This window comes from Spirosoma migulaei, from assembly GCF_054776855.1.
In genome coordinates this window covers 1-49974 of the sequence record NZ_BAAHBG010000046.1, presented here as the reverse complement: position 1 = coordinate 49974, position 49974 = coordinate 1, and the positions used below count along the sequence as shown (strand labels likewise).

The 49974-nt window shown below is 46.0% G+C and carries 48 protein-coding genes and 1 tRNA gene; 16 read left to right on the top strand and 33 right to left on the bottom strand.

Annotated features, from left to right (window positions below):
- The 11 genes from ACYVGO_RS37565 to ACYVGO_RS37515 all read right to left on the bottom strand — a co-directional run.
- Nucleotides 1-949, bottom strand: a 949-nt coding sequence (locus ACYVGO_RS37565; protein WP_460973934.1) for a hypothetical protein, incomplete at its 3' end; no start/stop codon positions are given.
- 2 nt (nucleotides 950-951) lie between these two features.
- Nucleotides 952-1380, bottom strand: coding sequence for a hypothetical protein (locus ACYVGO_RS37560; RefSeq protein WP_460973933.1), 429 nt, complete (start codon nucleotides 1378-1380; stop codon nucleotides 952-954).
- Between the two features lie 11 nt (nucleotides 1381-1391).
- Entirely contained in the window at nucleotides 1392-1967 is a 576-nt protein-coding gene (locus ACYVGO_RS37555) for a hypothetical protein (protein WP_460973931.1), read from the bottom strand.
- Between the two features lie 154 nt (nucleotides 1968-2121).
- A complete protein-coding gene (locus ACYVGO_RS37550; protein ID WP_460973930.1) occupies nucleotides 2122-2604 on the bottom strand; it encodes a hypothetical protein in 483 nt (160 codons plus the stop codon).
- A 64-nt stretch (nucleotides 2605-2668) separates the two neighbouring features.
- Entirely contained in the window at nucleotides 2669-2914 is a 246-nt protein-coding gene (locus ACYVGO_RS37545; RefSeq protein WP_460973929.1) for a hypothetical protein, read from the bottom strand.
- Between the two features lie 92 nt (nucleotides 2915-3006).
- On the bottom strand, nucleotides 3007-3999 hold the full coding sequence (locus tag ACYVGO_RS37540) for a hypothetical protein (protein ID WP_460973928.1): 993 nt from the start codon (nucleotides 3997-3999) through the stop codon (nucleotides 3007-3009).
- Between the two features lies 1 nt (nucleotide 4000).
- Nucleotides 4001-4306 (bottom strand): hypothetical protein, encoded by a 306-nt coding sequence (locus tag ACYVGO_RS37535; protein ID WP_460973927.1) that lies wholly within the window; start codon nucleotides 4304-4306, stop codon nucleotides 4001-4003.
- A 339-nt stretch (nucleotides 4307-4645) separates the two neighbouring features.
- Nucleotides 4646-4981: a hypothetical protein gene (locus ACYVGO_RS37530; protein ID WP_460973926.1), complete on the bottom strand. Its 336-nt coding sequence runs from the start codon at nucleotides 4979-4981 to the stop codon at nucleotides 4646-4648.
- A 7-nt stretch (nucleotides 4982-4988) separates the two neighbouring features.
- Complete coding sequence (locus ACYVGO_RS37525; RefSeq protein WP_460973925.1) at nucleotides 4989-5699, bottom strand: hypothetical protein; 711 nt, start codon at nucleotides 5697-5699, stop codon at nucleotides 4989-4991.
- A 50-nt stretch (nucleotides 5700-5749) separates the two neighbouring features.
- Nucleotides 5750-7039, bottom strand: coding sequence for a hypothetical protein (locus ACYVGO_RS37520; RefSeq protein ID WP_460973924.1), 1290 nt, complete (start codon nucleotides 7037-7039; stop codon nucleotides 5750-5752).
- Complete coding sequence (locus tag ACYVGO_RS37515; RefSeq protein ID WP_460973923.1) at nucleotides 7032-7508, bottom strand: terminase; 477 nt, start codon at nucleotides 7506-7508, stop codon at nucleotides 7032-7034. The genes ACYVGO_RS37520 and ACYVGO_RS37515 overlap by 8 nt, the downstream gene beginning before the upstream one ends.
- Before the next feature lie 137 nt (nucleotides 7509-7645).
- On the opposite strand from ACYVGO_RS37515, the gene ACYVGO_RS37510 reads away from it, so the two are divergent.
- Nucleotides 7646-8191: an SHOCT domain-containing protein gene (locus tag ACYVGO_RS37510; protein WP_460973922.1), complete on the top strand. Its 546-nt coding sequence runs from the start codon at nucleotides 7646-7648 to the stop codon at nucleotides 8189-8191.
- Nucleotides 8192-8287: 96 nt separating this feature from the next.
- On the opposite strand, the gene ACYVGO_RS37505 is transcribed toward ACYVGO_RS37510, so the two are convergent.
- The 13 genes from ACYVGO_RS37505 to ACYVGO_RS37445 all read right to left on the bottom strand — a co-directional run bounded on the left by ACYVGO_RS37505 (nucleotide 8288) and on the right by ACYVGO_RS37445 (nucleotide 18305).
- A complete protein-coding gene (locus ACYVGO_RS37505; RefSeq protein ID WP_460973921.1) occupies nucleotides 8288-8611 on the bottom strand; it encodes a DUF3850 domain-containing protein in 324 nt (107 codons plus the stop codon).
- A 179-nt stretch (nucleotides 8612-8790) separates the two neighbouring features.
- Entirely contained in the window at nucleotides 8791-9126 is a 336-nt protein-coding gene (locus tag ACYVGO_RS37500; RefSeq protein WP_460973920.1) for a hypothetical protein, read from the bottom strand.
- On the bottom strand, nucleotides 9123-10064 hold the full coding sequence (locus ACYVGO_RS37495) for a PD-(D/E)XK nuclease-like domain-containing protein (RefSeq protein WP_460973919.1): 942 nt from the start codon (nucleotides 10062-10064) through the stop codon (nucleotides 9123-9125). The genes ACYVGO_RS37500 and ACYVGO_RS37495 overlap by 4 nt, the downstream gene beginning before the upstream one ends.
- Nucleotides 10065-10235: 171 nt before the next feature.
- Nucleotides 10236-10691 carry a hypothetical protein gene (locus ACYVGO_RS37490; RefSeq protein ID WP_460973918.1) on the bottom strand — a complete coding sequence of 152 codons (456 nt, stop codon included), beginning with the start codon at nucleotides 10689-10691 and terminating at the stop codon, nucleotides 10236-10238.
- Nucleotide 10692: 1 nt separating this feature from the next.
- Entirely contained in the window at nucleotides 10693-12258 is a 1566-nt protein-coding gene (locus ACYVGO_RS37485) for a hypothetical protein (RefSeq protein ID WP_460973917.1), read from the bottom strand.
- A 195-nt stretch (nucleotides 12259-12453) separates the two neighbouring features.
- Nucleotides 12454-12798, bottom strand: coding sequence for a hypothetical protein (locus ACYVGO_RS37480; RefSeq protein WP_460973916.1), 345 nt, complete (start codon nucleotides 12796-12798; stop codon nucleotides 12454-12456).
- A 77-nt stretch (nucleotides 12799-12875) separates the two neighbouring features.
- A complete protein-coding gene (locus ACYVGO_RS37475) occupies nucleotides 12876-13514 on the bottom strand; it encodes a hypothetical protein (RefSeq protein ID WP_460973915.1) in 639 nt (212 codons plus the stop codon).
- Nucleotides 13515-13547: 33 nt separating this feature from the next.
- Nucleotides 13548-13796: a hypothetical protein gene (locus ACYVGO_RS37470; protein ID WP_460973914.1), complete on the bottom strand. Its 249-nt coding sequence runs from the start codon at nucleotides 13794-13796 to the stop codon at nucleotides 13548-13550.
- A gap of 459 nt (nucleotides 13797-14255) precedes the next feature.
- Nucleotides 14256-15470, bottom strand: coding sequence for a hypothetical protein (locus ACYVGO_RS37465; RefSeq protein ID WP_460973913.1), 1215 nt, complete (start codon nucleotides 15468-15470; stop codon nucleotides 14256-14258).
- 281 nt (nucleotides 15471-15751) lie between these two features.
- Nucleotides 15752-15825, bottom strand: a tRNA-Asn gene (locus ACYVGO_RS37460).
- 122 nt (nucleotides 15826-15947) lie between these two features.
- Nucleotides 15948-16253 (bottom strand): PH domain-containing protein, encoded by a 306-nt coding sequence (locus tag ACYVGO_RS37455; protein ID WP_142775608.1) that lies wholly within the window; start codon nucleotides 16251-16253, stop codon nucleotides 15948-15950.
- A 122-nt stretch (nucleotides 16254-16375) separates the two neighbouring features.
- On the bottom strand, nucleotides 16376-17005 hold the full coding sequence (gene rsmG, locus ACYVGO_RS37450; RefSeq protein WP_210422417.1) for a 16S rRNA (guanine(527)-N(7))-methyltransferase RsmG: 630 nt from the start codon (nucleotides 17003-17005) through the stop codon (nucleotides 16376-16378).
- A 106-nt stretch (nucleotides 17006-17111) separates the two neighbouring features.
- A complete protein-coding gene (locus ACYVGO_RS37445; RefSeq protein WP_460974028.1) occupies nucleotides 17112-18305 on the bottom strand; it encodes a glycosyltransferase in 1194 nt (397 codons plus the stop codon).
- A 192-nt stretch (nucleotides 18306-18497) separates the two neighbouring features.
- Between ACYVGO_RS37445 and tgt the strand changes: the two genes are divergently transcribed.
- From tgt to ACYVGO_RS37390, 11 genes are all read left to right on the top strand, one after another.
- The gene (gene tgt, locus ACYVGO_RS37440) at nucleotides 18498-19628 is read left to right on the top strand and encodes a tRNA guanosine(34) transglycosylase Tgt (protein WP_460973912.1); all 1131 of its coding nucleotides are present in this window, start codon (nucleotides 18498-18500) and stop codon (nucleotides 19626-19628) included.
- Between the two features lie 249 nt (nucleotides 19629-19877).
- Complete coding sequence (locus tag ACYVGO_RS37435) at nucleotides 19878-20975, top strand: GNVR domain-containing protein (protein WP_460973911.1); 1098 nt, start codon at nucleotides 19878-19880, stop codon at nucleotides 20973-20975.
- Nucleotides 20976-21116: 141 nt separating this feature from the next.
- On the top strand, nucleotides 21117-22409 hold the full coding sequence (locus ACYVGO_RS37430) for a nucleotide sugar dehydrogenase (protein ID WP_460973910.1): 1293 nt from the start codon (nucleotides 21117-21119) through the stop codon (nucleotides 22407-22409).
- A 20-nt stretch (nucleotides 22410-22429) separates the two neighbouring features.
- Nucleotides 22430-23476: a CgeB family protein gene (locus tag ACYVGO_RS37425; protein ID WP_460973909.1), complete on the top strand. Its 1047-nt coding sequence runs from the start codon at nucleotides 22430-22432 to the stop codon at nucleotides 23474-23476.
- Nucleotides 23464-24795, top strand: a complete 1332-nt coding sequence (locus tag ACYVGO_RS37420) for a hypothetical protein (RefSeq protein WP_460973907.1) — start codon at nucleotides 23464-23466, stop codon at nucleotides 24793-24795. The genes ACYVGO_RS37425 and ACYVGO_RS37420 overlap by 13 nt, the downstream gene beginning before the upstream one ends.
- A 3-nt stretch (nucleotides 24796-24798) precedes the next feature.
- A complete protein-coding gene (locus ACYVGO_RS37415) occupies nucleotides 24799-25821 on the top strand; it encodes a glycosyltransferase family 4 protein (RefSeq protein ID WP_460973906.1) in 1023 nt (340 codons plus the stop codon).
- Nucleotides 25818-27632, top strand: a complete 1815-nt coding sequence (locus tag ACYVGO_RS37410; RefSeq protein WP_460973905.1) for a glycosyltransferase — start codon at nucleotides 25818-25820, stop codon at nucleotides 27630-27632. Before ACYVGO_RS37415 ends, ACYVGO_RS37410 begins: the two co-directional genes overlap by 4 nt.
- 27 nt (nucleotides 27633-27659) lie before the next feature.
- On the top strand, nucleotides 27660-28754 hold the full coding sequence (gene wecB / locus ACYVGO_RS37405; protein WP_460973904.1) for a non-hydrolyzing UDP-N-acetylglucosamine 2-epimerase: 1095 nt from the start codon (nucleotides 27660-27662) through the stop codon (nucleotides 28752-28754).
- 95 nt (nucleotides 28755-28849) lie between these two features.
- Nucleotides 28850-31003: a bi-domain-containing oxidoreductase gene (locus tag ACYVGO_RS37400; RefSeq protein WP_460973903.1), complete on the top strand. Its 2154-nt coding sequence runs from the start codon at nucleotides 28850-28852 to the stop codon at nucleotides 31001-31003.
- Nucleotides 31000-32589, top strand: a complete 1590-nt coding sequence (locus ACYVGO_RS37395; RefSeq protein ID WP_460973902.1) for a heparinase II/III domain-containing protein — start codon at nucleotides 31000-31002, stop codon at nucleotides 32587-32589. Before ACYVGO_RS37400 ends, ACYVGO_RS37395 begins: the two co-directional genes overlap by 4 nt.
- Nucleotides 32586-33818, top strand: coding sequence for a glycosyltransferase family 4 protein (locus ACYVGO_RS37390; protein WP_460973901.1), 1233 nt, complete (start codon nucleotides 32586-32588; stop codon nucleotides 33816-33818). Before ACYVGO_RS37395 ends, ACYVGO_RS37390 begins: the two co-directional genes overlap by 4 nt.
- Nucleotides 33819-33968: 150 nt before the next feature.
- Here ACYVGO_RS37390 and ACYVGO_RS37385 read toward each other — a convergent pair whose 3' ends face one another.
- The gene (locus tag ACYVGO_RS37385) at nucleotides 33969-34454 is read right to left on the bottom strand and encodes a thioredoxin family protein (RefSeq protein ID WP_460973900.1); all 486 of its coding nucleotides are present in this window, start codon (nucleotides 34452-34454) and stop codon (nucleotides 33969-33971) included.
- Nucleotides 34455-34734: 280 nt separating this feature from the next.
- Between ACYVGO_RS37385 and yihA the strand changes: the two genes are divergently transcribed.
- Both yihA and ACYVGO_RS37375 read left to right on the top strand, forming a co-directional pair.
- Complete coding sequence (gene yihA, locus ACYVGO_RS37380; RefSeq protein ID WP_142775594.1) at nucleotides 34735-35379, top strand: ribosome biogenesis GTP-binding protein YihA/YsxC; 645 nt, start codon at nucleotides 34735-34737, stop codon at nucleotides 35377-35379.
- A 90-nt stretch (nucleotides 35380-35469) separates the two neighbouring features.
- A complete protein-coding gene (locus tag ACYVGO_RS37375) occupies nucleotides 35470-35991 on the top strand; it encodes a DUF5606 family protein (protein WP_460973899.1) in 522 nt (173 codons plus the stop codon).
- 115 nt (nucleotides 35992-36106) lie between these two features.
- Here ACYVGO_RS37375 and ACYVGO_RS37370 read toward each other — a convergent pair whose 3' ends face one another.
- The 3 genes from ACYVGO_RS37370 to ACYVGO_RS37360 all read right to left on the bottom strand — a co-directional run bounded on the left by ACYVGO_RS37370 (nucleotide 36107) and on the right by ACYVGO_RS37360 (nucleotide 39874).
- Complete coding sequence (locus ACYVGO_RS37370; protein ID WP_142775592.1) at nucleotides 36107-36970, bottom strand: transglutaminase family protein; 864 nt, start codon at nucleotides 36968-36970, stop codon at nucleotides 36107-36109.
- Nucleotides 36960-39518, bottom strand: a complete 2559-nt coding sequence (locus ACYVGO_RS37365) for a circularly permuted type 2 ATP-grasp protein (RefSeq protein WP_142775591.1) — start codon at nucleotides 39516-39518, stop codon at nucleotides 36960-36962. The genes ACYVGO_RS37370 and ACYVGO_RS37365 overlap by 11 nt, the downstream gene beginning before the upstream one ends.
- A 152-nt stretch (nucleotides 39519-39670) precedes the next feature.
- Entirely contained in the window at nucleotides 39671-39874 is a 204-nt protein-coding gene (locus ACYVGO_RS37360) for a transglutaminase family protein (protein WP_460974027.1), read from the bottom strand.
- A gap of 432 nt (nucleotides 39875-40306) precedes the next feature.
- Between ACYVGO_RS37360 and ACYVGO_RS37355 the strand changes: the two genes are divergently transcribed.
- Complete coding sequence (locus ACYVGO_RS37355; RefSeq protein ID WP_460973898.1) at nucleotides 40307-41407, top strand: zinc-binding metallopeptidase family protein; 1101 nt, start codon at nucleotides 40307-40309, stop codon at nucleotides 41405-41407.
- Nucleotides 41408-41496: 89 nt separating this feature from the next.
- On the opposite strand, the gene pyk is transcribed toward ACYVGO_RS37355, so the two are convergent.
- From pyk to priA, 4 genes are all read right to left on the bottom strand, one after another.
- Nucleotides 41497-42933 (bottom strand): pyruvate kinase, encoded by a 1437-nt coding sequence (pyk, locus tag ACYVGO_RS37350; protein WP_460973897.1) that lies wholly within the window; start codon nucleotides 42931-42933, stop codon nucleotides 41497-41499.
- Between the two features lie 286 nt (nucleotides 42934-43219).
- Nucleotides 43220-43441 carry a type II toxin-antitoxin system VapC family toxin gene (locus ACYVGO_RS37345; protein WP_460973896.1) on the bottom strand — a complete coding sequence of 74 codons (222 nt, stop codon included), beginning with the start codon at nucleotides 43439-43441 and terminating at the stop codon, nucleotides 43220-43222.
- Nucleotides 43441-43671 carry a DUF2281 domain-containing protein gene (locus ACYVGO_RS37340; protein ID WP_142775586.1) on the bottom strand — a complete coding sequence of 77 codons (231 nt, stop codon included), beginning with the start codon at nucleotides 43669-43671 and terminating at the stop codon, nucleotides 43441-43443. The genes ACYVGO_RS37345 and ACYVGO_RS37340 overlap by 1 nt, the downstream gene beginning before the upstream one ends.
- Nucleotides 43672-43706: 35 nt before the next feature.
- Nucleotides 43707-46232: a replication restart helicase PriA gene (gene priA / locus ACYVGO_RS37335; protein WP_460973895.1), complete on the bottom strand. Its 2526-nt coding sequence runs from the start codon at nucleotides 46230-46232 to the stop codon at nucleotides 43707-43709.
- A 288-nt stretch (nucleotides 46233-46520) separates the two neighbouring features.
- Here priA and ACYVGO_RS37330 point away from each other — a divergent pair, with 288 nt between their 5' ends.
- Nucleotides 46521-49721, top strand: coding sequence for an SdrD B-like domain-containing protein (locus tag ACYVGO_RS37330; protein WP_460973894.1), 3201 nt, complete (start codon nucleotides 46521-46523; stop codon nucleotides 49719-49721).
- Nucleotides 49722-49822: 101 nt separating this feature from the next.
- Here ACYVGO_RS37330 and ACYVGO_RS37325 read toward each other — a convergent pair.
- Nucleotides 49823-49974, bottom strand: a 152-nt coding sequence (locus ACYVGO_RS37325; RefSeq protein ID WP_460974026.1) for a M12 family metallopeptidase, incomplete at its 5' end; no start/stop codon positions are given.

The following is a 49974-nucleotide window of genomic DNA, read 5'->3' as shown; positions in this document are numbered from 1 at the left end:
CAATCGTAGCACTCATGTAGAGAGCTACCCCGGCAATCAGCGGGTCGGTGTTTACCCGAAGGGCAAAGCCCGTATCGAACACCGTCTTTTCATTCGTGAGTATATCGCGACTAGCCCAGGTACCATCAGCCTTGTAATAGCGACCCGAAAACGCGTTGCTTGATACTCCCTCAATGGTAATTACCTCACCCGGCGAAACTGCTATTTTATTGACTGCGTAATTGCCAACGCTGGTCGTCTGAACAATGCTGGTACTCCAGGTCTTGTCAACCCCAATAGGCAGAGCCAGATTAGGCATGACCTCCGCCTGAATATCCATCAGGGTTTTGTTCTTGACCTGGGGGAGTAAGGTGGCATCAATCTTGGGCTCGGTAACTGTATTGTCAGCGGTACCACCACCAAGTGCAAAAAGACCCCAATTGGTCCCAATGCCATCAAAGGAGATTCCTGAGTTGCCGACTGTTTTTCGGTAATAGGACGTACCGCCATTTTCAACAACATCATTAATAGCATAATCCGTGTTTGCTGCCCACGCTCCCCGTATATTCACCCCAGCGCCATTGGCTCCGGGAGCGCCCCGAAAGTTAGTGGCATTGGTAGTGTCGGCAACTAAGCCGCTACTACCCAGATATTGTCCGACATCGGGTTTTGTTCCTTCGCCCCCTGTCCAGTCGGCAACCTGAAAATAGCTATTAGTACTTGTGTTGACAATGGCATAGACGGGTGACCAACCTTTGTTTCCATTGGCACCAATGATTGATACCCCAGCAGGCCATACGCCCCCGACTTTTGGACCAAAAATACTTGTTCCTGATTTTATGTAGTAATCGCCATCTTTCCCGACTGAATCAACTGGGTTGATTGAGCCAGAGATAATAGTTTTGCTGGCAAACTCTAAATCGACAAGAATACCATCCAATGCAGCAATAGTGAGTGCTTCTGAGTACATGATTAAAAAGTTATACCAATGGCTGTATTAGGGCCATAGCGGGTGTCTACGATGGAGTAATTTGGATTGTTGGGGTTCCAGCTAATAATTAAGGTATTGCTGGCAGTAGCAAAAACGGTAACAATGGAATCAACAATATCTTGTACCGTTTCCATGTTTGCGGCAACCTGACTAGCCTTTTCTACAGCAATATCTTTAGCTGCTACAGCTTCATTTTTTGCTGTTTGGGCATCCTGATTTGATTGCTCAGTTGTACTGGCAAGGCTAGCTATCTCGTTCAAGATCTCAGTATTGCCAATCTTGTACAAAACCCCCTCTTTGCTCGACACATACCATTCTACATAGTCACCAGCAGGGACGAAGTAAACAGCATTTGCGTAGCCAATGTCTGGCAACTCATTTACCTTTAGAAAAATTAGCTTTTCGATCATCAGTTAGTTGTTTACCATTCTATTGTTGTCCATACATCAATCGGCTCAATCGGCGGTGGAACTTGATCCAGGTCATCTTCCGGCTTGAGCAGGTTAGCGACTATTACCTTAGCATCAGGTATCATGTAGCGAATAGCAACAGCTGACAAAGCAGGATTGTAGTTTTTATCCTGATCCATTGGCTGAATCCAGAGCCTACGGAGTACGTCGGATGTATCAGCTATTACCTCTTCGATTCGGATGTGAGTAACAAAGCCAAAGGCATCCGTTACAATATCTATCAGATTAGCAGCTGTGCCTGCCACGATGAACGTAACAGACAGATCGTACCTGTTTTCAGTCACTGTGCCGAACGTGTTAGACAGCCCCTTATTAAGCAGCAGCCGACCGATGACATGCACCGACTGAAATACAAATGAGTCATCCAGTGTCAGCCGCTTTTGCTCGGTGTCATCGACAAAGAGCCTCATGCCCTTTTCCTGTTGATCATACACAAGTTTGGCCGTATCCAGAATCTGACAGTTGCCAATGCCTGATATCCGTTCAGCAAGTGCTGTGTTAATGGCCGTAATACTGTCGTTAATCATTGTCTATTTGTGGATAGTACACCGTGATAATTAGCGCACAGATTAACATTATCAATACTGCTGCAAATGGATGATTCAGTATAACCATCCAGCAGAAACACAGAAGGCAAATGATAATGAGTATTGGTTTTATTAGGACTACCATAGCATTTGTTTAGCGTAGTTGTAAATCATCTTCAATTCGTGGTATCCAGCCTTCTAATACAAAGTCCTGCTCCGAGGTGGAAAGGACAAATACCTTTTCCCCTTGCTGCTCTTCCAGCCCTGTAGCTATATCAGCCTGTTTATTATTAATAAACCCTACGCTTGCCTCTGTTTTTGAGGTGCTGGTTACCTGCCAAGCCCTGAATAAATCGCCATTGTGACTAAAATCCATGTAGCCAATCTGTTCCCCTCGTTCAAGCCGTTTCTTTGCCCAGGCTTTGGAGTAAGCGCCATTGCGAACAATTGCTTTAGTGCGTAACCTGCTACCTTCGGCATTTTCCCCCTGTTGCTGGATACGATGGGCAATAATAGCCAGCGAGTCAACAGCAGCACGGCGTAAGTTTTCCTGTGCATTATCCTCAACCCGTTGCAGGGAGCGAATAATAGAATCAAATACAGATTCGGCGTTAGATTCGATCTTGAGAGAGAACATAGCTACTTGCTTAGAAGGCTGACAGTTAACACAAGTTGCTAACTGTCAGCAGGTTTTTGCTTCACTACTCAGCTACTACCTTCTTAGATGGAGTAATTACAATGTCGTACTCATCGCCAAGTACAAACATGTCAGCAACGGCCTGATTAACTGTACACAATGGCAGGTTAGTGCCGCCAGAAAGTTTGTGGAAGTCTGACTTTGGGTCATAAGGAACAACCAATTCAATTTCTGTTCTGATTGGATGCTCTTCAATGTAACTTTTGCTCTCTTTCTTCGAGTTGCAGGTAACTTTTACTAAGGTTTTCATGCTATAAAGTTGTTTAGTGAACAATGCTGTTCTTCACCCAAAAACCCGCTCCATTTACGGTAGCGGGGTCTTGTAATCGTGCTCAGTTACAGTTATACAAAGCCATCAACACGATAGCCAGGGTCAAACGGCCTGTCTGCTTTATCGGTTACTACATTCTTGACAGCCAGTTCTTTTAGCATATCCCGAGCAATAGGCTTTGCCAGTAGTATAGCCTCATCCATGAACTTAGCTTCAAGCTCCTCAACCGTATCGCGTAGGGTATTGGTAAACAGGTTGACGTTTGTTGAGCCCCGACGCTCACCCATGAGCAGCGAACCGCAAACGTTGGCATATGCCCACTGTAGACGAGACTCGTAACTAGCAATTACGTCGAGCAATGAGCGTCTAATTACAGCGTCGAGCATAAAGGCGGTACTGGTTTTGTGTGCCAAACCTACTACGGCATAAGGTCCAGCAACAGAAGCTGATGCACTAGCAAGGTCGAACGAAGAATCACAGCCTAACCACTCCTGACCCGTTCCCTGAACAGTTAATGGCAGGTTCGTTGTGTCAATTCCAACAAACACAGTAGCACTACGGCCAAACTGTGAGCGGACGCCATAGCCGATTGACAATTCATTGTAATCAGGCTTAACCGTTACCGTTTTGCTGAATAGCTCCTTACCTGATGCACTGAATACCTTTATTGTAGTTGTTACATCGGTCAGGCTGGCAGAATTGACAGCAAAGGAATTGAGCCACAATTCATCTGTAGCCTTGATTGGCGCTGTGACAATGTAGCCAGCATAAACAGCCGATGCAGCTATTACTGAGTCGGATGCTTCGCCTATCAAATCGCCCGTTCGAGTACGGATATATTGAAAATCGGCCGATTTTGTTAGCTCCCCTTCAATGATGTTGCGTAGCTTATCAAGTGCCTGACTCTTGATACTTGCCCAGATAGCAGCTGTGCTACTGTTATCAGGATTGATCAATGCCGCTACCATCTGGGTAGTTATGCCGGTCAGGTTGTTAACCAGTACAGCAGGCTCAGGACTGGTAACCCCTTTCAGGCCGACAGTAGAATCAAATGGGTTTTCCATATTATTTGCCAACGGCTGTTAAATTCCCGTAGATAATTGTTAGATCCTGAATGATAGCCAGGGTAGCCGCTGAGGAATTGAGTTGCAGGATAATAGGAGGTGAAGCCATACCCGTTTCACTCATCAGCCTGCCTACTAAATCGCCATCCTGTACGTCATTTACAGGCACGAAAAACCAGAGCTCGTTAGCTTCACAGTCATCAGACACCTTAACCCGACAACATTGCAGGTTCTCCGTTTCAGTAGCATTAACCTCTACTACCTGAGCTATAACCCCCTTTCGCAATTCAGCACTGTAAATCGGCATCGTCGTACACGTTATAGGTTTCACCAAATATTAAGTCACTACAGGCTGAGAATTGACCCCTACCCATTGCACGTAGCCAGAAATGAGGCTTTATGAATATTGTCCGCTCTTCATCCTTGACAATTGATGTAGTCCAGGCAATACCGTCAATCTCTATACGTGCTGGTTTGCCGCCGTGAAATACTAGAAAAGCGTTTAGCTCTTCGACGCTGGTATACTGAACTACAGGCCAGCCCTTTTTAGGGATACAATACAGCATAATTAAGGTGTTAAGGTTTGTACTATAAATTGTTAGGTTGATAAAAAGGGCAGGGTTATACTGAAGATCGTTGTATTATTCTACGACCGACGGTGTTTGCGTCGGGCATTACGCCCATGCTTGATTTTGTTGAACGAACGGCTAGTATTTGGGCTCCAATTTGCCGACTTACGAACTACAGCCCGTTTTCTGGCAGCATAGGCAAACCGCTCGTCAGGCCAAACCCAACGAGACACAACGGTAGCATCTGGCTTTACCGCTTCCTGCTGATCCTGCTGTTTAGGCGTTGATGACTGATTGCTCTGTGCTGAGACATTGCGGCTGGTATGAGTGTCAACCTCTTCAACGGCTGTAGCACTCAACATTGCGCCAGCCATTGCCAGCATACTAGCGCCTATCATTGCTGATTTTCTCATAATCGTATTAAACTAAAGATGTGTATTTGAACTGATGTATGCATTCGACGGTACAGAGTGAGCGAAGGATGACAACAGGTTTGCCCAACTCCTTAGCCCAATCCTCTGCAATGACTTTCGCTGTTTCAAAATCGACTTGCTTATGGTATTTGTCGGCTGATGGAGCATATACGAAACGGTCAGCAGTACGCTCCTTTGCGGAATCAATCATTCGAGGAGGCTCCGGAAAGGCTGTTGGCTTAATCGCTGGCTGTGCTGCTAACTTCTTATAGCATCCATCAGTAGCACAATCCTCAGCAAAACCATCACAGCCAATACAGCCCTGATTAGATGGTACAGGCTTTGCTACTGGCTGTTCCTCCTTTGGGCTGTGCCAGTTAATTGCTGGCTTCTTTGAACGGGCATTGCTACTGACAGCAGTAGATTCTGATTCAATAGCTGTCAGCTTGCCAATAGCTTCTTTTTGAGCAGCATCAGCCGACAATCCTATGTTATTACCAACCCACTTAATAGCCTGCTGAGGAGTTACCTGATGCAGTGACTTTGTGACACGATAACCGGTATACTTGCCTTTGTAGCTAGACTGAACAAAGCCCATTTCAAGCAGCACCGTGAACAGGCCTGTTGCTATACTGTGCTTGTTACAGAATTCGTCAACATTAAATGACTGAAAGTCAGTAACAGATAAGGTGCTGCATAGCTCATTGAGTGCCAGCATGTAGCTGTCATTAATCAGCTGGTCATCAGTCTTTAAGTGGTCTGTTCGCATTATTTTAGGTTTTTAAACGTGGTATACTCAAAGTTGCAGAAGTAGTAGCGTAGGCAGTCCCCCAGGTGACCGTAGTTGTATTTGTCACAATCCTTTTTGTCTAACCCGCCATCACTACTTGATTTCATTCGCACGACGTCACCAGCCAGCACAGGGCATTCTTTGCGGTTAATGCCGAAGCTGGGGCCGTAATGCTTGATAAGGGAATTGCAGATAGTACGACTGTTGACGAGGGGGGGGTTACTGGCAGGTACAGCCTCGTAGTTGCAGAACTTAGCGCCGTATTTGAACATAAAGCGCTTAATTTCCTGCCATGCTGACCGGTTGCCTTTGCTTGTAGCAGATCCTGAATTACCTGATGCATCCCCCGTAAAATGAAGGAAGTTCTTACCGTACTTCTGGGCAATCTCTTTACAGGTTGCCTCTAAATCCTCCTCTTCACTGCCGCCCTGGTGAATCTCTTCGAGTACTACAGGGCACAGTTTGCCGGTTTTGTCAGGCTGCTTCTGTACGACGATTACAGAATTGATTATGTTAAAGTCAAAAGCCAGATAAACCGGTAAGGCAGGATTGTAGCGCCTTGTAGTTTCCAGTTCGAAGAAATGAGCCGAATCTTTAAAGGCATAAAAGAACTTCTGACCGCCAACCTCAACGAAGTCAGCCATGTACTCTTGCAGGAATGTAAGCTCATCCAAATCAGCCCGAGCATCGTCTACCTCAGCAGGATCTATGTACGGGTTATCGGTTGTTTTGAAATGAAACTCTTTCCAGTTGGGTTTTTGCGCCCTGCAACGCTCTGACAGCTGAAAGAAGTAGTTGAGCCTGCCTTTTGGAGACGACATAAAGAAGGCATCCCCCCTGTAATCGGTCAGCGTTGGCCGTATGCACTGAGTCCAGGCAGTTTCTAAATCGTCAGCCATTGCTGCTTCATCGACAATAGCCCGTTTGTACTTACGGCCTCTACCTGCATTCTTATCCTGCATTGACCAAAAGTCAACGTGTCCACCTCCTACAAACCACAGTGTTTTTTGCTGCTCGTCCTTATCGATCGTAATAGGAGCAACCATGTCTTTAAACTCATCCCAGAACTGAGCCATGAGTTTGTAGGTAGCATTGAAGTAGGAGGCTGGCAAATGATAATCTAATGCTGTTTCTATCAGCAGATCTTTGGCTAAATCACTCTTACCAAACCGACGCCCACACCTGAGCACGTTGAAACGAGCCCGACTATCAACTATAGTCTGCTGTGCTGCATGCAGTTCAGGTAGTATGAGCTCTATTTCAGTCATTCTTTGGCTGCTCTTTCTTCTGACGTTTGACTGTTACCGTTACCTCTGTTGTCTGCTCTACATCAACCTTGTCTCTCCAGTGTTTACGCTGCCTGTTTTTAAGCCAGAATATGGCTGACGTTGGGTCAGGAGGATAATACTTGGTTGTTGGCGTCTGAATGACATTGCCCTCGAAGCTGGTAAAATGGGTGTCAGGGTGTGAGTAGCCAATTGCCCGATTGTACAGACTATCAGCTACTTCTGCATCAGCCAGAGTCTTACCCTTTTTTATGGACTCAAAAAACTCTTGGTGTGCATTCTTCCAATTGTTTATTGTCGTCTCGGTAACTTCGAAGAAATCAGCTAAGTCAGCGTCTGTTGCTCCAAGAAGGCAAAGCTTATAGGCTTGCTGTGCGTAGGTTTCGACGTAGTTAGACGGTCGACCACCTTCATTACCGGCTGCGTACGTATTCCCTTCTGGTGCTGGCATTGTTGATATAACAAATATTAATACAATTATAACAAAAGTTATTGTTACCTCAATGGGTAGGCTATCAGTAGGAGCGTACTGGCTTTTGGTTTGGGGCTTATTTATTGCTTATTGCTGGAAATAATAACTAAACCACCATGCTAAAACGATTTACAATTCTTGCCCTAGCCGTACTGCTTTGCCCTTTCCTGTGTTCTGCTCAGATAGGAGGCAAGAAAGTATTTGAGCCTATAACTGTGTCAGGCTACACAGTAGCAATAGGGGATACGCTATACTTTGGTCAGGGCACAATGCCTAGTGGCTCGTTTAAATACGTAGCCAGGGCAGCTAACTTTCTGCTAGGTACGCCTGAGTATCATTTAGATAGAAACTACAGCGGTCGATTTTTAACAGTGCTGGAGCTACGGGATTTAAAACGGCAAGGGGCAGGACAGAAGTATTTAGCTATTATTCTGCCAAGAGGTAGTTTAAACTTTGCGGTCGAATTAGAGGATGCTATAAAAACGGGTGAACTAACCGCTATTAATCAACAGAAGGTTTTTAACCCTTCGACAGCAGCTGTTACTACCAAGCCTGTAGCCTCAGTAGCCGATGAACTTATTAAGCTAAAGGGGCTATTAGATGCAGGGGCTCTTACACAGGCTGAATATGATGACCAAAAAAAGAAACTGCTCAATCAATAATGTAGCAGGGTAATTTATAATAATTGTTAAACACTAAAGCCCGAACATTTTCGAACGGGCTTTAGTGTGTTTAATTCGATGGTTATTGTTTTACTATCAATCAAGCCCCGCAAGTCCCATTACAACAAATCCTGATTCTATTCCGAACTCTCCACCATGAAGGACATAGGTAACCTCTCTGTACAGATACTGATTACCAAAAGTATCAGTTAAAGGGTCATATTCATGCAAAAATAGAATATCCCCTGCTTGAAAGCTCCTATCATTCTTGCGAACCTCAAAGGGCTTTGTACCATCGTCTAAAGCTTTGAAATATTTGGCCCAAACCTTCAGCTCATGTACTTTCTGGTCTGGCATCAACTCGTAACCATGATCTAAGGCAAGTTGATAATTATGATTAGGCTCTGTATTTTCCGGCATATACTAGGTATTTAAAATAAGTGCTTGATAAAACATAACATTGCCATTTATGCCATAGTCAGTACTGACTGAGCATAAGCCGCCTATTGGGAAATAGCCATCAGCTATTAGTGCATTAACTTGGTCTGACATTATTAAGAGGTCGCAAGTCTTTACTATAATGTATCTTGGTCTCATAATTAATTTTTCTGTGTTTTTTGGGCATTCACATAGTGCCACCCTTTCATTTTTAGACTTATTTTCAAAGGCGTTTTCCGAATTCTAATTGGCTTATTATACACTCGAACATCAGGCACTTGATAGGCGTCAGGAAATGTCTGATGAAAGTGTTTTTTGCAAAGTGGTACGTAATAGGTTCCAAGTGTTCGGGTAGTTTTCAGAATAGCATTTGCAATATTGCCACATCGATCACAGTCAACGCTATTCCCATTCTTATCGACCAACAACCAGCGGATAGCTCCACCATAGTAGAAATCCGCATTCAGGTATGATTTTAGCTTAGCAAATCGAGTCATATCTCAACCTCCTGCCTGCTCCAGCTGCTAGGTACAAAATTTAGCTCTTTGGCTTTGCTGAGCAGGTAATTTGCCTTTTTCATTCCGTATAAAATAAATTCATGGGACTTGTGAAACGATACACGGTATACGTTATACGGTGCTACCTTCTGAATGCCTATAAACTCAAAGAAGCTAGCCTTTGGGTCTGATGATAGATAGAATGCTGCCTGCCGATCATAGTCATAATCATAGCAGGATTGAACAAACGCACTATGAGACGTACAGGACGTTGTTTTTAGGTCTACATAATGGTTTGCCTTCGGCTGTATAATGGCATCAATCTTGGCTTTGCACAGTAAGCCGGTAGGCCCATCAACCCACTGTACAACCTGCTCTTTCTTGGCATCAGCCAGCATTGTATAAATGTCAGTGCAGTTTTTTAGCCGTTCTTCCATTACATACAGGCTGATCATTTGCTGTTGACCTATGCCAGCTGCCAGCAGAATAGACTGCCGTTTCTCAGGCTCCAGAATCAGCGTGTGAAAGGCAACACCAAAAGCCAGGGTTTCAGGCTTTGGCTTAAATCCTGATCGATTAAAAAGGGTATTGGCCAACTCTGACAAATCGCTGTTTGCATAGCGTTTGAGGCCTGTTCTATATTCGTGCTCGTTCATAATGTTTGCTGGGGGGTAAAGGTGTGTAAGTAGTGCTTTAATGATAATTTTCGGGCGCCATTCATTGGACCCAGGCTTATAATGATGATGGTACCACAAAAGGAGCCGCAAAATCCCTGTTCCCCCTTGCGCTAAGCAGGCCCAACCCATTCCACCTTTTGGCCAATGCTGCCGACTATCAAAGTATTGCTGATAATCGTATTTTGTTGGGGCTTCATGGAACAGAAAATGGTCAATTCGCTTAATCTGCCCAGGAGTTAGCTTTAATCGTGCTTTTTTCATGGTTTCAGGCATTTAGGCGTACCCCCTGCACATACATAGACCCCACAGATACGACATTGAACAGTAAAAGCGCTGCCGTTCCCTTTGATTTCCCAATTAGCGCTACAGGTTTGGGCAAATACTATTTTTGCTGGATCTGGCTTATTCATGCTTTCAATTCGTCTTTTTTTATTACTTCATTGCGGACTTACCTTGTGACTTCCAAAATTTATTTGGATCGGGCGTTTGACAATAGAAAAATTCGGCCAAGAAATTGCGAACTCGTTCCACATACTCACAGAATTCAGAGTGTGGCATATCGTGCGTATCGAGAGTAATCATAATCACTCTGCCCGATGTAGTTTCATGTTCTACCTGATTACAGTTCTCTTTCAGTATCTCATGAATCTTTGTTTTGCCATAGGTAGTACCCCATGCTTCATTAATAACCTTTCGAGCAACAGGGACAATGACACCAAAATAGTAGCGGTTTGCTGGATTGGACCTTATGGGCTCCAGTTCATATAGATCAATCCCTACCTTACACCCAGCCCATGTACTGTACGCCGATTGGAACTTATCTAGCTCATCGACGTACAGTACTCCATCCTGATTAATTGACCCGTAGGCCGTGAACTTTCGAGCCATTTTACAGAGCTTCTACTTTGGCCGAAAAGTCATTAATCAGAACTTTAAGCGATTTCTCAAATTCAATATACAGATCAAGAGTTTCTGCCTCAGTAAGAGCCAAGTTGGGAGTACTGCCAACAGTAGTAATGTAATCGAGGAGCTTTGACTTGTCGGATTTTAAACGAGCAGTACGGGCTTTGTCAGCCTTCATTTTATCATGTGCAGCCTGTGCCTGCGCTTGTTTGGCAATTTTAATAATGTGTGCAAACTCATTATCTGGTAGGCTGGAAATATCTTTTACTGTTAACGATTGCTCGCCATAGAAGTAGAAGCCATGACTATTTTTAGTAAAGCCAGCATCAGCCACAGTACCAATACGAAGCTCAAACGTAGCCGCTTCCTGTTCTCGCTGAATACGTAAATCAGCCATTTCCTTAGTTGTCTTAATGAATCTATCAAATTCATCATCATCAGGATCAAGAATGCTTTCATCAGTCAAAATATGGTCAGGATTTTCTAAGCCTCTATTGCCCTGCTCAAAACCGATTTCTAACAAACGAGCTTTGCGCGATTCCAGCAACTCAGCGATAATTTTCATATCAGCAACCCAGTTGCAGTGTGAGGCTACATATTCCTCAAATTCTGCTGCTGACATATTCCCCAAACCTTCAACCGAACTTACTACCCTGCCATCAAACAGCATTGCTGGTCCTGTCGTATGTACACCACGAACAAAGCCCAAACCTTCTAATCGGCTAACCCGAGCATCAAGAATCAGTTTATTTAATTCATCCTGTTGCTTCTGTGCTGCTTCAGCCTGTTGCTTTTCTTTAGCTGTACGCTGCTCCTCCTGTTCACGCTGCTGCTGTTCAAAAGCTGCCTGCTGCTGCTGTAGCAGTAATGCCTGAGCAGCCTGAGCAGTCGCTACTGCTGCCAAGCGCTGACGCTCGGTTTCCTGCTCAGCGGCAATACGCTGCTTTTCCTTTTCCTCAGCCTTTGCAACTTCAAGCAATCGATCCTGTTCATTTTGGAATGCAAATTCAGCAGATGCATACAAATCCTGCCATTCAGCATCTGGAAACTCCTTAATCTCAATCGCATCAATCATGACCCCAAACACATCGAAACTACTACCAACGGGTTTAGCGCCAATTGCATGCAGGCTATTAACCCGAGCCGTAAACTTTGCTGCTTCATCGGCCAACTTTTGAGCCTTGATAGCTTCACGCTCAGCCTCAACTGCTTTAATTTTGGCATCAAGAGGTTTTTCAATTTCCTCAATCAATACAGTCAACTCTTTAGCCAGGGCGTTATTTGTACGCTGAGTAAGCAGGGCATCAGCGTTTAATTCTTCACGCTTTTTGTCAATCGAGGTACGGGTAGTAACAAGCGTACGTCTGGCTTTTTTTGCCAGTTCTTCACCTTCTTTGTCATCAGGTCCAGCAATAACAAGGCTGTTATATTTGGCTGCCTTTTCCTCAATCATAGCCCTGGTAATACCCATAGACACAAGCTGAGTAGATAGGGAATTAGCGGCAATAATTTTAGGCGTAATCGCTTTTGGTTCAAGGGTATCAACGCTCATGATTTTATCAGTTTTACGTGTTCTGGTGAATAATTATTACGGGTAGTCTTTTGGTCCTCAGCAACTGTTATCAGGTCGTTTTTAGTGAAGCAGATAACAGTACCGTTGAAGTTGCGTAGGTGTCTGCCGTTTCGGTGTACGGATACTCGTACCCTACTTTTTGGCTGAATTTGGGGATTCATTTAGCTGATTAGCTTAGTTGATATTAACAGCCTTACTTATTAGCTCAATCCTTTTTACATTCCTGATATCATACGGCCTACCACTATCCAGCCTTGAAAGGCGATACATATACTTGTGTGGCGGGAATCCCCTATAAACATCCTCAATTAGACATTCGACATCTTCCGTTTTAACTTTAAATGCCTTGTGAACTCTCACAGAGTCTCCCTTTTGGAAGGGGCTTAGACGCAAGAATGCCTGATTAAGTATCTCTCTTTTCTGATTGACAATTAAGTAAGCTGCCTGCGCTGCCTCGTGAATCTTATGATCTTCGTCCTTTAGAAGTTGAAGCTGAAATTCAATTTCTTCTTCAGTCATTATGTTGTCATTATTCATTGCCAAATATTTAAGGTCACCTACCGGCATTGATGCCGGTAGGTGAAAAGGGTGAAGAATTAACCGGCAGACAGCAAATCAGGCTCATCAGCAGGCGCTGCAAACGGATTATAGAAATTCATAGCCGTTTTAATATTGGCAATGTCGGTCAATGTTTCCTGCCGAAAGATTTTATGATCCTGAGCAAACGCCTTTAACTCAGCCGTTTTCGCTGAATCGCCAATCTTATAGCTGAATGACGCAATGTAATAGACCCCTTTCGTAGCATCTTTTGTGTAATCTTTCTTTTCGAGTATAGCCGTAATGACAACATCAGCTAAGGTTAAGTCATCATAATACAGTGGCTCAATTAACCGAAACAGGTTATCAACCGAATAGCCGTGAAACAGCAGAGCCGAAACACAGTTTTTTTCATCAACGAAAAAGATTTCAGCCCAATTTTTTGTACCCATGTTCAAAATATTGTCTGTAAAAATCCTCCAGGCAATAGGCTGGAATGTGAAGGCTGGGCCAATCTTGTCAAGTCCATTAATATTAAACTGACCGGCTTTAGCATCACATCGGTACTGCTTCGGATGACCTTCGAGGTATTTGTACTTATCTACTACCTCACCTATTGAGTTCATTTTCTGATAAGGCTTAAGCATTGCCTGAGCATCAGCAGGTAATTCAGGCATTGTTTCAGTGTTGGTTTTCATGATTACTGTTAGTTATAAAAAATGAAACAAAAATTAATTAATGTTGAAGGGGTTTACTGCTGTTTGGCCCTGACGGTTAATCAAAGCCTCGGCAACAGTTATCATGTCAGGCACATTAGCCAGACTAACCTTTGCAAATGCAGTGATAATTTTCTTTCCATCGGGCTCAGTAGCTACAATGCTATACCGCTGCTGCTCAGTATGTATAATTGTAATCTTGGCATTTTTAACAGCAACTGACTGCCGTTTGCCTTCTTTGTGAGGGAGTAAATCAAAGTTCATGAGTGCTCAGGGGCTGGCTGTTGGTAGCAGATGACTAACTGAATTGTTAATCATGGATCAAATGTAATAAATATTAATGAAATATATAACAATCATTAAAATAAAAGTTAAAAAATAAATCACTCCCATTTTCGAGAGTGATTTACTGGATTTGGTAAACAGAAATATACTTATAGTAGCTCCTGCAAAAACTCCTTTCGAATCTGGTACAGCTTTTCCAGTTCATCAGGCGTAAACTCTCTGCCCTCTACACCATACAGTTTATTATGGAGCTTGGCCCTTGCTGTTGACTTATTGCCACCGTATAGCCTATGAGCTACATAAGATTGCCTTACGCCAGGGTGCATTAGGAATCGCCTTATTATTTGCTCTATCGTACTCATTAAGGGCTGCATTTGGCTTAATGTAAGCCAAACCATACCCTGAGCATCTTTTCGTAAACAACTGTTTACAGAGAGCTTACAACAAATCGGTTTCCTGTTCAACTAATTCGCTTGTCACTTTTACGTAATAACGCTCAGTAACTGCTATGCTGGAATGCCCCATAATACGACTAACAGCCCGTATTGTATAGCCTCGCAAAAGGAAGATATAGCCGCCTGTTCGCCTGCCAGTCTTGCAGGTAAGTCGATGCGGGTAGTTAATCATTACCTCAACCCCTTTCATATAATCGTTAATCTCATCAGCGCTAGGTGGGTCTCCTGCTGGTATATGTTCAAGTAGTGCCGTGAGCTCTGGCCAAACTGGAATTCTACAGAGTGCCTTAGGCGGCTTATCTCTATGAATAAGGATGCTTGGCCTTGTATTACCTTCTCGATCATATGCAGGCCTATCTTTTATATATCGTACAGCGTCGGGGTAGTCCATAGCAGTCAGGAATATTAACCCCATCCACCAAATACACTCACCACCCTTACCCCTGTTATCCAGCTGCCAGAATTTTGCCAGATGGGGTTTTTCAAGAAAATGCACCTCTTTACTTTTTCCTCTACCGAACTTCATGCCAGCAATGGGGTTAAAGGCTTTTTGTCGGTCCATTGGCGACAAACGATCATTATAGCCGTCTATAGATTCACTGATTCGCTTAAGGTAGCGCGTAGCACTATCAGCAGACATTGGGCCGGTTTTCATTAACCAAACATGATAATCGACAGACCAGCCAACCCCAACATAGTCCACTATCAAGCCCTCTTCACCCTGGGCTTTCAGGTATGTTTCCAGATAGGATAACCCATATTTCCATTTCTCAATTGTTGAACCCGACAATTCGTTATCTGTGCCTTTATAAGCTTTTAGCCTTACAATATGGGCGCGATAAGCTTCTATAAGTGTATTTTTTGGCGCGGCTGGTGGTTTAGCTGCCTGGGGCTTTTCTCCAGTTTGAAACTCGCGCTGTATCGTTTTAGGGGAAACAACAAAACCCAATTTTCGCTGCTCACTGTAAAGCGTTTCGAGCGTGGTTACCAATTCTCGAAGCTGCTTATTGAAGTCCGTAGCCTCATTGGTACGATCTGTACGCTTTTGTTGCTTTTGATTCCATAACCCTGAAAAGATGATTGGCAATTCTCCTTTTCGAGTAGGCGAGAATAATGAACCCTCAGCACCATCGACACTTAGGCGGCACAAAAGCGTATCATAATGCTTGCGAATGGTAAAACGTACACTAATAGGCATTCTTTTTTAGTGATCATTAATAAATAGTTTAGCATCGGCCATCGTTGACCGCCTACAAAAAGGTACATATTATGTCAATAAATTCATATTCCAATATTAGGAGAGGATAATTTTTTAACAATAAATTAATATTTTATTTCATGGGGGAGATTCCCGCTACAAATTGGGTTGTAGCAGGGAATTGTAGCGAGAAATAAAGCGCTGGACCTGAGAAGGAGAAGACTAAAAACAAAAACAGGCCGCTTTTCAAGGCGACCTGTGGTAAATAAAACCGTTTGTTGCTCCCGAAGCTGGGCTCGAACCAGCGACCCTCTGATTAACAGTCAGATGCTCTAACCGACTGAGCTATTCGGGAATCGTGGTGCAAAAGTAGTGCGTAACCCGATACTACGCAAGTAATAAGTCCTAAAAAATATCGCTGACCAGGACAAATTTTTGATAACCTGATGGCAATCAGCGGTAAGGCGTGTGTAAATTTTACCGAAATTGATCGGGGCGATGGCTGGGCACATTCTCCAGAATCAGTTCTTTGATCCGTCGGGCATCGCCTTTGGAGAAATTCGTGATCACGATCTCAGGCCGAGCGCGCGGAATGACCCGTACCGTTGCAAAGAATAAGCCATTGTCGATCTCAACACCCGATATGTCGGAGTAGAACACAAAGTTATCCGTACCGCCAATCAATTTGCGGGCACGAAACGTAACCCCCTTGTCGTTGAACACAACCTCGTCGGGAGTGAGGGGGTCTTTAAAGCTGCTGGATCGGAATTTTTCGTTTGGCATAGTATCTGAACCGGGATTTAGCCGATTTTAGGATTGAACAGATTTTGTTAGTCGCTTCAATAAGGCTTAAACCCCTGATAAGCAAAAAAAACCTGAAAATCCTCGAATCTGTTAAATCCCGGTCATTTTTTAGGTATATAAATTAGTTTCTTGGTTTCGAAAAAAGGCTCCTCAAAATAGTCCGACAGATCATAAACCCGGTAACGATCCGTTACTTCGGCCAATTCCTCGGTGAGATCTCCTCCCTTGAGGTACAAAACACCATTCGGTCGGTCGTTGTTGCCCGCTTTATGAATTTTATACCGTACCCAGCCTAAAAAAGGCTTCAGACGTGTAACGGCCCGGCTTATCACAAAATCATAGGTCGTATTCAGTTGCTCTACGCGAATCTGCTCCGCCTTTACGTTCTTGAGGCCCAGCGCATCCGCTACTTCCTGTACCACTTTTATCTTCTTACCGATGCTATCGACCAAATGAAAATCGACCATCGGAAACAGGATCGCTAACGGAATTCCTGGAAAGCCCCCGCCTGTGCCAACATCCAGAATTTCGGTGCCGGGTTTGAACTGCACAACTTTGGCGATACTCAGCGAGTGCAGAACGTGCTTTTCGTACAGGGCATCGATGTCCTGCCGCGAAATTACATTGATTTTCGCATTCCAGTCGCGATATAGCCCATCTAAAGCGGCAAAGCGTTCTTTCTGCTCGGCCGTTAACGTTGGGAAGTAGTTTAGAATCAGATCCATGTTCATTGAATGAAATGAGGAATAAATAATGGATAATGTACAATGCATATCGTATAATGTGGGCGCCTACATTATTCATTGTACATTATGAATTCTACATTCTACATTAAGTTTATCGCCAGTAAAGTCGTTTTTTACGGCGTGTGAAAAGGGTTTTTAGACCAGCCAGACCATAATAGACGGCAAGTACCAGATCCATAAACGGAATGAGCGCCCAATGGATCGTATGGGCAAGCCGGTAACTGATCCGCCCGACGATTCCCCAAAATGCGAATTCCCGAGCCAGAAAAAGGCTCGTTCCAATCAACAAAAGTAGCCATTCATTGGCGGTAAATGAATACTGGCGTAGCTCGTAGACGAGAACAAGCAAGCCAACCAGCAATGCCAGCAGCCAGGTTAACACGTGCGACCCCGTGAGCAGGCCGAGCCGAAACTTGTTTCCGGGCTTATAATATTTCCCTACGTTCAGGTGCCGTTTTTTTTGTTGTCGCCAGTCAGCCCAGGTTTCTTTGGGTTTCGACCACATAAATGTATCCGGGTCAAGACACACCGCTGTGTTCTGTTTTGTCGCGACCTCATTAATAAACAGATCGTCGTCGCCACCTGTCACGTTCATGTGGGTATAAAAGCCTTTGTTGGCAAAGAACAGGCTGGTTCGGTAAGCCAGATTCCTACCGACACCCATATACGGTCGGCCCGCTAAAGCCAGCGAAAAATAGTTTACAGCCGTAAACAACGTTTCGGAGCGAATGAGCAAGTTGAGAAAACCCGGCCGATGTTCGTAAGGTGAGAAACCGAGTGAAATCCCTTTCTGGCCGTTGACCAGCGGAGCTACCATGCCCCTCAGCCAGTTGTCGGAAGCTGGGCGGCAGTCGGCATCGGTGAGCAACACAATCGGATACACTGCCTTTTTCAGGGCAATAGTCAGGGCATATTTTTTAGGCGTAACGTGCTCATGCTCTTTATCAATGCGGATAAACCGGACGTTTGGCAGGTGTACAATGTCGTTTGCCAAAAATAGGCTGGTGCCATCGGTTGACCGATCGTCCATGACTAAAACCTCAAAAAGGGGATAATTCTGAGCGCTTAGTAAGGGCAATAGTTCCGTTAGATTGTCCAGTTCGTTGCGAGCGCAAACGACAATAGTGATCCCTGATTCGGAGGTGATACGAGATGTTGCCGGTACTTCTACACCGGTTTGCTCAGGTTGTCGGTAGAAAGCCGTTTGGGAATAAACAAAGAGGATGTAAATGAGCTGAATACTGACCACAAGTAGCCAGGTTATCAGTAATGCTATAATCACCAGGAGGAAAAGTTTACTCGCTACTGCGTTGGTTTTGAACGAAGTTGCAAAGATAGGGGAAAAAGGGGGAGGAAGGAGGAAAGGGAGGAAAGGAGGAGGAAAAACAAAGAAAGCTTTCACTACCTATTCTCCCTTTTTCCCTCTCCTCCTTCCTCCCTCTCCTCCCTTTTCCTCCTTCCTCCGTATCTTTGCCCCATGACATTTTCGATTACTGCCCATGATCCACAGTCGAAAGCCCGAACGGGAACGCTGACAACTGATCATGGACCCATTCAAACCCCCATTTTTATGCCAGTCGGTACGGCAGGAACGGTCAAAGCCGTTCATCAGCGCGAGCTCGAAGCCGATATTAATGCCGACATTATTTTAGGTAACACCTATCACCTGTATCTGCGGCCTGGCCTTGAGGTGCTGAGCCAGGCGGGAGGGCTTCATGGTTTCAATGGCTGGAAACGACCTATTCTGACGGATTCCGGCGGGTACCAGGTCTATTCGCTGTCGAACACACGCAAGATTAAAGAAGAAGGGGTAACCTTTAAATCGCACATCGACGGGTCGAAACACACCTTTACGCCCGAAGTGGTCATGGATATTCAGCGCGTCATTGGTGCCGATATTATGATGGCCTTCGATGAGTGTACGCCCTATCCCTGTGAGTACGGGTACGCCCGTCAGTCGATGGAAATGACGCACCGATGGCTTGATCGATGCATTGGCCGCTTCGATGCTACAGAAGGGCACTACGGTTATCGACAAACGTTGTTTCCTATTGTCCAGGGAAGCACCTATAAGGACCTTCGCCGTCAGTCGGCGGAGACAATTGCGAGTAAAGAGCGTGAAGGCAACGCCATTGGTGGGCTGGCGGTAGGCGAGCCTGCCGAGGAAATGTATACTACAATTGAACTGGTGAATAGTATTCTGCCTGCCGATAAGCCACGTTACTTAATGGGGGTTGGAACGCCCGCTAATATTCTGGAAGCCATTGCCCTGGGTGTGGATATGTTCGACTGTGTCATGCCAACACGCAATGCCCGACATGGGTTGTTGTTTACAACAGAAGGGATTATCAACATCAAAAACGAAAAATGGAGCCGGGACTTTAGCCCCATCGACGCGGGACTGGGCGGTTATGCCAGCACATTTTACTCAAAAGCCTATCTTCGTCACCTGGTCAAATCGGAAGAATTACTGGGTGGGCAGATTGCCAGCCTCCATAATCTGACGTTTTATCTGTGGCTTGTCAGGCAGGCGCGCGCGCATATTGAAACCGGGGATTTTGTTTCGTGGAAAAATGAAATGGTTGTTCGGCTTATGCAACGATTATAATGTGAACAGCTTGTTGAAAAAATTCAGATACTACTAGTCGTTAAATTACTGTTTTTAAACTTTCTGAAAACCAGTAGTTTAAAGCTAATTTGACTAGTAATAGCCCTATTTTTTTGGATTGGAAAGCCCTCATTTGTACTAGTAAAAGTCTCCTAAAATTAATTTTAGGAGACTTTTTTGTTTTTTGTCGTCATATCATCACTTGTCGCCACTAAATGAGTATTAGCTACAAAGTATTTATGTGTTGATATGGCAACACCGACCGAATTTAGCCCGACTCTATCCGCCAATCGCTGGCTATTTTTGCCAACGGATAGGGTGTTACGGTCGATTTGGCAAGCTCGGTTTCGGCTCGTAATGGTAACCGCATCCTTTGGTTTATTAGGCATTGTGGTGGCGTTGTTACTGCAACCGGAATTTCGCTCAGAGGCACGTATTATACCTGAAATGAACACGGGAGCGAGCGATTTATTTAAGCGGTTGTCGTCTATGGCTGGTTTTGTGGATGTTGATTTCTCCGATACAGAAGGTATTGATGCCGTTCGCCCAGACTTATACCCGAGTGTACTACAGAGCACACCATTTATTCTTTATCTACTTGATCAGCCAATTGTTACGAATAAAGGACAAGCGAAAACGATTGGCCAGTTTCTGTTGGCTGTTAATGCGGGTTGGTCATGGAAACAGCTGGTTTCGATTGGTCAACCGGACGATGATAAACGGACTACTGTTCGTACGCCTAAAGGGGCAATTCGCTTATCGATGCAGCAGCAGGAACTGGCTGAGGAAATTGGTGAGCGGGTTGCTGCCAAACTCGATACGCGGTCGGGTGTCATTACGGTCACCGCTCAAATGCCAGATGCGCAGGTAGCGGCTACAGCAGCTCAATTGGCTTTAGATTATCTGACAACGTATGTAACAAACTACCGGACGGAAAAAGCCCGTCAGGATTTATCCTTTTATCATCGGCAACTGACTGAAGCGAATCAACGCTACCAGGAGGCACAGAGGGCTCTATTTCAGTATAACGACAATCATAAGTCCATTATCAGGCAGTCGGCTACCATAGACAGGCAGCGTATGGAAGCTGAACTGACGACTGCCCAAACCGTTTATACAGAACTGTCCCGCCAGTTTGAGCAGGCTAAACTGAAAGTTCAGGAACGAACCCCCATCTTTAAAGTACTCGAACCACCCAACGTACCTCTAAAACGATCATTACCGAAACGAATGCTCATTGTGCTGTTTTTTACGCTAACAGGATTGATTACTAGCGTTCTGACTATACTAGCCCGGCAAGCCGATGTTGCCGGACGATTGAAGGAAATTGTAGCAGAAGAAACGTAATTCCGTAAACGTTGCTTCTGTTGAAGCAAACTAGTGATTGTCAAAATAATGCAATCTGTGGTGTATTGAAAAATGCCTGAGAACCCCTACATCAACAGCATCAAAATCTGGCTAACTAACAACCTTAACTAAACGCAACCGTTGGTAAACGCGCTTCGACATAAAGAAAAGACAATTGCTGTTGTTGGCCTGGGGTATATTGGTCTGCCTATTGCCCTTGCTTTTGCCCGGCAATTTCGGGTTGTTGGTTTTGATACCAATCCTGATCGTGTGGCCATGCTACAGCAGTCTGAAGATCCATCCCGGGAACTTTCGGCCGATGCGTTCATGGATACGGATATTGTTTTCACCGCTGATCCCAATGAGTTGAAACGGGCCCATTTTTTCGTTGTGGCGGTTCCTACGCCGGTGGACGATTATAAAGTGCCCGATCTAAAAGCACTGCAGCTGGCCTCAGCAGCCATTGGGACTGCCCTGAAACCGGGCGATTATGTCGTGTATGAATCCACTGTTTACCCGGGTTGTACCGAAGGAGACTGCCTGCCTATACTGGAAGCCTGCTCTGGACTGACACTGGGAAGTGGGTTTAAGCTTGGCTATTCGCCCGAACGGATTAACCCGGGCGACAAAGCCCGAACGCTGCCCGATATTCTTAAAGTTGTATCTGGTAGTGATGAGGAGGCTGCCCATACAATTGCTGAGGTATACGGGAGTATCATTCGGGCGGGTATCTATATCGCACCGAGTATTCAGGTTGCAGAAGCGGCTAAAGTGATTGAGAATGTTCAGCGAGATATTAATATCTCGCTGATGAATGAACTGGCTATCATCTTCGATAAGATGGGCATCGACACGCAGGAGGTTCTTAAGGCAGCCGCAACCAAGTGGAATTTTATGCCATTTACGCCCGGATTGGTAGGAGGCCATTGTATCGGGGTTGATCCCTATTACCTGCTTCATAAATCCCGACAACTGGGCTACGAGCCGCAGGTCATTAACTCCGGCCGACGTGTGAACGATAGTATGCCTGCTTATATCGCTACGAAACTGGTGCAGATGCTGCTCCAGCGTTCTAAAAATCCAGGCGAAACCAGTGTTCTGGTTATGGGTATGACATTCAAGGAGAATATTTCCGATATCCGAAATTCAAAAGTAGCCGATTTGGTGCGGGAACTGATGGGGTATGCCATCAATGTACATTGTGTAGACCCCTATGCATCGCCAAATGAAGTAGCACGTGAATACGGGCTGAGCTTGCTGGACAAACCTGCGGGCCTATACGACGCAGTAATTGTTGCTGTTGGGCATGATGCTTTCAAAGGACTGGATATACCCTATTTCACGTCTCTAATGAATCGTAAACCTATTCTACTGGATTTGAAAGGAATATACCGGCCTAGTAAAGATGACGAAATAGACTATTGGCAACTTTGAGCAGGTAAACGGGAAATAGTATGAAAGTCGTCGTTGTTGGTAGCCGGCTAATTGATTCGTTGGAGCGACACCTGTGCGATTCGTTCCGGGCGTTAGGCCATACTGCTTTACTCGTCGACGTAGCGGATGGATTACCTGTTTCATCCAAAATTAATTACTGGATATCTCGTTTCGTCGATCTTTACGATCGGGCCATAAGCCGAAGCATAGCGGACCAAATCACGAAACTTCGCCCTGATCTGGTCGTGGTTGTATACCGGTATCTGCATCCGATACTGGTCGAGCGATTGAAAAAGCAGCTATCTGGTGTACTCGTAGTACAAATGAATCCCGACCCTCTCTCGAATCTTGAAAAACAGCAGATCATAGCCACTGATTTTGACTACTACTTTTCCAAAGAACCCTATATCGCTCATACGCTACGGGACAAAGCCGGTTTGAATGCACATTATTTACCGGAAGGGTTTAATCAACGCATTTATCAAAAGCCACCTGTCGAAAAAGCTGTTGCTGAATGGCTCACGGATATTGATGTGTTAGTAGTTGGCAGTCTGTATGCGTATCGTGCCCGTATGATTGAGCAACTTATGCGGGCAGGCATCCGGGTAACTGTCTATGGCACTCAAAGTCCGTATGTACGTTCGGGCGTACGCACCGCAGTTCGACCTAACTATCTGATTGAATCCGAGAAGAATCGATTACTCTATGGGGCCAAAATCGTTTTCAATAATTTTCATTATGCCCAGGTAAGCTCGGTTAATCAGAACTATTTTGAAATCAACGGTATTGGGGCGTTTCAACTCTGTGATTATAAGGCAACAATAGATGAGTATACCAGCGTTGCAGCCGAGCAGATTACCTATCGGACTATTGATGAGGCTATTGATAAAATCCGGTATTATCTGGCTCACCCTGCCAAACGGCATGCGATTGCAGCGCAACAATACGCTCATTTTCAGCAATATCATACGCTCGATCAGCGAGTTACGCAACTCCTGCAAACGGTAGGGTTGGCTCCATTATTGGATGCGGAACAGCTTAAACTCGATGACTGGTGGGACGATTAATTGTGAGCTGTCTGGCTTTCCTGCTTTCCTTTTGGTTGACAACTAGCTCATTTTATGAGGCAGTAGCTGTATCGTTTTCGCTGTATACATTCCTAACGTTCATTAAGCAAATTGGACAGCGGATTGCAATTCCAGCGTGTATTTGTTTCATTGCGGCCCTCGAGATTTTAGCCGTACCAGCCTTCACCTACTGGATATTGCCAGCGTCGATGCCTATTGAATCGACTGCCTACTTTGCGTATGCACTACCGGCCTATGTGGCATTCTATACAGGTCTGTCGGGCTTTTCGACCCAGACTAAAGCCTATACACATCAGCACTATCTTCAGTCCGCAGGCAAGTACCTGAACGATCGAAGAAGCGCTGGTATTGTCTTGTTTACCATTGGTTTATCGGGTTTTCTCGCGAAAACGTTTATTCCGGTTGTACCCGCTTTTATGGGTACGTTGCCCATGTACTGTCTGCTGATAAGCGCACTATATGCATACTGTTCGGGAAGCCCCTACCGTGTTCTTTTGATTGGGTTCACTCTACTGGCACTTCTGATAAATACAGTTCGGACAGGCATGTTTAGTGATCTGTTTTTCTGGTTTTTATTCTTATTGATGTTTGGCGCAGTTCATTCCACTAAACTGGGAACGATCCAGGTAAAAACCATCCTTATGGGTTGCGGCTTTGCCTTTCTGCTACTGATTCAGTCCATCAAAGCCGAGTACCGCTATAACACCTGGGGAAGTCAGCGTAACGAACGAACGGCCAACGTTAGTCTGATGGTTGAGTTACTAGTTGATCGCTTTACATATCCTGAAAAACTGCTGAATACGAGACATTTTTTCGCTTCGTTCGGCCGCTTCAATCAGGGTATTATGATTGGGAGTGCAATGGCCAAAGTGCCTTTACACGAATCGTATGCCAGGGGCGAGGTCCTGTTGGCCTTGATTTATCCGCTGATCCCCCGCCTGCTCTGGTCGGGCAAACCCCAAACGGGTGGCTACGAAAATATTCGACGTTTCACAACCTTGCCGCAGTTTGAGAATACGAGCATTAATCTATCGCCAGTGGGTGAAGGGTACGTGAATTTTGGCTACGGGGGAATTCTTTTCGCGGGTTTGTATGGCTTGTTGTTACGGGCTTGTTTTCAGTATGTGTTTAACCTGGCCAATAGAATTCCGTCGATTATTCTCTGGTTGCCAATGCTGTATATCGGATGTCTGACTATGGAAACCGACCTGCTATCGACCTGGGGAAGTTTAGTTAATAGTGCCCTATTTATTGCGTTTTTGTTTTGGTCGCTAAAACGCGTAGGCATTGAGCTGTAGCCTATGATTATTACCTATCTATTCCGAAGCCCCGGCACTGGCTACAGCATTGAAGAGCTATTTACGGGTATTCAACGTGAAATTGATCGACAACCGGCCATGCTGACAACCCGCATGCAACTGCCCTACATCAGTAGCGGCTGGCGGAGTGTCTGGCGGAATCTCCGTTTTCTGCGGGCCATTTCGGGTACTATTTTTCATGTTACAGGCGATGTTCATTATGCAGTACTGGCCTTGCCTGCAGCCCGCACAGTACTAACAATTCATGACTGTAGTGCGCTGGAGAATAATCGGAGTCGTCCACTTCGATACGCCTTTTTCTGGCTGATCTGGTACTATCTGCCTATTCGCCGAGCGGCCGTTGTCACAGTCGTTTCGGAAAAAACACAACAGGAATTGGCAGGGCATATAGGTCGGATGGCCCGGAAGGCAGTTGTTATCACCAATGGATACGACCCCGCCTTTATGTATCGGCCTACTACGGCTAACAAGGACTGCCCGGTAGTACTACAGCTAGGCACGGCACCGAACAAGAATCTGTTACGACTGATTGCCGCTATTGAAGGGCTTCGTTGTACGCTTATCCTTGTTGGTCGCTTGTCTGAAGAACTTATTCGTGAGCTGAAAAAAAGCCAGATTGAGTATCGGAACTATGTCGACCTGAGCCGGGCGAAGGTGCTTCAATTATATGAGGAGTGTGATATCGTCACTTTCGTGTCGACCTATGAAGGATTCGGTATGCCCATTCTTGAAGCCAATGCCGTTGGACGCGTGGTTATTACGGCAGACAGGGAGCCCATGCGTACAGTTGCTTCCGATGCCGCCCATTTTGTTGATCCCGAAGACGTACTGGCTATTCGTCAGGGAATTCTACGATTGGTTGAGGACGACGCCTACTGTCAATTACTACGAGAGGCTGGCAGAAAGAACGCCCAACGTTACACGCTATCTGTAGCGGCTGCTCAATACGCGGCTATTTATCAGAAACTTGCCGAAATTGACGTTACGTCTGATAAGGTCTTATGAAGATTCTTCTATCGGCAGACTGTTTTTATCCCGCTCAGATGGGTGGGCCCAGTAACACGATTTACTGGCATGCCAAGGCGTTGAAACAGGCTGGATATGAGGTAACGGTCGTAGCTGATTCGCAGTACTTGCCAGCGTCCGTACCCCTCGGGCAATGGATAACATTGGATTGTGGGCAGGTGATGTATACCCGGAATCCATTTTTCTACCTGCCCCTCAACCATATACGACAGGGTTGGATGGCCATCCGAAAAGCGGACATCGTACATGTAAACAGCTTGTTTTACCCGGCCTCACTGGTTTGGGTACTTATGAGCCGATTGGTTGGAAAGCCTGTTGTCTGGTCGCCACACGGTGAGCTAAGCCCGGTAGCCCTACGGTTTCGTCCGCGCCTTAAGCGCGTATTCCTGACGATTAGTAAACGGCTTCGTTTAACCGTCCAGTTTCATGCTACCAGCGCCACGGAGGTAACCCATATTCAGCAGCATTTTGGAACAGATGCCCGAGTAAGTGAAATCCGGAGCATAATGGAACTATCTACCTTCCTGATCCCCAAACCGGTTGACCAATCAGCTCATCCTTATTTGCTGTTCATAGGCCGATTACACCCCATCAAGGCCATCGACCGCTTGATTTCCGCGTTGGGTTCATCGCGGCTATTTCGGGAAAGTCAGTATAGCTTAAAGATTGCCGGGCCTGAAACCGACAAAGCGTATACGCAAACACTTACGGAGTTAGTACAGACGTTGGGACTTTCAACGAAAGTGTCATTTATAGGTCAGGTACAGGGCCACCCGAAAGAATGCCTGTATGCCAATGCCTGGCTAACCATTCTGCCATCTCATTCGGAGAACTTTGGAAACGTGGTTATCGAATCACTGGCACAGGGTACGCCGGTTGTTGCGTCGATCCATACACCCTGGCAACTGCTCGAAAGAGAACGGACAGGTAGTTGGGTATCGAACGAACCTGATACGCTTCGGGAAGCCATTGAAACCTACCTGCGAATGCCACTTCATGAGTACACTGGCTATCGGGAGCGGGCAATCAGACTGGCTCGACAGCAGTTTTCGATAGCCACGACTACAGAAGAATGGAATCGATTGTATGGACAACTGATGCACGCACCTACTGCGGTTGATTTTCATAACACAATTGCCGCTGAGTTTAACCGTAAATATGAATCATCGAAGGCATTTCGGGAGCGGTTCCAGGTCTGGACAGGCTTATTTGACCGGTATGTAAACCCGCTACATCACGTTATTGACCTTGGTTGCGGGCCGGGCGTTTTTAGTGATTATCTGGCTCATAAAGGCTGTATCGTGACAGGAGTTGATGGCTCAGAAGCCATGATTGAACTCTGCCAGAAGAAAAAAACGCTGGCTAATGTGCAGTATATCTTACAGTCCCTACCGCTGACAAGCCTTGTAGCCTATGCGCCACAGGATGTTGTTCTCCTGTCGAGCGTTCTCGAATATGTAGACGATATGAAAGAAATACTTGAACAAGCCTACAGCCTGCTGAAACCAAATGGACTCTTAATCGTCTCTATACCAAATCGTACGAGTGTGTATAGGATAATAGAACGGCTGCTCTTCAGGCTACTGAAACGCCCGGGTTATTTTGCTTATATCCGCCATACCGCTACGAAAGCAGGCTTTAACCGACAACTAAACGAGCTGGGATTCGAGCCGCTCGAAACCGCCTATTTTTCAGGTCAGGATCCTATATCAAGGTTGATAAAACCAATAGCAGCGGAGCGATATGTTAATAATTTGCTTGTTGGGGTCTACCGGAAACGAACTGGTTAAACCAGACTCCACTGTAAAAACAATGGAATGAAAATTCTCAACATTGTCGGTGCCCGACCCAATTTTGTTAAGGTAGCTCCCTTACATCGGGCCTTTCTGAGGTATCCGCTCATTCAGTCGAAAATCATACACACGGGGCAGCATTATGATACCGTCATGAGCGACATTTTTTTTGACCAGCTCGACCTACCCCGGCCTGACTACTACCTGGGAATGTGTGCAGGCACAACTACCCAGCAGACAGCCGACATCCTGTGCAAATTCGAGAATGTACTAACGATAGAGCAACCTGACTGTGTACTTGTGGTAGGCGATGTGACGAGTACGCTTGCCTGCGCGCTGGCAGCCGCACAAACTGGGATTCGGGTGGCTCATGTTGAAGCCGGACTGCGTTCGGGCGATAATCAGATGCCCGAAGAGCGCAACCGAATCCTGACGGATGCTTTGTCGGATCGTTTATTTGTGACTGAGCAGGCTGGGATAGACAATCTAAAGCGCGAAGGGATAGATGCGGATAAAATTCACTTCGTTGGAAACGTGATGATTGACTCGTTGGTAGCGTATCGGACCAAAGCCAGCGAATTGAATACACTGGGCACGTTGGGACTATTACCTGAACAGTATATATTGATAACGATGCATCGCTCTGCTAACGTGGATAGTGAAGCCGGGTTGAAGAAGCTTCTACAACTGATTGATAATGTGGCAAGTCTTAAACTTGTACTGTTTGCCATACACCCACGGACCCTTACTAGCCTGCGTAAATTTGGCCTGATTTCCCAACTTGAGGCTATTCCGAATGTTCGAGTACTGGAGCCTCAGGGTTATCTGGAATTTATAAACCTGATGGAGAACGCGGCTGTGGTTATTACCGATTCGGGTGGTATTCAGGAAGAAACGACCTATTTACAGGTTCCCTGTCTGACCTTCCGTCAATCCACTGAGCGACCCGTAACCGTTGAGCTGGGTACCAATCAACTCATCTCCGATTTAAATCCAGAAACAGTAACCCAACAAGTCCGTGAAATTCTGGCGGGACGCGTGAAAATCGGTAGGATACCCCCCTTGTGGGATGGGAAGGCGGCCGAGCGAATCGCCCAAATCTTTCTAAACACAGAGTAAATAGAGGAGTAACCGAGACCACAAAGAAAAACTCGCTGTACTCTGTAATTCCTCTGTTTACTCCGCTTCGGTGGTCCGATGTGTTTTACAACCCTATGAAGCAACTTATCCAAAACCTCAAAACCGGCGAAACACTTCTGGAAACAGTACCAACTCCACAGGTACGTCAAGGTCAGGTATTGATTCAAACCCGACGGTCGCTGGTGTCGTTGGGTACGGAACGGATGCTGGTTGGGTTTGGGAAAGCCAGCCTTCTTGCCAAAGTTCGCCAGCAACCCGACCGGGTGAAACAGGTACTGGAAAAAATACAGTCGGACGGTTTGCAACCGACGCTGGAAGCCGTGGCCCGAAAACTTTATCAACCCATACCGTTAGGTTATTGCAACGCAGGCATCGTGATAGCCCTGGGCGAGGGCGTTACCGATCTGCGCATTGGCGATCGGGTTGTCTCAAACGGTTTCCATGCCGAGGTGGTTTGTGTTCCACGAAATCTGGTTGCTCCCGTTCCTGACAGCGTCAGCGACGATGAAGCCGTTTTTACGGTCGTCGGGGCTATTGGCTTGCAGGGAATTCGTTTGCTGAATCCGACGCTAAATGAGACAATCGTGGTCATCGGACTGGGGTTAATTGGTCTGTTGACGGCCCAATTACTGCGGCTGAATGGTTGCCGTGTCATTGGGGTAGATATCGACGAGACCAAATGCCAGCTAGCCGAACAACAGGGTAGTATAGCGTTGAATTCGAGTGCTGGGATTGATCCTGTAAAAGCGGTCCTGGCGTTCACGAATGGACTAGGGGCTGATGGTGTCCTGATTACAGCGTCGTCCCGGACAGATGTGCTGATGTCACAAGCGGCCCGTATGAGTCGCCAGCGGGGACGAATTGTGCTGATCGGCGATGTGAGACTGAACCTGAACCGGGCGGAGTTTTACGAAAAAGAGCTGACATTCCAGGTGTCTTGCTCGTATGGCCCTGGCCGATATGACACCGTCTATGAACAACAGGGCCACGACTACCCGTTGGCCTATGTTCGCTGGACTGAAAACCGAAATTTTCAAACCATTCTACACTTTCTGGAAACGAAACAGCTACTGGTAGATCCGCTAATTACGGATAGGGTTCCGTTGCTTGACTACGCTCGAATCTATAGCGACCTAAAATCGACACATCGCATTGCCTCCTTGCTTACGTATTCAGAGGAGGTTAACCTCAAGCCGCTGATACAAGTAAAATCATCACGATACGAACGGAGTGGGTGTGTAATCGGTGTCATTGGCGCGGGTAATTTCACCAGTTCAGTCCTGCTTCCAGCCTTGAAATCAGCAGGTGGCAACCTCAAAACCATTGCCAGTACGAGTGGACTCTCGGCCACGTTACTGGCGAAAAAATACGACATCGCCCAAAGCACAACCGACTATCGACAAATTCTGACTGATTCCGACATCGACCTCTGTGTTATCACCACACGACATGATAGTCACGCTCGCTTAACGGTTGAAGCCCTACGAGCCGGTAAGCATGTATTTGTGGAAAAACCGTTGGCCATCTATGACCACGAACTCCCTCAGATTATGGCTGCGCAACAGGCATCAGACCGGATGGTGATGGTCGGGTTTAATCGGCGCTTTTCGCCGTTTACCGAGAAAATGAAGGCACTACTGGGCCAGCCTGATATGCCGATGAATGTAGTCATAACTGTAAATGCGGGAAGTGTTCCTCCGAATTCATGGGTACACGACCGAGCCGTTGGCGGTGGACGGTTTCTGGGCGAAGCAGGCCATTTTGTTGACCTGATTACCTTTCTGACCGGTAGTCTTGTGCATCGTGTTTGTATGAACGCAATGGGTCAGTTCCCGACAGAAACGAGTGATTCGGCGTCACTGCTACTCCGGTACGAAAATGGGTCTACAGGTGTCATCAACTACTTCAGTAATGGTAGCAAAACGTATTCCAAAGAACGAATAGAGGTTTATTCCCAGGAACGGACAATGGTGTTGGATAACTTTCGCCGACTCACTACCTACGGCTTTTCTCGGTTTTCGGGCATGTCTGGTCGACAAAATAAAGGCCATGCTCAACAGATGACACAATTGATTGACCAACTACGAACGGGCGGAAGCGCGCTAATTCCATTCACCGAAATCATGAACACAACGCAAACCACCTTAGCGGCTCTGCAAAGCCTACGCGAAAACCGCTGGGTCGATGTAGCTGGTATTGGCATGGGCCAGATAGATTCACTACCATGAGAAATCTCGGATTGATCTGGCGCACTGTGCGGCAGTTGACGTTGCGCCAGATCGTGTATCAGGTTATTTACCGACTGCGCGGTCGGGCCAGATTACACATTCCGGCTACAACACCACAAGCCTACTTTCTGGCTACTCATGAACCTGACAAGCCGCAATCGTATCAAAGTAGGGTAGTTACGTTTTTGAATCAGTCTCACCAACTTACGGCTGAACTTGACTGGAACTACGCCGGTTTTGGTAAGCTTTGGACCTATAACCTCAACTACTTCGATTACCTGAATCAGCCGGATATGACCGTTAAAACGGGTCTGGAACTGATTCGTGATTTTACGGCCCAGACTGTTTCGTTGCGGGATGGTCTGGAACCTTACCCAACATCATTGCGGATCATGAATTGGGTACAGTTTCTGAGTCGCCACCAGATTCAGAATGAGCCTATTAACCAGCATCTGTATGCTCAGATTAGGTTGCTAAGCCATCGCCCGGACTATCATCTAGGAGGAAATCATCTGCTCGAAAATGGCTTTTCACTGCTTATGGGCGCGCTGTTTTTTCGTCAGGCACGCTGGTTTCATAAAGCCAGCCGACTTATTCGGCAGGAACTAACAAACCAAATTCTGGCGGATGGTGGACATGACGAACGTAGCCCGATGTACCATCAGATACTCCTGGACCGCCTGCTGGATCTACGGCTGGCTTTACAGACTCAGAGCTGGCATAACGATCCGGACTTACTCGACTGTTTAACCGAAAAGGCAACCCAAATGCTCGGTTGGATCAATGGCATCACCTTTAAAAATGGCGATGTGCCCATGGTAAACGATGCTGCCTGGGGAATTGCGCCTACCAGTTTCCAACTCAGGAAGAAGGCCGAACGAACAGGCATCCAACAACTGCGTAATCCGTTGGCATTGACGAGTAGTGGCTACCGGGTGTTCCGGCAGAAACGATATGAGTTTTTTGCCGATGTTGGCCCAGTTGGTCCCGATCATCAACCTGGTCATGCTCACGCCGATACGTTTTCGTTTGTGCTCTATGTGGATAACCAACCTATCATTGTGGATAACTCCATATCGACCTATCAGCCTGGCAGTCGGCGGGCGTGGGAGCGGAGCACGGCTGCCCACAATACCGTAACTGTTAACGAAAGCAATTCATCCGAAGTATGGGCCAGTTTCCGCGTCGGTCGCCGGGCAGGGGTAACCCTACTAACCGATACCGGAACGGTGCTGACGGCTCGCCATGACGGCTACCGAAAACAAGGGGTCATTCACGAACGGAGTTGGGTAGTTGAGCCAAATTGCGTTGTTATAACGGATCGATTGCTAAATGCAAAAACCGAAGCTGAAGCTCAGCAACCAGGGATTGCCCGGTTTTATGTCCATCCAGATGTTTCCATCCAACTTGTAGATGATTTCATTCTGGCTGGCTCGTTAAAAATAGTGGTACGTTCAGAGACTAATCCAACGTTTTGCGTCATAAGCTACGCTATGGCCGAAGGATTCAATCAGCTTCGGTCAGGGCACTGCCTGGAAGTAGCATTCATAGCCAGGCTGGAAACCACACTACTTCTCTCAGGATGAACATTCTTTATCTTACTTTTTATTTCGACCCCGACATTGGCCCTGGCGCCTTTCGAAATACAACCCTGGTCAATGCATTGGCCTGCCAATTGACATCCAGCGATTCAATTCATGTCCTGACAACGCAACCCAATCGTTATGATTCCTACAAACCAGTAGCTTCTGAAGAGGAAGAATGGTGTAGCGGAGGCTGTCCGATTACCGTTCAGCGTATCGCGATTCCGAAGCACAAAAGTGGCTTTATTGATCAGATTTGCTCGTTTTTTGTCTATTACGTACGTGCTTGTCAACTTGCCAGAGCGTATGAGTATGACTTAGTTTTTGCGTCTTCCTCCCGATTATTTACCGCTTTTCTGGGTGCTTGCCTGGCGCGTAAACGGGCAGTTCCATTGTTTTTAGATATTCGTGATTTATTCCGGGAAGCGATTCTGAATGTTATCAAAAATCCACTGGTTCGTATAATCCTGAGTCCATTGCTGCGTGCTGTTGAACGGTATACGTTTGGCTACGCTCGTCACATCAATCTGGTATCGGAAGGGTTTCGGTCTTATTTTGATCCGTTTCGGCAGGCGACGTACAGTTATTTTACCAATGGTATTGACACTGCCTTTCTGGGGATTCCGGCCAGCCAACCAACGCCTGACAAACCGTATAGAACCATCCTCTACGCGGGTAATATTGGCGAAGGACAGGGGTTACATGACATTATTCCAGAAGCGGCCCGGCAGTTGGGTTCGGCGTATCGCTTCCTGATTATTGGCGATGGAGGAGCGCGAATAAAACTGGAAGTCGCTCTTAAGGCAAATGATAGTACGAATGTTAAACTTCGTCAGCCTGTCAATCGACGGGAATTACTGGCTGAGTATCAGGATGCTGATTACCTGTTTGTGCACCTGAATAACATTGATGCTTGCAGGCGAGTGCTACCGTCTAAACTGTTTGAGTATGGGGCAACGGATAAACCGATCATTGCTGGAGTAACTGGTTATGCTGCGTCGTTTGTTCGTGATTACCTGCCGAACTCCATTTTGTTTAATCCGGGCGATGTAACAAGCTTAATCCGGCAATTGCGCGAAACACCGTATCAAACACAATCCAGAGCCGCCTTTAGACAACGATTTAGACGCCAAACCATTAATGCCGAAATGGCCAGTCAAATTCGGGGGGTACTGGAGAGCGTAAAATTCGTTCAAGAGCCAGTTACGAACGTGACACGGAATAGTTATTAACCACAGAGTCACAGAGAACACAGAGTTATAAGGCTCTGTGTTCTCTGTGACTCTGTGGTTAATAACGTTAATCAATCCTACAAAAAAGGATCGGTTTCTCCAAACCGATCCCATTGAGCTCAATTGAAATCTTAAAAATCATTCAATCTGTTAAATCCCGGTCGGTTTTACGCTTTTGCCAATGGCAATCAGGTCTTCGGGTGTTTGCAGTCCTAATACCTTTTTCAGCACTTTGCCATTGCCATCAATGAACAACAGTGTTGGGTAGGCTTCGAGCGGATAAACCTGCGATAGAGCAGGGCCTTCACCTTTCTCCATGTCCATTTTCACGTTGATGAATTTGCTATTGTAGAAATCACCAACGGCTTTTTTCGTAAACACTTCTTTCTGAAGTTTTTTGCAGGGACCACACCAGCTTGCATAGGCATCCAGGAAGATGATCTTTTTTTCAGCTTTTGCCTTTTTCAAAATCTCTCTCCAGGATGTTTCCGTAAATTGAATGCCTTCCACATCGCTTTTTGGAGCGAGCTTCTTGTTGGCAACAGAATTTGGCCGGGATGGGTTAAGGGCTGCATGAGTTGATTGGGCATTGAAGCCAACAAAGAGGATGGCAAGTAACCAAAATACTTTTTTCATAGTCGAACCGGCAAACCGGTGGTCTTTAATGGTTTTCTGAGTGTATAACGCGCCAGCAAGTGATTTTCGTTTCTTCTGCAAACACTTGTTTATGAAGCAAATTAGTGGGCAGCATGACAAATTGCAAATGACGTGCCATTCTCCTTAATCTTTCCGAACTTTGCAGCCGTTTTTAGTATTGTCATTGGGGTTATTACTAGTCATTCGCAGTCCTTTATCGTTCCTGCCAATTAATGACTATCTAATGACTATCAATGACCACAAATGACTCATTACGTGTATGCCTGTTAAACAAGCTGAATTCTTTGTCAGTAACTCCGACCCGGCTCTATGCCCCAAGCCCGACCGGCCTGAGTACGCCTTTATTGGCCGCTCAAATGTTGGCAAATCGTCGCTGATCAATATGCTAACGGGCCGTTCATCATTGGCTAAAATTTCGGGGAAACCCGGTAAAACGCAGTTAATCAATCATTTTCTTATTGACAACGAGTGGTACCTGGTCGATTTGCCCGGCTATGGCTATGCGCAGGTGAGTAAAACCGATCGCGAAAAATTTGCCGCCCTGATCGATGGCTATCTGACGTCCCGGCCTAATTTGCTGTGTATTTTTGTTTTGGTCGATTCCCGGATTGAACCCCAGAAACTTGATCTCGATTTTATGAGCAATTTGGGCGAACGAGGATTACCATTCGTGATTGCATTCACGAAAACGGAAAAGCTCGGTGCCAACAAATTGCAGGCGACGATCGATACGTACCGGACGCGGCTGCTCGAAGAATGGGAAGAAGCACCCGAATTTTTTGTCACCTCAGCCATGACGGCAGCGGGCCGAGAGGAGATCCTTTCGTTTATACGACCGCTAAATGAAGACTATTTAAAAGCGAAAAAGAATGAAAAAGTGAAGGGTCGATGGTTTGGGAAGTAGATCGGTCATACGTTCATCCTTTCGCGATTTCACGGTTAAATGGGCAATACGCCCACCAAAATACACGTTACCAATTTACAAAGTCTCTCTATGGAAGCATTAAAACAGATTGCCAATGTGGCTGGATACAGCGGCCTTTACCGAATTGTGAAACCGGGTCGGGCGGGCGTTATTGTCGAATCGTTAGACGACAAAAAAGCCAAAACGATGATGGGGCCAACGGCTCGTGTATCGGTACTGAACGATATTTCCATCTACGTCGATGATGACAGTGAAGAGCAGTCCACTTCGCTCAGCGCTGTATTACTGGCAATTAATGAAAAATACGGCGATACACTGCCCATTGATTCGAAAGGATCAACGGATCAGTTAGCTGATTTTATGGCATCAGTAGTACCAACGTACGATCGTGATCGGGTGCGGACTACCGACATTAAAAAACTAATTAGCTGGTATGGTATCCTGCGCCAGTATGCCCCGGAAGTATTTGAGGTAACGGCTGAGGAAACAAAGGGAGAAACGCCAGAGGTGGCCGCAACACCAGAAGTTACTGAAGTAGCCGAAGCGCCCGTTTCTGAAGCTCCTAAGAAGCAAAAAGCAGAAAAAGCGTAAACAATTGCTTGCTGTGCAGGCTTTAGTAGTTAATAGCATATTACAGTTCTTCATTTTCAGTGAGAACAGAAAAGCCGCGATGACCATTGGTTTCGCGGCTTTTTAGTGTGCTCTCTCAGATCGGTACTACATCGACTGCTACCTGAAAAGCATGTTTGCCCGTACTGAAAATGATTCCTTTTAGGGGCGATACATCCCCGAAATCGCGTCCCCAGGCGGTGGTAATATGGCGCTCCTGCGGAATTAAATCGTTGGTTGGGTCGAAATCACACCAGCCAATGTCAGGAACATAAACCGATACCCAGGCGTGCGTAGCGTCGGAGCCCTGTAGTTTAGTTGTACCTGGTAAAGGTTGTGTTTCGAGGTAGCCACTGATATAGCGAGCCGCAAACCCCATACTCCGCAAACAGGCAATAGCCAAGTGTGAAAAATCCTGACAAACTCCTTTTTTCTCGCGTAATACCGTTTTGAGTGGTGTATGAATGGTGGTGGAACCCGATACGTAGGTAAACTCTGAATAAATTTTACGGCACAACAAGCGGGTACTTTGATAAAAAGACTGATTATCACTGAAACAGTCGGCCCCGAAACGGCTTATTTCATCATCCCACTGAACAAATGGGCTCGGAAGCATGTAATCTAGGAGCATACCTTTTAGGGCATTATCTGTCCTGATTTTTTCTTTAGCTTCTTTTGAGGTGATAAAAAAGTCGGTAATGGTTGATGAGCGAGTTTCAACAACGCTTTTGGCTAGTATAGTAAGTTTATTATGTGGTTTGTAAATTGAAAAATAGTGAAGGGTATTGCCAAAATAATCCGTACGCAAATAAATGTCATCGGGTGTAGGTGAAATAAGCAGCGAAAAGTCACGACAAATTTGCCGTGCTGAATTTTGGGGCATTATACAGGCTAAACCATGATAGTTATTCACGTTTTCACTGTAATTGTACTGGGTTTTATGAATTAGCCTATAATTCATTTTCAATGTCAATAATTGTTTCTGTAATCGAATGCTGAGGAGCTGTATGATTGAAGTACTGACTTGTGGTGTAATCTGATACCGATAAAATTAACTCGTATACATTGGATAAAATACCATCTAACTTTTTATACGCCTGAGATTTTGTCTCTACCACCGAAATCTCAGATACATCAATAAGTTTTATTTGGGTAGATGCTTCTAGAATAGCTTTTCTGGATTTACTCAATCGTACAGACGATTGAGGTAACAGGCTTAGATTATGGTCGAGTGAGTCTAATAAATAGGCCAGCGAAGCTGGTATTTGCTTGTCTAACAGGATCATATCCAGCACATACTCCATTTCGAAGTTTGTTTTATACGTTGCCCGATAATGCGATAGTGCAAAATGGTTCATTAATACGACTTCCATCAATTCATTTTCTATAAACGGCTCGGTCTTAATGCTGAAAATGGACTTAATGATGATAATTTTCGATAAAATTCGCTCTACTAATTTACCCGCTTCAAATAAATAATAACCGTTATTGCGAGGAATAGCTTCGCTGACTATGCCATAGAATTTAAATAGATTATTTTGTAAGCTAGTCAATATATTGTGAATGTCATTTGGGTTTTGGTCGGATCGAATTTGCTGGAGTTTTTCATTAATATTCTCAATGACATCAATCGTTCGCCAGGTTACATTATTCCAGCGTTCCCGAACGGCGATCATGGCTCGCAAAAAGGATTGAATGGATGACGTAATTGTTCCGGTTTTTGCTGCATTACCAATACTATCCGCCATGATTGGATAGGGATTTTTAAAGTCTTCTTTATGTTCGTCCGAAAAGCCAGGCTCAATTTTTATTAAATTCGATACGGTTTTCAGGAGGATGTCTATGTGCTGTGTTTTATTCTGGCTACCAAAGTTTCGCTGAAAATTTAAGGCGTTCATCGTAATCATTAAAAAAGTAGTCGCTGTCATGCTTCGCTCACTGTATCGAGCTGCCCAATACATATTTTCGGCACTACGGCTTGGTAACGACGTCTGCGATTGCTGATACGAAATGCCCGGCAGCTTAATGCGTTCCCGTATTACTTCGGCTTCATCGGATACAATCCATGTATCTTTCGAAATACTGCCGTACTGGTTAGAAAACGTGAACTTATCTTTCTGGGCCGAACTCCGTGTTAATCCGCCATCCATGACCTGATAGCCATTGGGCGTAGCCGTTAAAAAGGCGCGAATGGCCGCGTACCGAGGTTCAATACGATTGTCGACGAAGGCGGGTGTGGTTGAAAAACTGACCTCTTCCTGCGCTACATAGTCTGTTGGATTTTGCAGTATTTGTGCCCGTAACTGTTGTAGTTGGTCCTTCGATAGCTGTTTTCCATACACCGAACGGAAAACCTGTTTCCTATTTGCCTTTTTAATGATCAGTCGATCCAGATTATCCAGCGTATTCTGTAGTTCTCTGGGTTGCCCGCACCACCAGGTGGCTACAGAAGGCAGGATTAATTCTTCACGTAAAAAATAGCGACACAAGGAAGGTAAGAACGCATTGAACGCCGTGTTTTCAACAGCGCTGCTACCAGGTGGGTTAATTACCATGACGTTCCCGTTTCGAATCACCTGCAATAAGCCCGGAACGCCTAATTTTGAATCCAGCCGCAATTCAAGCGGATCACACCATTCGTCATCCACCCGCCGGATAATAATATCGACCCGCTGCAACCCGTCGATGGCTTTAATCCAGACAAAGCCGTTCTTCACAATTAAATCGTCGCCCTGAACCAATGTATAGCCCAGATAGGAGGCTAAATAGGCCTGCTCAAAGTAGGTTTCGTTATTAGGGCCAGGGGTTAAGTAAACAACGTTTAAAAAATCGGATTTCTCTCTGAATACTTTAAAGATAGATTGCTGAGCCTGGGTGAAAAAAGGAGATAACCGGCTCACATACATGTCCTTGGCAAGCTCCGGCATTATTTTGGTGAGTATCACCCGATTCTCCAGGGCATAGCCTGACCCTGACGGAGCCTGTGTCCGGTTATCGACAACCCACATTCTGCCATCTGGTCCTCGGGCCATATCGGCGGCATACATCACCAATTGGTTCTGGGTTGGCAATTTTATATCCTGACACGGACGGAAAAAGCCTGTATTGTTATACACTAACTCGGCAGGCAGAATCCCCTGTTTAATGAGTGTACGTTCTCCGTAGATATCCCGGAGCAATAGATCGAGCAATGTAGCACGCTGTTGTAATCCTTTTGAGATAGCCTGCCATTCGTTTTGCTCGATTAAAAAAGGAATCAGATCTAATTTCCAGGGGGTATTCAAACCGCCCGTGGCCTGGTAAATGTTATACGTGACCCCGTTCTCGCGAATTTTATTCTTTATTTCCTGGGCGCGATTTTGGAGTTCTCCATTCCCGATTTTTTCTAATGAAGAAAATAGTTTTTTCCAATGGGGTTTTAGCTCACCATTAGACGCTACAACTTCATCATACGAATTCAGTTTACTCCTGTATAAATCAAGTAGGCTGCTAGCAGATTCTGAAACCATAATCTTAGTAAAAACAACGGGTACATTTATTTGGAACGCCAGAACTAATGTAAATCAAGCATGTGTGTATACTCCTGATCCACTAACTCTACGGGCGTATCCATCCGTAGGTCTTTCTTGCGTTACAGATCGGTAAATACTCGGGGTGGACTTCACCGTAACCAGAATCTCCTCCTTTGGCGATGAGGTATGTCCAAAATCACAAAACGACTAATTCTGCTTAACTCAGCTTCGGTGCTATTGATCGGGTAGGTATCAAAATTACGCTCGCTGGAGTACGATCTAAAATACGTACATCCGCCCAGAAGATTATAGGTCGTTTTACGAGAGAATGCAACTTTAATAGGCATGGAGATACGAATTGTAGCAGTACGTGAGATGAGTTGCTGTTAGTACAGGTAAAATTATTGTCTTATTAGGCTTTGCCAACTTTTTTACTTGTTTTTATTGAATGAGGTAAAACATTCTTTGGGATAGTGCAATTTTTGCCAATTAGGCTATTGGTAAAGATCACTTAAAAATAGAGAGTTACTCGTTTCTGTAAGTAGAACAAAAGAACTATGAGACTCTTATAACTCGGTTAAAAACCATAGCAAACAGGGAGAGCATTGATACGAATAAAATAGGCAAAATCCGCTATATACGCGCCCGCCACTTGCTATGTGCTTATAGTAAAAAGCTGAAAATTGAGCGAATAAACAGATCGACCTACCTAACAACTTGATTGATGCGTAGTTATTGAAAAGGGCATTGAGCCTATACTTACGTTATAAGAACTTTTTGTACTAATGAGAATGTATCCATGCCAGTGTGGAAACACCTTACACTTCGAAAACACCTCCTGTGTTGTTTGTCATAGAGAAGTTGGTTGGTGCCAGGCATGCGAAGGAATTCGTTCGCTTGATGCTGTAGATGATTACACATATTGTTGTAATTATTGTCAGTCTCATGTAACAAAATGCTCTAATTGCCGTGATTATCAGGTTTGTAATCGTTTTGTGGAAGTAAAAACGATCTGGCAGGAAGCGAGCGCCTACTGTAAATGCTGTAGTTTGAATCGGATTGTTCCCGATATGACGGTGCCTGGTAATCAGGGAAAGTGGGCTAGTCTCGAAGCGGCTAAACGCCGACTGATTTATACACTGGATTTGCTGGGTCTTCCGTACGGTTCAGTATATGATGGTTTTCCTTTGCCGTTAACGTTCGATTTTAAGGGTAATGTGGTCCAGTTAACTCAGGCAGGAACGGATGCAGTTGTTGCAGAAAAGGTAATTACAGGCCATTCCGGGGGTGCAATAACAATCAATATCGAAGAAGCCGATCCTGTAGAGCGGGAAAAGCTGCGGGTGGATTTTGGAGAATCGCGCCGTACCTTAATCGGGCATTTTCATCATGAAATTGGCCATTATTACTGGCAATTGCTGGTCCAGAATACCTGTGAGGATGACTGTAAAGCCGTATTTGGCGATCATTCCGGTATCAACTACTCGGATGCCATGTATCGCTATTATCAATATGGTGCCCAACGCAACTGGCAACAACACTACATCAGTGCGTATGCCAGTATGCATCCCTGGGAGGATTTTGCGGAAACATTCCGTGCCTATCTCGAAATGATCACGATTCTGGATACGGCCGAAAGCGTCCACCTGCTGCTGGAGGCCGAAGAGGCTGTTGATTTCCAGGGCACTCTATTTGAGAACCTGCTTATTAAGTATGAAGAGCTAGGAATTAAACTCAATGAAATGAATCGCACGCTGGGCTTGCTGGATGCAGTTCCTGAAGTATTTACGCGGGCTGTCGTTCAGAAGATGCGATTTATTCATAAACTGGTTCAGCAGGGACGCCTGCTGAAGAATAGCTCACGGAGACAGGCTGTTTTTGCTTAATAAGAATTTTAGAAGGGGCGTTCGATACGCCATATTTTGGAGATATGGCGTATCGAACGCCCCTTCTAAAATTCTCGTAGTTAGCTTAGTTAATCTACCGTGCTCAACTTCACGGTATTAGTACGGCGAGACTGGGTTAAGGGCATACTCAACGTATTTACGAAGATATCGCCCGATACCAGTTTTCCTTGCCCGATGAGAGTTTGTTTGATACCCTCAACTGTCTGATCAACGGTCAGGCTCAGATCGGGTTCGTACGGAAGCACTTGAACACCCCAGTACAAGCCTAAGGTATTACGAAGCTGTGCATCTTTCGAGAAAACGTATAAATCAGCTTTTGGGCGGTGGTGCGAAAGCCGTACGGCCGTATAACCGGAGTTGGTTATTCCAATAATGGCTTTCGCCTGTGTATCGCGGGCTAATCGGCAAGCGCTCATCACGACGTTATCGTTCAGCACATTCTCCGTTGGGTGCTCGTTGACATACGCATGGTACCGGTAATAAATTTTGTCGGTAGTGGCTTCAACCTGTTTAATGGTATTAGCCATTGCTTCAACGGCCAGGATCGGGTATTTGCCCGAGGCCGTTTCGGCGCTGAGCATTACGGCATCGGCACCATCCATTACGGAGTTTGCAATATCATTGATCTCGGCGCGGGTTGGGCGTGGTGCATCAATCATGCTTTCGAGCATTTGCGTCGCCACAATAACGGGCTTACCCGCTTTGTTACACTTTTCAACCAGCATTTTCTGAATCATCGGTACCTCTTCGGCAGGTAATTCAACGCCGAGGTCACCCCGAGCCACCATCAGGCCGTCTGTAGCGGCAATGATTTCGTCGATATTCTGAATCGCTTCGGGTTTTTCGATCTTCGCAATTACGCGACTCTTTTTCCCTTTTGATTTGATGTACTCTTTAATTTCGATGATTTCAGAAGCTTCCCGTACGAATGAGAGCGCAATCCATTCGGCATCGTGTTCAAGACCAAATTCGAGGTCAGCCCAGTCTTTTTCCGTCACAGCCGGCATCGATACCTTTGTGTTCGGCAGGTTTACGCCTTTTTTCGACTTCATCGAACCGCCATACACAACTTCTGTAACAACATCAGTACCTTCTGTTCGGAGAACCTTAACTTCCAGTTTTCCATCATCCATCAGGATGCGTTCGCCTGGGTGTACATCCCGGTACATGTCTTTGTAGGGTGTGCTCACTCGCTGGGCGGTACCAATAATATCGTCGTTGGTGAAGACAAGCTCCTGACCCGGTACAATCATGACGCCGTCTTTATGTTCGACGTTGCCGATACGGATTTTGGGGCCTTGTAAATCCTGCAATACGCAGAGATTAAGGTTGTATTCTACATTCAGTTCGCGGATGCGGGTAAGGCGCATCAGGTGATCTTCGTGCGTGCCGTGCGAGAAATTCAGCCGGAACACATTAACCCCAGCTTTGGCTAATGCCAACAATTGTTCTTTCGTATCGGAAGCCGGGCCTACGGTGGCTACAATCTTGGTTTTCTTTGACATGGGACGGGAAAAATTGGGCAAAATCGGCCAGTAGCCGGTGCAAAAATAACCGGATGGGCTTATAAACAGTCGTATTAATGGAAATTTTACCGGAAACCTTACACGATTGTCCTTACCAGATGGTAGTAACAAGGTCGGTGTAGAGGGGGAAATTGTGGTCGGAGGAGACAATTGTCAGATCATCGGCAAGGGCTGTGGCCAGAATAATCCGGTCAAAAGGATCGCGATGATTTTCGTAGAAAGGGAGTTGTGTATAGGCTTCAATATGATTGGCCGATAGGGGTAACTATATAAAATCGGATAGTAAGGCTTCCTGTATAATGTCATAAATCGGCCATTTTATACCAGGATCTCTCCCCAAGGCAGTTTTTATCGCGATCTCATAAAAGTTAATAGGACTTACATAAACTGTATCTGCTTCCTGAATAAACGTTCGTGCTGTCTTTGTGAGTTTATCAGAATCATTAAGGGACCAAATTAATGCCTGCGTATCCAGTAAAATCTTCATTACATATAATCTTTCAGGTCATCAAGTGGGTCGTTAAATTCCTTTGATGACCAATATGGGTGAGTGAAAGTACCTTTTAAACGTCCAAACTGGCGTTTGGGCTTTTCCTGGTTTTCGACGGCATCTTCCACAACCGTCACAATCACCTTGGCATTATTACTTTTTACGGGCAGTTCTTCATCCAGAATAATCTGCCCGTTTGTATAGGTTCCAGTTACCGTTGCCAGCATAGTTGTAGGCGTTTTTTAGCAATAACGTAAAATACTTACAAACAATCCACATCGGCCACTACGCTTACCTGCCGTAATCCCTTGTCGGTCAGGATGTCGTTGATGCGATCCTGAATGTAGGATTTTACGGCCTTTACATTCACTTTGTCGCGTTCGAGTTTGATGAGAATATCGAACAGAAACTGATTCCGAATCCGCTCAACTAAAGGCTCCTCGGGTCCTAAAATCCGGCTGCTGCCCAGAGCATCGGTCAACTCGGCGGCAAGACGTTCGGCGGCCCGGTGACTGGTGATTTTGTCGGTATGCCGAACGGTCAGTTTTATCAGCCGACAGAAAGGCGGGTAGTTGAAATCACGTCGCTCCTGAATCTCTTCTTCGTATAATCCTTTGTAGTCGTTCTGAATTACTTTTTGCAGAATTGGCTGTTCGGGATTACTCGTTTGGATGAGCACGGTACCCTGCTTTCCAGCCCGCCGACCTGCCCGGCCACTTACCTGCGTAATCATCTGGAAAGCCCGTTCCGTAGCCCGAAAATCGGGAAAGTGAATGAGTCGATCCGCATCGAAAATACCAACCAGACTAACATTGTCGAAGTCTAGTCCTTTCGTAATCATCTGGGTACCAACCAGAATGTCGACCTGACCCGTTTCAAATTCCTGGATGATTTGCTGATAGGCATTTTTAGCGCGGGTGGTGTCTAAATCCATCCGCAATACCTTCGATTCCGGGAAGAAAATCTGCAACTGGTCTTCCAGTTTTTCGGTACCAAATCCAATGGTACGTACTTTCGTAGAACCACAGGTGGGGCAGGTACGGGGCACTAGTTCTTTATGGCCGCAATAGTGGCAGCGAAGTTCGGCGTCGCGCTGGTGATAGGTCAGGCTAACGGCACAGTTGGGGCATTCGGCTGTCCAGTCGCAATCTTCGCACTGCATGTAGGGCGAATAACCCCTGCGGTTCTGAAACAGAATGCTTTGCTCTTTACGCTCGATGTTCGCTTCAAGCGCATCATGCAAAGCCGACGAAAATTCATTCTTCATCGTCTTCTGCTTTTTTTCCTTTTGGAGATTCACCAGCAGAATATTGGGTAATGTGGCATCGCCAAATCGCTGAAACAGTTCTACCAATCCATAACGACCCTGTTTGGCCTGGAAATAGGTTTCGAGCGAGGGCGTGGCTGACCCCAGCAATACTTTGGCTTGTTGCCAGTGGGCCAGCATCATGGCTACATCTCGGGCGTGGTAGCGCGGGGCCGGGTCATGTTGTTTATAGCTGGTTTCGTGTTCTTCATCAACGATAATCAGGCCCAGATTATCGAAGGGCAGAAATACCGCTGAACGCACACCGACCACAAACTGGTACTGCCCCGACACCACACCTTTCCAGACTTCCACCCGTTCATTATCCGAAAATTTAGAGTGGTAAATGCCCATTTTATCCCCAAAAACCCGTTGCAGACGCACCACAATCTGGGTCGTTAGCGCAATCTCTGGTAATAAGTATAGTACCTGCGACCCACTCCCAAGGGCTTGCTGAATAAGTTCAATGTACACTTCGGTCTTGCCGCTCCCGGTTATGCCATGTAGCAACACAATGTTCTGGCTTTCGAACTGGGCCATGATCTGCGACGAAGCCGCCTGCTGGGCATCCGTTAGTTTTATCTCCGCCTGCGGGGCGGCATTATCCGAGAAGCGAGGCTGGATAACCTCGAAGGCTTCGAATACCTGATTTTTAATGAGGGTCGTTAGGGAGGACTGCGAAAGCTCGTCGTCCTGATTCAGGATCGTCTTGTCTAACCCTTTCTGGTTGAGTTCCGGGTTCCGCTGCATGGGTACATGGCTCAGGTAGCGCATGACCACTTCCTGCTGTTTCGGTAGTTTTTCGAGTCGCTGCAGCAAGACCAGCAGCTGTTCCCGCTCTTCATAATTGGGATGCAGCCGAACCTTACGAATCATTTTCGGGATGTATTTCTCCCGAACTTCTTCAAAAACTATAACCGCTTTCTTACCCACCAACGACTTGATGAGCGCAGGCACATTGGTTCCTTCGCCTGCCAGCCGACCAAGTTCTTCGTAGGAAAGAGCAGGGTGTTTTTTGAGCTCAGCCAGTAAGATACCCTCAAATTCGGTGAGTAACTCAGGGTAGTCAAAATCAGGGTTGAATTGCACTTTAGACTGGCTCGAAATCTTCAGTCCAGAGGGTAACGCTACGTTCATAACGTCGCCTATGCAACACATATAATACTCTGCCATCCACCGAAATAGCTCCAGTTGGTAGCCCGTAACCAGGGGGTACTCGTCCAGTACTTCACTGATATAACGCGCCTGATAAGCCGTTGGTGGTGAATTATGTAGCTTGGCTACAACGGCTGTAAGTACCCGGCTATTCTTTTTGCCAAATGGGACAATCACTCTGGCACCAATTTTGAGTATGTCGGCCATCCCACGGGGCACCCGGTAAGTGAACAATTTTGGTACCGGAATTGGTAAAATTAAGTCGGCGAAGAAAGTTATTTCTTCACTCTCCAAGGATGAAAACAACGTGTCGGGTTGGTTTTTCACAATTCTGACGGGTATGGACAGTAAATATACGCATAAAAGCTCCCGCCATCTGGCAAGGCTTTTGTCTAAGCGATGCTTGTCTCTTTGCTTTTGTGAACATAAAAAAATAGTAAAAAAGTTAATGTTTTTTTATGTATCCTAATGAGTATTAGTAGTTTATTTATTCGGTAGTGCTCAGTACATTCCTTTTTCCAACAAAATAATTCTCAATCTATGAAACAAGTCTATGTATCCACAGCAGACCCATACAGGAATTGGCTGGTTACTTTTTTGGTAATTTTCGCCTGTATGTCAACTTCTAGTGCACAGGTAAAAGGCGTTGTTTTTCGCGACTTCGACTTGAATGGTATTCGCTCCGACACACTACCTATTGAAGTAGGGGTAGGGGGAGTAACCGTTTTGGCTTTTGTTGATTTGAGTAAAACGCCGATTTCAACCACAACGGCTGCCGATGGTAGTTATTCATTTAGTAGTGCAGATGTACCCGCCGGTAAAACTGTACGCGTTGAGTTTGAGGGTTTCTCAACCGGCGACTACAATGGTCCTTACGGAACAGGGAGTGGAACAAGTGTGCAATTTGTAAAAGCGCCCATCGACAATGCCAATCTTGGTATAAACTACCCTTCAGACTATTGCCAGCGAATTGGAATCAATCTGGTTACCCCTTGCTATGTCAATGGAAACACACAGCTGTCGGTAGATAAAGATGGAAATCCCGTACCGGATGACAAGCTAGCCGCTCATTCACCTGCTCTGGTTAGCTTTCCGTACAACGCATCCGGCGTGGCTGGATCGGGTAATTTTCCGCCCAGCGAGCTGGCAACAGCTGGCGAAGTGGGTGCCATATGGGCGCTTGCTTACCAGCGACGAGCTAAAAAACTCTTTAGTGCAGCCGTTGTTAAACGGCATATGAGTTTCGGTCCCGGTGGCCCAGGTGGGATTTATATAACCGACATGGTGTCGGGTACAACCGCAACATTTATGTCGGTTAGCGCTTTGGGAATCGATGTGGGGGATGATCCGCATAGTAACCCACTGGCCAATTTATTTGGTGATAAAACCCAGGCCAGCACCGACCCCAGCTCGATGAACGCTGCGGGGCGGACGAGCTTTGGCGGCATGGATATATCAGAAGACGATAGAACGCTGTATTTTATCAATCTCAAAGACCGTAAGCTGTATAGCCTGTTCGTTGATTCCCCAGCGGTTGTCCCAACGTCGGCTACCGCCGTGAAATCGTGGGATATTCCAAACCCGGGTTGTTCAAACAGTGATTTTCGTCCGTGGGCACTTAAAGTGCATCATGGTAAAATTTACATTGGGGTGGTTTGTTCTGCCGAAACATCGCAACTGCAAAGTGATTTGAAAGCTACTATTTATCAGGTTGACCCAACGGCTGCTACACTGGTGTTTACGGAAGTGCTGTCGTTCCCGCTTGATTACCGGCGTGGCCCAACTGATGTGACTACGGACCCGCTTCATCCTGAAAATAGTTGTGCTAAATACGATCACTGGCTACCCTGGACGGACGTTTGGCCTGCACCCTGTGGTTTAGGAAACAATCCTACGTTTGTGATGTATCCTCAACCCCTTGTGACGGATCTGGAATTTGATGATGATGGCTCTATGCTGATCGGATTTCTGGATCGTTTCGGCCACATGGCTGGCGTAGCTAATCATGATCCTAACGGAAACGGCTTGTATGATGGATTCACGGGGGGCGACTTATTACGGGCTTCTAGGACCAATGGGGCCTTTGTTCTGGAATCGAATGGGAAGTCCGGTACCTATACAGGTAGTGGAGTCGGTGATAACGAAGGGCCCGGAGGAGGTGAGTTTTTTGCTAAGGATAGCTGGTTTTTTATTGACCACGTAGGGCATGCTGAGGTAACGAATGGCGCCTTATCCTTTATTCCAGGCTACAGCGAAGTGATCACATCGGCTTTCGATCCCATTGAGAATGTGTATCAGGCAGGTGGCCTAAAAGTATTCAATACGAAAACCGGTGTCAATAACCGTAATTATGTTCTGTACAGTGTTGCACCTGGTTCCTTCGGTAAAGCATCGGGCCTTGGCGATAACAAAGCCCTTTGCGATCCGGCAACGGTTGAAATTGGGAACCGTGTTTGGTTTGATGATAACCGGGATGGTATTCAGGATGCGTACGAGCCAGGTGTTGATGGTATTGTACTGACACTGCATGACATGGAAAATGGCGGTATTCAGATTGGGGCACAAACAACCCACGATGGTGGCCAGTTTTACTTTAACAACACAACCGTACCGGGAGGGCTTCTGTACAACCATAAGTACGAAGTTCGGATGGATACACTCCAGTTGCCCGCGTTGGATATAACGCTGGGGGGCACGAAACCAGTAGGTGGAAAAGCACCAGCCAGTGGCCGGGTTGCTGCACGGGGCGCTCGCCAGGGAGCAGCCATTCCACAACGGTATTATACGCTCTCTCCGGCTAATCGCTCTAACTTTACCGATCCTGACCTGCGCGACTCCGATGCCAAACTCGTTGGTGGATCAGCCGTGATTGCCGTTACATCACTTGATGCAGGACAAAATGACTTTACGAATGATTTATCCATTTATTCCTGTCCAGAACTGGTTGCCGAAAAAGATACGATTGCTGTATGTGCCGGTATTGCCATAGACTCGATTGCGGCTGATGGTACGTATTTAAGCCGTGTCGATTCGGTTCGGTTCGTTGTGTTTAGCACTCCTCAATCGGGTACAGCCATGTATGGAAGTGGGGGTGTTGTGCTGGGTACCGTTAAGCCCGATGCTAACAACCGAGCTGTCATATACAAGCCAACAATTGATACAAACAATAACCTGCCAACTATCAAGGACCAATACGTTTACGCGATTATTTACCCAACTCCCGAAAATCTGGCCTGTCGTCAATCCAGTGAAACGGTCATTCGAGTTACTCCATCGTTATCGGTTACGGCTGCCGGTGGAGAGCTGAACTGTACCGTGAAGGAGGTTACGCTGACTGGACAGGCGCTTTATGGAGATGGTTCCCCAGCACTTAAGGCAACCTATTCCTGGACTGGCCCGGCCAGCTTTACCAGTTCGCAGCAAAACCCAATCGTATCCGTTGCCGGTACTTATACACTAACGATCGGCAATCCAGATTGCCCAGGCACATTCACACTGGCTACTGCCAGCGTAACTGCCGATACAACCTTGCCTGACTTACAGGCGTTTGGTGCTGCACTACCCTGTGTTAATTGTACGGCAACCCTCTATGCCGAGGCACCGGGTGCTACCTTACTCTGGACAGGGCCTAACGGGTTCACCAGTACAGAGGCCGAACCTGTTGTCAGTACTCCAGGCGAATACACGGTTACCGCAACGGGAGTAAAAGGTTGCAAAATATCGCTGACGGTTGATTTGTTGCCAAGTGAGAGTGATGATCCCTGTTTGAATCACGTCCCTGTTTGTGTGCCTATCGCCATTAAGCGAATTAAATAGCTTGTTAACTTAGCTGAGTCAGTTGTTAAACAAGAATGGGGGCATACTACATGTCCCCATTCTTGTTTAACGGAAAATGGGACGCTGGTGGTAGGATACCCTTATGGGTACATAGAGGAAACGGTGGCGATATCCGTTGCAGATAGACCAGTGCGCTGCCCTACAAAGGTGGTGCCGTCTTTTTTGGTCATCGTAGGCAGGCCATTTTTAGAGAAATCATACGAACCATACAGCATGACCGACCCAAAATCCA

What these genes read in the sequence shown, in the direction of transcription:
- ACYVGO_RS37560 (WP_460973933.1), bottom strand. Translation starts at nt 1,380, where the DNA reads ATGATCGAAAAGCTAATTTTTCTAAAGGTAAATGAGTTGCCAGACATT.
- ACYVGO_RS37555 (WP_460973931.1), bottom strand. Translation starts at nt 1,967, where the DNA reads ATGATTAACGACAGTATTACGGCCATTAACACAGCACTTGCTGAACGG.
- ACYVGO_RS37550 (WP_460973930.1), bottom strand. Translation starts at nt 2,604, where the DNA reads ATGTTCTCTCTCAAGATCGAATCTAACGCCGAATCTGTATTTGATTCT.
- ACYVGO_RS37545 (WP_460973929.1), bottom strand. Translation starts at nt 2,914, where the DNA reads ATGAAAACCTTAGTAAAAGTTACCTGCAACTCGAAGAAAGAGAGCAAA.
- ACYVGO_RS37540 (WP_460973928.1), bottom strand. Translation starts at nt 3,999, where the DNA reads ATGGAAAACCCATTTGATTCTACTGTCGGCCTGAAAGGGGTTACCAGT.
- ACYVGO_RS37535 (WP_460973927.1), bottom strand. Translation starts at nt 4,306, where the DNA reads ATGCCGATTTACAGTGCTGAATTGCGAAAGGGGGTTATAGCTCAGGTA.
- ACYVGO_RS37530 (WP_460973926.1), bottom strand. Translation starts at nt 4,981, where the DNA reads ATGAGAAAATCAGCAATGATAGGCGCTAGTATGCTGGCAATGGCTGGC.
- ACYVGO_RS37525 (WP_460973925.1), bottom strand. Translation starts at nt 5,699, where the DNA reads ATGCTGGCACTCAATGAGCTATGCAGCACCTTATCTGTTACTGACTTT.
- ACYVGO_RS37520 (WP_460973924.1), bottom strand. Translation starts at nt 7,039, where the DNA reads ATGACTGAAATAGAGCTCATACTACCTGAACTGCATGCAGCACAGCAG.
- ACYVGO_RS37515 (WP_460973923.1), bottom strand. Translation starts at nt 7,508, where the DNA reads ATGCCAGCACCAGAAGGGAATACGTACGCAGCCGGTAATGAAGGTGGT.
- ACYVGO_RS37510 (WP_460973922.1), top strand. Translation starts at nt 7,646, where the DNA reads ATGCTAAAACGATTTACAATTCTTGCCCTAGCCGTACTGCTTTGCCCT.
- ACYVGO_RS37505 (WP_460973921.1), bottom strand. Translation starts at nt 8,611, where the DNA reads ATGCCGGAAAATACAGAGCCTAATCATAATTATCAACTTGCCTTAGAT.
- ACYVGO_RS37500 (WP_460973920.1), bottom strand. Translation starts at nt 9,126, where the DNA reads ATGACTCGATTTGCTAAGCTAAAATCATACCTGAATGCGGATTTCTAC.
- ACYVGO_RS37495 (WP_460973919.1), bottom strand. Translation starts at nt 10,064, where the DNA reads ATGAAAAAAGCACGATTAAAGCTAACTCCTGGGCAGATTAAGCGAATT.
- ACYVGO_RS37490 (WP_460973918.1), bottom strand. Translation starts at nt 10,691, where the DNA reads ATGGCTCGAAAGTTCACGGCCTACGGGTCAATTAATCAGGATGGAGTA.
- ACYVGO_RS37485 (WP_460973917.1), bottom strand. Translation starts at nt 12,258, where the DNA reads ATGAGCGTTGATACCCTTGAACCAAAAGCGATTACGCCTAAAATTATT.
- ACYVGO_RS37480 (WP_460973916.1), bottom strand. Translation starts at nt 12,798, where the DNA reads ATGACTGAAGAAGAAATTGAATTTCAGCTTCAACTTCTAAAGGACGAA.
- ACYVGO_RS37475 (WP_460973915.1), bottom strand. Translation starts at nt 13,514, where the DNA reads ATGAAAACCAACACTGAAACAATGCCTGAATTACCTGCTGATGCTCAG.
- ACYVGO_RS37470 (WP_460973914.1), bottom strand. Translation starts at nt 13,796, where the DNA reads ATGAACTTTGATTTACTCCCTCACAAAGAAGGCAAACGGCAGTCAGTT.
- ACYVGO_RS37465 (WP_460973913.1), bottom strand. Translation starts at nt 15,470, where the DNA reads ATGCCTATTAGTGTACGTTTTACCATTCGCAAGCATTATGATACGCTT.
- ACYVGO_RS37455 (WP_142775608.1), bottom strand. Translation starts at nt 16,253, where the DNA reads ATGCCAAACGAAAAATTCCGATCCAGCAGCTTTAAAGACCCCCTCACT.
- rsmG (WP_210422417.1), bottom strand. Translation starts at nt 17,005, where the DNA reads ATGAACATGGATCTGATTCTAAACTACTTCCCAACGTTAACGGCCGAG.
- tgt (WP_460973912.1), top strand. Translation starts at nt 18,498, where the DNA reads ATGACATTTTCGATTACTGCCCATGATCCACAGTCGAAAGCCCGAACG.
- ACYVGO_RS37435 (WP_460973911.1), top strand. Translation starts at nt 19,878, where the DNA reads ATGGCAACACCGACCGAATTTAGCCCGACTCTATCCGCCAATCGCTGG.
- ACYVGO_RS37425 (WP_460973909.1), top strand. Translation starts at nt 22,430, where the DNA reads ATGAAAGTCGTCGTTGTTGGTAGCCGGCTAATTGATTCGTTGGAGCGA.
- ACYVGO_RS37415 (WP_460973906.1), top strand. Translation starts at nt 24,799, where the DNA reads ATGATTATTACCTATCTATTCCGAAGCCCCGGCACTGGCTACAGCATT.
- ACYVGO_RS37410 (WP_460973905.1), top strand. Translation starts at nt 25,818, where the DNA reads ATGAAGATTCTTCTATCGGCAGACTGTTTTTATCCCGCTCAGATGGGT.
- wecB (WP_460973904.1), top strand. Translation starts at nt 27,660, where the DNA reads ATGAAAATTCTCAACATTGTCGGTGCCCGACCCAATTTTGTTAAGGTA.
- ACYVGO_RS37400 (WP_460973903.1), top strand. Translation starts at nt 28,850, where the DNA reads ATGAAGCAACTTATCCAAAACCTCAAAACCGGCGAAACACTTCTGGAA.
- ACYVGO_RS37395 (WP_460973902.1), top strand. Translation starts at nt 31,000, where the DNA reads ATGAGAAATCTCGGATTGATCTGGCGCACTGTGCGGCAGTTGACGTTG.
- ACYVGO_RS37390 (WP_460973901.1), top strand. Translation starts at nt 32,586, where the DNA reads ATGAACATTCTTTATCTTACTTTTTATTTCGACCCCGACATTGGCCCT.
- ACYVGO_RS37385 (WP_460973900.1), bottom strand. Translation starts at nt 34,454, where the DNA reads ATGAAAAAAGTATTTTGGTTACTTGCCATCCTCTTTGTTGGCTTCAAT.
- yihA (WP_142775594.1), top strand. Translation starts at nt 34,735, where the DNA reads ATGCCTGTTAAACAAGCTGAATTCTTTGTCAGTAACTCCGACCCGGCT.
- ACYVGO_RS37375 (WP_460973899.1), top strand. Translation starts at nt 35,470, where the DNA reads ATGGAAGCATTAAAACAGATTGCCAATGTGGCTGGATACAGCGGCCTT.
- ACYVGO_RS37370 (WP_142775592.1), bottom strand. Translation starts at nt 36,970, where the DNA reads ATGAATTATAGGCTAATTCATAAAACCCAGTACAATTACAGTGAAAAC.
- ACYVGO_RS37365 (WP_142775591.1), bottom strand. Translation starts at nt 39,518, where the DNA reads ATGGTTTCAGAATCTGCTAGCAGCCTACTTGATTTATACAGGAGTAAA.
- ACYVGO_RS37355 (WP_460973898.1), top strand. Translation starts at nt 40,307, where the DNA reads ATGAGAATGTATCCATGCCAGTGTGGAAACACCTTACACTTCGAAAAC.
- pyk (WP_460973897.1), bottom strand. Translation starts at nt 42,933, where the DNA reads ATGTCAAAGAAAACCAAGATTGTAGCCACCGTAGGCCCGGCTTCCGAT.
- ACYVGO_RS37345 (WP_460973896.1), bottom strand. Translation starts at nt 43,441, where the DNA reads ATGAAGATTTTACTGGATACGCAGGCATTAATTTGGTCCCTTAATGAT.
- ACYVGO_RS37340 (WP_142775586.1), bottom strand. Translation starts at nt 43,671, where the DNA reads ATGCTGGCAACGGTAACTGGAACCTATACAAACGGGCAGATTATTCTG.
- ACYVGO_RS37330 (WP_460973894.1), top strand. Translation starts at nt 46,521, where the DNA reads ATGTCAACTTCTAGTGCACAGGTAAAAGGCGTTGTTTTTCGCGACTTC.